Annotated in this window: 61 protein-coding genes and 1 riboswitch (1 of these 62 running past the window's edge); of the genes, 32 read left to right on the forward strand and 29 right to left on the reverse strand. The window is 61.9% G+C overall.

Features of this window, described 5'->3' with window-relative positions:
* Nucleotides 1-122 precede the first annotated feature (122 nt).
* The 8 genes from HMPREF2734_RS01365 to HMPREF2734_RS01400 all read right to left on the reverse strand — a co-directional run bounded on the left by HMPREF2734_RS01365 (nucleotide 123) and on the right by HMPREF2734_RS01400 (nucleotide 7,307).
* Nucleotides 123-629, reverse strand: a complete 507-nt coding sequence (locus HMPREF2734_RS01365) for a GtrA family protein (protein WP_070452774.1) — start codon at nucleotides 627-629, stop codon at nucleotides 123-125.
* 85 nt (nucleotides 630-714) lie between these two features.
* Complete coding sequence (gene dapC / locus HMPREF2734_RS01370; protein ID WP_070568581.1) at nucleotides 715-1,824, reverse strand: succinyldiaminopimelate transaminase; 1,110 nt, start codon at nucleotides 1,822-1,824, stop codon at nucleotides 715-717.
* 3 nt (nucleotides 1,825-1,827) lie between these two features.
* Nucleotides 1,828-2,151 carry a ferredoxin gene (fdxA, locus tag HMPREF2734_RS01375; protein ID WP_070421608.1) on the reverse strand — a complete coding sequence of 108 codons (324 nt, stop codon included), beginning with the start codon at nucleotides 2,149-2,151 and terminating at the stop codon, nucleotides 1,828-1,830.
* Nucleotides 2,152-2,164: 13 nt separating this feature from the next.
* Nucleotides 2,165-2,488: a hypothetical protein gene (locus HMPREF2734_RS01380; RefSeq protein WP_070568584.1), complete on the reverse strand. Its 324-nt coding sequence runs from the start codon at nucleotides 2,486-2,488 to the stop codon at nucleotides 2,165-2,167.
* A complete protein-coding gene (gene mshB, locus HMPREF2734_RS01385) occupies nucleotides 2,485-3,360 on the reverse strand; it encodes an N-acetyl-1-D-myo-inositol-2-amino-2-deoxy-alpha-D-glucopyranoside deacetylase (protein ID WP_070452735.1) in 876 nt (291 codons plus the stop codon). Before mshB ends, HMPREF2734_RS01380 begins: the two co-directional genes overlap by 4 nt.
* Nucleotides 3,357-4,979 (reverse strand): ABC transporter family substrate-binding protein, encoded by a 1,623-nt coding sequence (locus HMPREF2734_RS01390; protein ID WP_070568587.1) that lies wholly within the window; start codon nucleotides 4,977-4,979, stop codon nucleotides 3,357-3,359. Before HMPREF2734_RS01390 ends, mshB begins: the two co-directional genes overlap by 4 nt.
* Before the next feature lie 10 nt (nucleotides 4,980-4,989).
* Nucleotides 4,990-6,906 (reverse strand): translational GTPase TypA, encoded by a 1,917-nt coding sequence (gene typA / locus HMPREF2734_RS01395; protein WP_070484497.1) that lies wholly within the window; start codon nucleotides 6,904-6,906, stop codon nucleotides 4,990-4,992.
* Between the two features lie 74 nt (nucleotides 6,907-6,980).
* Nucleotides 6,981-7,307 (reverse strand): hypothetical protein, encoded by a 327-nt coding sequence (locus HMPREF2734_RS01400; RefSeq protein WP_070484494.1) that lies wholly within the window; start codon nucleotides 7,305-7,307, stop codon nucleotides 6,981-6,983.
* Between the two features lie 277 nt (nucleotides 7,308-7,584).
* On the opposite strand from HMPREF2734_RS01400, the gene HMPREF2734_RS01405 reads away from it, so the two are divergent.
* From HMPREF2734_RS01405 to HMPREF2734_RS01430, 6 genes are all read left to right on the forward strand, one after another.
* Nucleotides 7,585-8,202 carry an Rv1157c family protein gene (locus tag HMPREF2734_RS01405; RefSeq protein ID WP_246816759.1) on the forward strand — a complete coding sequence of 206 codons (618 nt, stop codon included), beginning with the start codon at nucleotides 7,585-7,587 and terminating at the stop codon, nucleotides 8,200-8,202.
* 3 nt (nucleotides 8,203-8,205) lie between these two features.
* Nucleotides 8,206-8,742 (forward strand): ribonuclease FAU-1 family protein, encoded by a 537-nt coding sequence (locus HMPREF2734_RS01410; protein ID WP_070568593.1) that lies wholly within the window; start codon nucleotides 8,206-8,208, stop codon nucleotides 8,740-8,742.
* A 391-nt stretch (nucleotides 8,743-9,133) separates the two neighbouring features.
* Nucleotides 9,134-10,837, forward strand: coding sequence for an ABC transporter family substrate-binding protein (locus HMPREF2734_RS01415; protein WP_070568596.1), 1,704 nt, complete (start codon nucleotides 9,134-9,136; stop codon nucleotides 10,835-10,837).
* Between the two features lie 128 nt (nucleotides 10,838-10,965).
* Nucleotides 10,966-11,949: an ABC transporter permease gene (locus HMPREF2734_RS01420; RefSeq protein ID WP_070421616.1), complete on the forward strand. Its 984-nt coding sequence runs from the start codon at nucleotides 10,966-10,968 to the stop codon at nucleotides 11,947-11,949.
* Nucleotides 11,950-12,052: 103 nt separating this feature from the next.
* Nucleotides 12,053-13,042 carry an ABC transporter permease gene (locus HMPREF2734_RS01425; RefSeq protein WP_092103045.1) on the forward strand — a complete coding sequence of 330 codons (990 nt, stop codon included), beginning with the start codon at nucleotides 12,053-12,055 and terminating at the stop codon, nucleotides 13,040-13,042.
* Complete coding sequence (locus tag HMPREF2734_RS01430; protein WP_070568599.1) at nucleotides 13,039-14,964, forward strand: ABC transporter ATP-binding protein; 1,926 nt, start codon at nucleotides 13,039-13,041, stop codon at nucleotides 14,962-14,964. Before HMPREF2734_RS01425 ends, HMPREF2734_RS01430 begins: the two co-directional genes overlap by 4 nt.
* On the opposite strand, the gene HMPREF2734_RS01435 is transcribed toward HMPREF2734_RS01430, so the two are convergent.
* The 9 genes from HMPREF2734_RS01435 to HMPREF2734_RS01475 form a co-directional block, all read right to left on the reverse strand.
* Nucleotides 14,954-15,418: a nucleoside/nucleotide kinase family protein gene (locus tag HMPREF2734_RS01435; RefSeq protein WP_070568601.1), complete on the reverse strand. Its 465-nt coding sequence runs from the start codon at nucleotides 15,416-15,418 to the stop codon at nucleotides 14,954-14,956. The genes HMPREF2734_RS01430 and HMPREF2734_RS01435 overlap by 11 nt on opposite strands.
* Complete coding sequence (locus tag HMPREF2734_RS01440; RefSeq protein ID WP_070568604.1) at nucleotides 15,415-16,176, reverse strand: energy-coupling factor transporter transmembrane component T family protein; 762 nt, start codon at nucleotides 16,174-16,176, stop codon at nucleotides 15,415-15,417. The genes HMPREF2734_RS01435 and HMPREF2734_RS01440 overlap by 4 nt, the downstream gene beginning before the upstream one ends.
* Nucleotides 16,177-16,178: 2 nt before the next feature.
* Complete coding sequence (locus HMPREF2734_RS01445; RefSeq protein WP_070568607.1) at nucleotides 16,179-17,507, reverse strand: ABC transporter ATP-binding protein; 1,329 nt, start codon at nucleotides 17,505-17,507, stop codon at nucleotides 16,179-16,181.
* Nucleotides 17,508-18,110: an ECF transporter S component gene (locus tag HMPREF2734_RS01450; protein ID WP_070421621.1), complete on the reverse strand. Its 603-nt coding sequence runs from the start codon at nucleotides 18,108-18,110 to the stop codon at nucleotides 17,508-17,510.
* Nucleotides 18,102-18,205: riboswitch (TPP riboswitch) on the reverse strand. (Overlaps the previous gene by 9 nt.)
* Before the next feature lie 92 nt (nucleotides 18,206-18,297).
* On the reverse strand, nucleotides 18,298-19,983 hold the full coding sequence (locus HMPREF2734_RS01455) for an ABC transporter ATP-binding protein (RefSeq protein WP_070568611.1): 1,686 nt from the start codon (nucleotides 19,981-19,983) through the stop codon (nucleotides 18,298-18,300).
* Nucleotides 19,980-20,930 carry an ABC transporter permease gene (locus HMPREF2734_RS01460; RefSeq protein WP_070421663.1) on the reverse strand — a complete coding sequence of 317 codons (951 nt, stop codon included), beginning with the start codon at nucleotides 20,928-20,930 and terminating at the stop codon, nucleotides 19,980-19,982. Before HMPREF2734_RS01460 ends, HMPREF2734_RS01455 begins: the two co-directional genes overlap by 4 nt.
* Before the next feature lie 37 nt (nucleotides 20,931-20,967).
* Nucleotides 20,968-21,894, reverse strand: coding sequence for an ABC transporter permease (locus tag HMPREF2734_RS01465; RefSeq protein ID WP_070421623.1), 927 nt, complete (start codon nucleotides 21,892-21,894; stop codon nucleotides 20,968-20,970).
* Between the two features lie 119 nt (nucleotides 21,895-22,013).
* On the reverse strand, nucleotides 22,014-23,591 hold the full coding sequence (locus HMPREF2734_RS01470) for a peptide ABC transporter substrate-binding protein (RefSeq protein ID WP_070568614.1): 1,578 nt from the start codon (nucleotides 23,589-23,591) through the stop codon (nucleotides 22,014-22,016).
* A 223-nt stretch (nucleotides 23,592-23,814) separates the two neighbouring features.
* Nucleotides 23,815-25,416, reverse strand: a complete 1,602-nt coding sequence (locus HMPREF2734_RS01475) for a peptide ABC transporter substrate-binding protein (RefSeq protein WP_070421625.1) — start codon at nucleotides 25,414-25,416, stop codon at nucleotides 23,815-23,817.
* 216 nt (nucleotides 25,417-25,632) lie between these two features.
* Between HMPREF2734_RS01475 and HMPREF2734_RS01480 the strand changes: the two genes are divergently transcribed.
* The 5 genes from HMPREF2734_RS01480 (at nucleotide 25,633) to HMPREF2734_RS01500 (ending at nucleotide 31,310) form a co-directional block, all read left to right on the forward strand.
* Nucleotides 25,633-26,592, forward strand: coding sequence for a DUF808 domain-containing protein (locus tag HMPREF2734_RS01480; protein ID WP_070568617.1), 960 nt, complete (start codon nucleotides 25,633-25,635; stop codon nucleotides 26,590-26,592).
* A 20-nt stretch (nucleotides 26,593-26,612) separates the two neighbouring features.
* Entirely contained in the window at nucleotides 26,613-27,689 is a 1,077-nt protein-coding gene (locus HMPREF2734_RS01485; protein WP_070568620.1) for a hypothetical protein, read from the forward strand.
* Nucleotides 27,690-27,742: 53 nt separating this feature from the next.
* Nucleotides 27,743-28,162, forward strand: a complete 420-nt coding sequence (locus HMPREF2734_RS01490; protein WP_070421628.1) for a cupin domain-containing protein — start codon at nucleotides 27,743-27,745, stop codon at nucleotides 28,160-28,162.
* Between the two features lie 127 nt (nucleotides 28,163-28,289).
* On the forward strand, nucleotides 28,290-29,792 hold the full coding sequence (locus tag HMPREF2734_RS01495; protein WP_070568623.1) for a DUF4185 domain-containing protein: 1,503 nt from the start codon (nucleotides 28,290-28,292) through the stop codon (nucleotides 29,790-29,792).
* A 33-nt stretch (nucleotides 29,793-29,825) separates the two neighbouring features.
* Nucleotides 29,826-31,310, forward strand: a complete 1,485-nt coding sequence (locus tag HMPREF2734_RS01500; RefSeq protein WP_246816753.1) for a DHA2 family efflux MFS transporter permease subunit — start codon at nucleotides 29,826-29,828, stop codon at nucleotides 31,308-31,310.
* Nucleotides 31,311-31,351: 41 nt separating this feature from the next.
* On the opposite strand, the gene HMPREF2734_RS01505 is transcribed toward HMPREF2734_RS01500, so the two are convergent.
* Nucleotides 31,352-31,867, reverse strand: a complete 516-nt coding sequence (locus HMPREF2734_RS01505; RefSeq protein ID WP_070452676.1) for a pyridoxamine 5'-phosphate oxidase family protein — start codon at nucleotides 31,865-31,867, stop codon at nucleotides 31,352-31,354.
* A gap of 46 nt (nucleotides 31,868-31,913) precedes the next feature.
* On the opposite strand from HMPREF2734_RS01505, the gene HMPREF2734_RS01510 reads away from it, so the two are divergent.
* Nucleotides 31,914-32,690, forward strand: coding sequence for a spermidine synthase (locus HMPREF2734_RS01510; protein ID WP_070452673.1), 777 nt, complete (start codon nucleotides 31,914-31,916; stop codon nucleotides 32,688-32,690).
* A gap of 16 nt (nucleotides 32,691-32,706) precedes the next feature.
* Here the strand turns inward: HMPREF2734_RS01510 and HMPREF2734_RS01515 are convergent, their stop codons facing one another.
* Nucleotides 32,707-33,198, reverse strand: a complete 492-nt coding sequence (locus HMPREF2734_RS01515; RefSeq protein WP_070421633.1) for a 2'-5' RNA ligase — start codon at nucleotides 33,196-33,198, stop codon at nucleotides 32,707-32,709.
* A 38-nt stretch (nucleotides 33,199-33,236) separates the two neighbouring features.
* On the opposite strand from HMPREF2734_RS01515, the gene HMPREF2734_RS01520 reads away from it, so the two are divergent.
* The 5 genes from HMPREF2734_RS01520 to HMPREF2734_RS01540 all read left to right on the forward strand — a co-directional run bounded on the left by HMPREF2734_RS01520 (nucleotide 33,237) and on the right by HMPREF2734_RS01540 (nucleotide 37,709).
* The gene (locus tag HMPREF2734_RS01520; protein WP_070568628.1) at nucleotides 33,237-34,256 is read left to right on the forward strand and encodes a hypothetical protein; all 1,020 of its coding nucleotides are present in this window, start codon (nucleotides 33,237-33,239) and stop codon (nucleotides 34,254-34,256) included.
* Nucleotides 34,253-34,540, forward strand: a complete 288-nt coding sequence (locus HMPREF2734_RS01525) for a hypothetical protein (RefSeq protein ID WP_141750396.1) — start codon at nucleotides 34,253-34,255, stop codon at nucleotides 34,538-34,540. The genes HMPREF2734_RS01520 and HMPREF2734_RS01525 overlap by 4 nt, the downstream gene beginning before the upstream one ends.
* A gap of 118 nt (nucleotides 34,541-34,658) precedes the next feature.
* Nucleotides 34,659-35,870, forward strand: coding sequence for an ABC transporter substrate-binding protein (locus HMPREF2734_RS01530; RefSeq protein WP_070484437.1), 1,212 nt, complete (start codon nucleotides 34,659-34,661; stop codon nucleotides 35,868-35,870).
* Between the two features lie 26 nt (nucleotides 35,871-35,896).
* Complete coding sequence (locus HMPREF2734_RS01535) at nucleotides 35,897-36,952, forward strand: FecCD family ABC transporter permease (protein WP_168156424.1); 1,056 nt, start codon at nucleotides 35,897-35,899, stop codon at nucleotides 36,950-36,952.
* 4 nt (nucleotides 36,953-36,956) lie between these two features.
* Entirely contained in the window at nucleotides 36,957-37,709 is a 753-nt protein-coding gene (locus tag HMPREF2734_RS01540) for an ABC transporter ATP-binding protein (protein ID WP_070452660.1), read from the forward strand.
* A 56-nt stretch (nucleotides 37,710-37,765) separates the two neighbouring features.
* On the opposite strand, the gene HMPREF2734_RS01545 is transcribed toward HMPREF2734_RS01540, so the two are convergent.
* The gene (locus tag HMPREF2734_RS01545) at nucleotides 37,766-38,539 is read right to left on the reverse strand and encodes a MerR family transcriptional regulator (protein WP_070568633.1); all 774 of its coding nucleotides are present in this window, start codon (nucleotides 38,537-38,539) and stop codon (nucleotides 37,766-37,768) included.
* 51 nt (nucleotides 38,540-38,590) lie between these two features.
* Between HMPREF2734_RS01545 and HMPREF2734_RS01550 the strand changes: the two genes are divergently transcribed.
* The 4 genes from HMPREF2734_RS01550 to HMPREF2734_RS01565 all read left to right on the forward strand — a co-directional run bounded on the left by HMPREF2734_RS01550 (nucleotide 38,591) and on the right by HMPREF2734_RS01565 (nucleotide 42,407).
* Nucleotides 38,591-39,085, forward strand: a complete 495-nt coding sequence (locus HMPREF2734_RS01550) for a DUF1707 SHOCT-like domain-containing protein (protein ID WP_070568635.1) — start codon at nucleotides 38,591-38,593, stop codon at nucleotides 39,083-39,085.
* A gap of 37 nt (nucleotides 39,086-39,122) precedes the next feature.
* Nucleotides 39,123-40,217 (forward strand): hypothetical protein, encoded by a 1,095-nt coding sequence (locus tag HMPREF2734_RS01555; RefSeq protein ID WP_070568639.1) that lies wholly within the window; start codon nucleotides 39,123-39,125, stop codon nucleotides 40,215-40,217.
* Between the two features lie 82 nt (nucleotides 40,218-40,299).
* Nucleotides 40,300-41,838 carry an HNH endonuclease signature motif containing protein gene (locus tag HMPREF2734_RS01560; RefSeq protein WP_070568641.1) on the forward strand — a complete coding sequence of 513 codons (1,539 nt, stop codon included), beginning with the start codon at nucleotides 40,300-40,302 and terminating at the stop codon, nucleotides 41,836-41,838.
* Between the two features lie 20 nt (nucleotides 41,839-41,858).
* The gene (locus HMPREF2734_RS01565; RefSeq protein ID WP_070568687.1) at nucleotides 41,859-42,407 is read left to right on the forward strand and encodes a DUF488 domain-containing protein; all 549 of its coding nucleotides are present in this window, start codon (nucleotides 41,859-41,861) and stop codon (nucleotides 42,405-42,407) included.
* A gap of 52 nt (nucleotides 42,408-42,459) precedes the next feature.
* Here the strand turns inward: HMPREF2734_RS01565 and HMPREF2734_RS01570 are convergent, their stop codons facing one another.
* Both HMPREF2734_RS01570 and HMPREF2734_RS01575 read right to left on the reverse strand, forming a co-directional pair.
* Nucleotides 42,460-43,311, reverse strand: coding sequence for a trypsin-like serine protease (locus tag HMPREF2734_RS01570; protein ID WP_070568644.1), 852 nt, complete (start codon nucleotides 43,309-43,311; stop codon nucleotides 42,460-42,462).
* Nucleotides 43,292-44,131, reverse strand: a complete 840-nt coding sequence (locus HMPREF2734_RS01575; protein ID WP_070568646.1) for a DUF418 domain-containing protein — start codon at nucleotides 44,129-44,131, stop codon at nucleotides 43,292-43,294. The genes HMPREF2734_RS01570 and HMPREF2734_RS01575 overlap by 20 nt, the downstream gene beginning before the upstream one ends.
* 83 nt (nucleotides 44,132-44,214) lie before the next feature.
* On the opposite strand from HMPREF2734_RS01575, the gene HMPREF2734_RS01580 reads away from it, so the two are divergent.
* Both HMPREF2734_RS01580 and HMPREF2734_RS01585 read left to right on the forward strand, forming a co-directional pair.
* Entirely contained in the window at nucleotides 44,215-44,883 is a 669-nt protein-coding gene (locus HMPREF2734_RS01580) for a response regulator transcription factor (protein ID WP_208856611.1), read from the forward strand.
* Nucleotides 44,880-45,911 carry a sensor histidine kinase gene (locus HMPREF2734_RS01585; protein ID WP_070568648.1) on the forward strand — a complete coding sequence of 344 codons (1,032 nt, stop codon included), beginning with the start codon at nucleotides 44,880-44,882 and terminating at the stop codon, nucleotides 45,909-45,911. Before HMPREF2734_RS01580 ends, HMPREF2734_RS01585 begins: the two co-directional genes overlap by 4 nt.
* Here HMPREF2734_RS01585 and aac(3)-XI read toward each other — a convergent pair.
* The gene (aac(3)-XI, locus tag HMPREF2734_RS01590) at nucleotides 45,908-46,354 is read right to left on the reverse strand and encodes an aminoglycoside N-acetyltransferase AAC(3)-XI (protein WP_046095284.1); all 447 of its coding nucleotides are present in this window, start codon (nucleotides 46,352-46,354) and stop codon (nucleotides 45,908-45,910) included. The two genes, HMPREF2734_RS01585 and aac(3)-XI, sit on opposite strands and share 4 nt — an antisense overlap.
* A 138-nt stretch (nucleotides 46,355-46,492) precedes the next feature.
* Here aac(3)-XI and HMPREF2734_RS01595 point away from each other — a divergent pair, with 138 nt between their 5' ends.
* From HMPREF2734_RS01595 to arfB, 5 genes are all read left to right on the forward strand, one after another.
* A complete protein-coding gene (locus tag HMPREF2734_RS01595) occupies nucleotides 46,493-47,539 on the forward strand; it encodes an FUSC family protein (RefSeq protein WP_070568651.1) in 1,047 nt (348 codons plus the stop codon).
* Between the two features lie 96 nt (nucleotides 47,540-47,635).
* The gene (locus tag HMPREF2734_RS01600) at nucleotides 47,636-47,953 is read left to right on the forward strand and encodes an amphi-Trp domain-containing protein (protein WP_070568653.1); all 318 of its coding nucleotides are present in this window, start codon (nucleotides 47,636-47,638) and stop codon (nucleotides 47,951-47,953) included.
* Nucleotides 47,954-47,974: 21 nt separating this feature from the next.
* Entirely contained in the window at nucleotides 47,975-48,103 is a 129-nt protein-coding gene (locus HMPREF2734_RS12300) for a hypothetical protein (RefSeq protein ID WP_256375540.1), read from the forward strand.
* A gap of 16 nt (nucleotides 48,104-48,119) precedes the next feature.
* A complete protein-coding gene (locus tag HMPREF2734_RS01605) occupies nucleotides 48,120-48,263 on the forward strand; it encodes a putative glycolipid-binding domain-containing protein (RefSeq protein ID WP_246816754.1) in 144 nt (47 codons plus the stop codon).
* Between the two features lie 31 nt (nucleotides 48,264-48,294).
* Nucleotides 48,295-48,738, forward strand: a complete 444-nt coding sequence (gene arfB, locus HMPREF2734_RS01610) for an alternative ribosome rescue aminoacyl-tRNA hydrolase ArfB (RefSeq protein WP_070568659.1) — start codon at nucleotides 48,295-48,297, stop codon at nucleotides 48,736-48,738.
* Between the two features lie 54 nt (nucleotides 48,739-48,792).
* Here arfB and HMPREF2734_RS01615 read toward each other — a convergent pair whose 3' ends face one another.
* Both HMPREF2734_RS01615 and HMPREF2734_RS01620 read right to left on the reverse strand, forming a co-directional pair.
* Complete coding sequence (locus tag HMPREF2734_RS01615) at nucleotides 48,793-49,053, reverse strand: HigA family addiction module antitoxin (RefSeq protein ID WP_070568690.1); 261 nt, start codon at nucleotides 49,051-49,053, stop codon at nucleotides 48,793-48,795.
* A gap of 34 nt (nucleotides 49,054-49,087) precedes the next feature.
* Nucleotides 49,088-49,369, reverse strand: a complete 282-nt coding sequence (locus tag HMPREF2734_RS01620) for a type II toxin-antitoxin system RelE/ParE family toxin (protein ID WP_070568662.1) — start codon at nucleotides 49,367-49,369, stop codon at nucleotides 49,088-49,090.
* A 129-nt stretch (nucleotides 49,370-49,498) separates the two neighbouring features.
* On the opposite strand from HMPREF2734_RS01620, the gene HMPREF2734_RS01625 reads away from it, so the two are divergent.
* The 3 genes from HMPREF2734_RS01625 (at nucleotide 49,499) to HMPREF2734_RS12195 (ending at nucleotide 50,362) form a co-directional block, all read left to right on the forward strand.
* Entirely contained in the window at nucleotides 49,499-49,744 is a 246-nt protein-coding gene (locus HMPREF2734_RS01625) for a ribbon-helix-helix domain-containing protein (protein ID WP_034662589.1), read from the forward strand.
* A 2-nt stretch (nucleotides 49,745-49,746) separates the two neighbouring features.
* Nucleotides 49,747-49,989, forward strand: coding sequence for a hypothetical protein (locus HMPREF2734_RS01630; RefSeq protein ID WP_070568665.1), 243 nt, complete (start codon nucleotides 49,747-49,749; stop codon nucleotides 49,987-49,989).
* Nucleotides 49,990-50,200: 211 nt separating this feature from the next.
* Nucleotides 50,201-50,362, forward strand: coding sequence for a VOC family protein (locus tag HMPREF2734_RS12195; protein WP_246816755.1), 162 nt, complete (start codon nucleotides 50,201-50,203; stop codon nucleotides 50,360-50,362).
* Nucleotides 50,363-50,453: 91 nt separating this feature from the next.
* Here HMPREF2734_RS12195 and HMPREF2734_RS12305 read toward each other — a convergent pair whose 3' ends face one another.
* The 3 genes from HMPREF2734_RS12305 to HMPREF2734_RS01650 form a co-directional block, all read right to left on the reverse strand.
* Nucleotides 50,454-50,708 carry a HepT-like ribonuclease domain-containing protein gene (locus HMPREF2734_RS12305; RefSeq protein WP_083308018.1) on the reverse strand — a complete coding sequence of 85 codons (255 nt, stop codon included), beginning with the start codon at nucleotides 50,706-50,708 and terminating at the stop codon, nucleotides 50,454-50,456.
* Complete coding sequence (locus HMPREF2734_RS01645; RefSeq protein ID WP_070568668.1) at nucleotides 50,629-50,958, reverse strand: nucleotidyltransferase family protein; 330 nt, start codon at nucleotides 50,956-50,958, stop codon at nucleotides 50,629-50,631. Before HMPREF2734_RS01645 ends, HMPREF2734_RS12305 begins: the two co-directional genes overlap by 80 nt.
* A gap of 274 nt (nucleotides 50,959-51,232) precedes the next feature.
* Entirely contained in the window at nucleotides 51,233-52,714 is a 1,482-nt protein-coding gene (locus HMPREF2734_RS01650) for an ApeA N-terminal domain 1-containing protein (RefSeq protein WP_070568670.1), read from the reverse strand.
* A gap of 69 nt (nucleotides 52,715-52,783) precedes the next feature.
* Between HMPREF2734_RS01650 and HMPREF2734_RS12350 the strand changes: the two genes are divergently transcribed.
* Complete coding sequence (locus tag HMPREF2734_RS12350) at nucleotides 52,784-53,362, forward strand: RCC1 domain-containing protein (protein ID WP_210384714.1); 579 nt, start codon at nucleotides 52,784-52,786, stop codon at nucleotides 53,360-53,362.
* A 235-nt stretch (nucleotides 53,363-53,597) separates the two neighbouring features.
* On the opposite strand, the gene HMPREF2734_RS01655 is transcribed toward HMPREF2734_RS12350, so the two are convergent.
* Nucleotides 53,598-54,221 carry the final stretch of a hypothetical protein gene (locus HMPREF2734_RS01655; RefSeq protein WP_246816758.1) on the reverse strand. It continues 1,380 nt past the right edge of the window, so the window shows 624 of its 2,004 coding nt (coding positions 1,381-2,004); its start codon lies beyond the right edge, outside the window; it ends in the stop codon at nucleotides 53,598-53,600.

The raw sequence follows: 54,221 nt of genomic DNA on the forward strand, positions 1-54,221 counted from the left end.
AAGCCGGAAGCCGAGAAGGTCTACAAATGCCATGGCATAAACGCTACGAAGCGATCAACCACCGCACAAGACCCACCGCGAAAATGTGGATAACTCCAACACCAAATTCCACAAACCACTGGTTAGACGGTTTTTGGCGTTTTCGGTTTTCCGAAGGTCCAGACCTTATTGATCACAAAGTTCACCGGCATCGCGATCAGTGTGGAGATGGCTTGGGCCCAGTAGGATTTGGTGCGCAGGCCGGTGGAGTCGTCGAAAAGTGAATCGGAGAGTCCGATGGGGGTCGTCGGGTTCATGAGCAACGTCATGCATGTCAGCGACACCGCGAACGCGAGCGCGCCGGTGGCCAAGAAGGGGAAGAACCCGCGGATCCAGGAGCGCGCGTGCACCCCACGGAAGGTCCAGGCGCGGTTGAGTTGGTAGTTCCACGTGTTGGCCAGGAGGAACGCCAGGGTGGACATGAGGTGGTACCAGCGGATGTTCCAACGGGTGGAGCCGAGTTGCATGAACACGTCGTTGGCGTGCAGATCAAAGCCGTTCTCTAAGGCTTTGTTGGCCAAGTAGAACACGACGAAGTTCACGAGCACGCCGGAGCCGCCGACGATGCCGAAGCGCAAAAACTGGCGCAGCCCGGCAACGAGGCGTACGGCAGTGCTGCCGCTTTCGGGCGCGGCGGCGTGTTGGTCGCCGGCGGCCGGCGACGGATGAGTGGGGTTAGTCAACGGTGTTTCCTAGGCGGGCGACTGCCGCTTCGATGCGCTCGTCGGGTGCGGTGAGCGAGATGCGCACGTGTTGGGCGCCGGCGGGGCCGTAGAAGTCGCCGGGGGCGCCGAGGATGCCGTGGTCGGCGAACCAGTTGAGGAGTTCGCGGGAATCCATGCCGTCGTGGTGGACCCAGAGGTAGAGGCCGGCATCGGAGTCGTCGATAGTAAGACCTGCGTTTTGGAGGGCCTTCATGAGTACAAGCCGTCGCGCGGCGTAGGTGGAGCGCTGCATTTGTTCGTGCAGGTCGTCGCCGAGGGCGGCCACCATGGCGGCTTGGATTGGGCCGGGCACGATGAGGCCGGAGTGCTTGCGGATAAGCAGAAGTTCTTGCACTAGGGCTTCGTCGCCGGAGATGGTGCCGGCGCGATACGACGCCAGGTTGGACGTCTTGGACAGCGAGTGCAGGGCGAGCAGGCCAGTGTTGTCGCCGTCGGTGACGGACGGGTGGAGGATGGATACCGGTTCAGCGGACCAGCCGAGGTAGAGGTAGCACTCGTCGGAGGCGATGATTGCGCCGGTTTCGCGGGAGAATTCCACCCAGGCGCGCATCTGCTCGACGCCAAGGACTGCGCCGGTTGGGTTCGACGGCGAGTTGATGAAGACGAGGCCGGCGTCGCGGGGTGCGGTGGCGGGGTCGTCGCAACGAATAACTTCGCAGCCTGCCATCAGGGCGCCGACTTCGTAGGTGGGGTACGCGACCTCGGGGATCACAACTTTCTCGCCGCGCAGGCCCAACAATGTGGGCAACCACGCGACGGCTTCTTTGAGCCCGATCACGGGCAGCACGGAGCGTTCGGTCAACCCTGCGATGCCGAAGCGGCGGGCGTGGGAGGCCACGATCGTTTCGCGCAATTCCGGCGTACCCGCGGTTTGCGGGTAGCCGGGCGTTGCGGCTGCTTCGGACAGCGCGAGTTGGATGGACGGTGCGACCGGGTCGACGGGGCCGCCGACGGAGAGGTCGATGAGCCCGCCGTCATGGGATGCGGCGCGCTTGCGCACGTCGGCGATGGTGTCCCATGGGAAGTCGGGCAGTTGTGATCCGAGTGGGGTGCGTGCCACGGTTTAGTCCTGGTTCTGCGGCGGCAGTGCTGCGACGAAGGGGTGGTCGAAGTCCTGTGGGCCGGTCTTGGCGGCGCCGCCTGGCGAGCCGAGTTCGTCGAAGAAGCCGACGTTGGCGTCGTAGTATTCGCTCCACTCGTCGGGGGTGTCGTCTTCGTAGAAGATGGCTTCGACGGGGCAGGCAGGTTCGCAGGCGCCGCAGTCGACGCATTCGTCGGGGTGGATGTAGAGCATGCGCTTGCCCTCGTAGATGCAGTCAACGGGGCATTCTTCGACGCAGCCGCGGTCCATGACGTCGACGCACGGTTGAGCAATCACGTAAGTCATGGGAAACAGTATGTCACTTCGCCCTGATGAGTGGCCAAACGCCTCCGGCGATTCCGGTGAGAAGGAGTGCGAGGGTCCACCCGGTTGGAGGGAGGATGATCATGGAGGCGAACAGTGCTGCTGCCCAGACGGCAAGCGGAACAATCATGCTTTTCGACGACCACAGCCTCGCCGTTTTAGTCAACACCGCATTAAATACGGCGGCGATAATGACCCAGAACCAGTTCAGGTACGCCACTTCCAGGATGAGCGAGCCGAGCGCGCCGACGCTCAGCCAGGTGATGCCGGCGATGGCTTCACCGCGTGAAAATTCGGTTCGGATGACGGGGTGGCTCATTTGGGGATTCCGGATAGGACGTGGGTGGCGTCGTCGTGAAGCGGTGCGCCTGCGCCGAGTTGGAAGTGTTCGACGCGTTGGATGGGTTGGGTGATCAGGTTGGACAGGGCGTAGTAGACGACGGGACCTTGGGCGATGGCGGCGTGGGGGTTGACGTCGGTGGTGCGGCCGTCGGCGATCCAGAGTTGGGTGGCGTGGGCACGCATGGCGGTGATTTTGGCGCTGTAGGCGTGGTCGTCAAGGGAGACGGCGATGTCGGAGGTGGCGACTCCGTCGAGTTCGCCGGGTTGGGCAAGGCGCCAGCCGTCGGGGGCGGCTTCGGGCATGAGAGCTGCGGTTTCTTCGGCGAGGCGCACGGCCCACAGGATGCGCGGGATAGCGACGCGTTCGGCGGCGGTGTGGGTGATTTCGTGGGCGCGGATGTGGTCCGGGTGGCCGTAGCCGCCGTCGGGGCCGTAGGTGATGACAAGGTGGGGGCGCTCCGCTTCGAAGATTGCGGCGAGTTCGGCTACTGCGGCGTCGCCGGAGTTGACAAAGGCGCGCGGGTTGCGGCTTGCGGGCGAGCCGGCCATGCCGGAGTCGCGGAAGCGGCCGGCTCCGCCGAGGAAGGTGCCGCGCGCGCCGATGGCGGCCAACGACTCGCGTAGTTCGCCGATGCGGAAGCCGCCCAATTGGTCGGCTTCGTCGACGACGAGGTGCTGGTACGGCTCGCCGATAACTTCGCCTTCTTCGCCGAGTGTGCAGGTGACGACGAGGACGTCAGCACCGCGGCGGGTCAGGTCTGCGATGGTGCCTGCGGTGGTGATGGCTTCGTCGTCAGGGTGGGCGTGGACGGCCACTACCCGGTAGCCGGTGAGGTCGCGCGTTGTCATGGTTTCTCCTTCGGTGTCGGGCCTACTGTATCGGCCAGTTGCCAGCGGGCGGCGTCGCTGATACCCCCGGGCCAGGTGGAGACGCCTGGGATGGCGACGCCACCGGAGGATGCTGCGATGCGTGTTTCGTTGAGGATGGGCACCCATACGGCGTCGCGCTCTTCGGCTTCGGCCACGGCTGCTCGGGCCTCGGTCGCACTCATGGTCCCGTCCAGGATTCGCCCGGCGAGCGCTTCGTTGCCCACGGAGCACAGGCCGGAGAGGTTGCCAGCACGCGAAGTTTTGGACGGACACGCCATGCGGCTGGCAAGCGTGGTCATGGACGTGGAGTTGCGCTGCCACACCACTGCCAGGTCAACTTCCGACGATGGCAGGCTGCGCCCGGCGAGCGTCGTCGCGTCGGTAGAGGTGAGTTTTGCGGGAATGCCGGCGCCGTTGAGGATGTCGACAAGCGTGCGCGCCGCTGCGGCCGCCGCCGGGTCCATCGCATCCGCCCCGACGCGGATGGGCACGGTGCGCGCTCGTAGCGCTGCGGTGTCCTTCTCCCCCGGCGTGAACGCATGCTCTGCTACGGCCAGGTTGGTGCTGCGGCCGGCGGCGATGTGGGCGAGCAGGGGGACGTCGATAAGCGATCGCACTTGCTCGCGCATTGCTTGGTCGAGCCCGCTTGTCGCGGAGATGACGACGCCAAGCACGCGTGACGACGACCCCTCGCGCACCTCTACTCCAGGCACCCGGCGAAAGACCTCTTGCGTGGTTTCCTGCGGCGTGACGTCGGCGAACGCGAGCTGGCCGGAGCGCAACTGGTCGGCGGTTTGTGTTGTATCGCGCGCGGCGGTCAGCGTCAAAATGTCCACGCTTGCTGGCTCAGTACCCCAAAACCTGTCGTTTCTATTCAGCACTACCGTGCCGCGGGCCCGGCCGACATCTGCCATGAGGAAACGCCCGGCAGACGCAGGGACCATGTTGCGCAGTGCGAACGGGAAATCGCTGGCGTCAGCGGCGAACAGGTGCGACGGCAGCAGGTAGGCAAAGAGCTCCTCGCGGTTGGCCACGGGGCGCTCAAAGTCCACATCGACGACCTTGCCGCCTTGACCAGAAATGCGGATCGCCTGAATTGCCCGGTAGGCCGCAGGGTTGACGGTGCCGGCGGTGGTCACCATCCCGCGCCACAGGTAGGCAAAGTCGGATCCGGTAATCGGGGTGCCGTCAGACCACTGCGCCTCCGGTGCGATGACGTAGCGCACGGTTTGGGCCGCGGGCGAGGTCGGCAGCGTTGAAACCCCCACCAGCAGGTCCCTGTTCGGGCTCGTGCCCACATATGCGCTAGGCAGGGTGAGGTCTGCGATGGCACGCACCGTCGAGGAATCGTCCGCAATCAGGTGCGGGTTAAAGCCTCCTCGTACAGGGTCGACGCCCACTTGTACCTGGGTGCGGTCGCTGCGGCGCGGGTTGTCGTCGGAAGGTGTCGTCGATACGCCAGATGTCTCGCTTTGGGCGGATTCCGGCTCAACGAGCGGCGGTGGGCCCGGGTTCGCCGAGCACGACGCGACGAGGCAAAGCGCGGAAAGCGCCGCCGCAGCACGGGTGGCTGGGCGGCGCGATCGAGGAGGCTGCATGAAGAACAGGCTAGCTGTTCTTCTGCTTCGCACGGGAGCGGGCACGGCCACGCTCGGTAGCGTTCAGGATGAGCTTGCGCACACGCATCGCCTCAGGGGCAACCTCAACACATTCGTCCTCGTCACAGAACTCGATGGCCTCATCCAGGGAGAGGGTACGGGCCTTCTGCAGCGTGACAGTCGCGTCCGCAGTGGCGGAACGCATATTGGTCAGCTTCTTTTCCTTGGTGATGTTGACGTCCATGTCCTCGTCACGCGAGTTCGCACCAACGACCATGCCTTCGTAGGTCTCGGCACCCGGCTCGACGAAGAAATCGCCGCGGTCTGCAAGCTGCTGCAGGGCGTACGCGGTGACCTGGCCGGAACGGTCGGCGACGAGCGAACCGGTCGGGCGGCCCTTGATCTCGCCGGCCCACGGACGGTGCTCGATCGAGTAGGAGTTGGCAATACCGGCACCACGGGTCTCAGTGAGGAAGGTCGTACGGAAACCGATCAGGCCACGCGACGGGACGTCGAACTCCATGCGGACCCAATCGCCGGAACCCGCGTTGGACATTGCGGTCATCTGACCCTTGCGGTTTGCCATGAGCTGGGTGACAGCACCCTGGTGCTCCGACGGGACGTCGATGATCATGTGGTCGTACGGCTCGTAGGTCTTGCCGTCGATCTCCTTGGTCACTACCTGCGGCTTGCCAACGGTGAGCTCGAAGCCTTCTCGACGCATCGTCTCAATCAGCACGGTCAGCGCCATCTCGCCACGGCCCTGGACCTCCCACGCGTCCGGACGCTCGGTCGGCAGCACCTTGATGGAGACGTTACCGATGAGCTCCTGATCCAGACGAGCCTTGACCATGCGGGCGGTGAGCTTGTCGCCACCGTTACGGCCAGCCATCGGCGAGGTGTTCACGCCGATGGTCATGGAAATTGCCGGATCGTCGATGGCGATGCGCGGCAGCGGCTCGACGTGCTCCGGATCGCACAGCGTGTCACCGATCATGATGTTTTCCACACCGGAGACAGCGGCAATGTCACCTGCGACAACGTCGCCTTCAGCCGGAACACGGTCGAGGCCCTCGGTGACGAGCAGCTCAGCGATCTTGACGTTCTTAACCTGCTGGTTGCCGTCCTCGTCGTAGTGGACCCATGCGACCTGCTGGCCCTTCTTTACCGAGCCCTTGAACACACGGATCAGGCCGATGCGGCCCAGGAAGGAGGAGGAGTCCAGGTTGGTCACCTGTGCCTGGAACGGAGCGTCGATCTCAGCGGACGGCTCCGGCAGGACGTCGTAAATGACGTCGAACAGCGGCTGTAGGTCCTCGTTGTCCGGCAGGTTGCCGTTGCCTGGGTTTTCCAGGGACGCGCGGCCTGCACGGCCTGAGGTGTACAGCACCGGCAGCTCGAGGAGGTTCTCAGCAGCCTCTGCAGCCTCCGGGTCCTCCAGGCCAGCGCCAAGTTCGAGCAGGAGGTCCTGTGCTTCCTCCACGACTTCGTCGATACGTGCGTCCGGACGGTCAGTCTTGTTCACACAGATGATGACCGGCTTCTTCGCTTCGAGGGCCTTGCCCAGGACGAATCGGGTTTGCGGAAGCGGGCCTTCGGAAGCATCGATCAGCAGCACGACACCATCAACCATGGACAGGCCGCGCTCGACCTCGCCACCGAAGTCGGCGTGGCCCGGGGTATCGATAACGTTGATGACCAGGTCCGCACCGTCCTTGCCTTTACCGGCGCGACGGATGGCGGTGTTCTTGGCCAAAATGGTGATGCCACGCTCGGACTCGAGCTCGCCGGAGTCCATCACGCGGTCGCCGTGCTCGCCGTGGTCGCCGAAGACGCCGGACTGCTCCAGCATGGCGTTGACCAGGGTGGTTTTGCCGTGGTCAACGTGGGCGACGATGGCTACGTTGCGAAATTCAGGGTGCGACACTCAACAGATCCTTTTACATTGTCGGAAATAACGGTTACACGATACTCCCCAGCTAAGTTGAGCGCACCTCTCCGCTACCCCTCCAACGTGGCGCGGAGCTCTGCAAACGCGTCATTAAAAAACTGTTCGGCCGTTCCAGTAGTAATGACAGCCCCTTCCGTCCCTCGCGCGGAGAGCTCGACGGTGGTGGTGCCATCGCCGTTATCTGCGGCATCGATAGCCAGCGGCGCCTGGTAGTCCTTATTCAAATACACACCGATAAGACGGAACTTCAGTGCACTGCCGACGTTGACAGCCAGTTCGCTGGCGGTTTTGTCCTTGACGTTGAACTTGTCCAGTCCGGACAGCCGCTGCTCAATCTCCTCAAGGGACAGGTTGGTGGTGAACGTCTGGGCATCCATTGTGATCAGTCCTTTCAGTGTTGGGGACAACGGATCTCACGTTCTCACGGGTCTTAAATGTGCCCGTGCTCACAAGGGTAAACAGATAAAACTGGGAGAACACCGAAAGTTTCTGGACAATTCCTCCTACAAAATCAACGGTTTCCACTTGACGCTGTTACTTATGTGACTAATGTTGCTTGAGTTAATGTCCGTGGCCCCTATGTAATAAAGGACAGCCGTGCGCACTCCCCGATCTTTTGCACGCTCCGCCGTCGCGGCGGTTTGCGCTGCCGGCATGCTGATTGCCGGCGTCGTCGATACGCAAATGGCTCATGCCAAATCATCGAACCCGCTCGATAGCCTTGGCCGCCCCACCCCCGAGACCGCCGCCCGAGTCCACGCGTTCGCGGACCAACCACAGGTGCCGGAACAGGTAGGCAACGCACTTCGCACCGCAGTGAACTTCTTCGCTGGCACCGGCGAGCTCGGCGGACCTCCGCTACCCGAGGACGCCCCCGCCTTCACGCAGTTCGCCTGGCCGACGGTCTCCGGGCACTGCATGGGCAAGGGGCTGCACTCGACCGCGTCCGCAATTGCGGTACCGGGACCGACCAAAACACCAGCGCCAGGCGCAGGCGCGGGACAGACCACGTTTGTGTTCACCGCACTGGGCACCCCGGCCGCCGCCAAGGACCAGGGGCTCATGAAGGTGTACTGGGTTAACCTCAACACTTTTCGCACCGGCGTAACGCCTTTAGATAACAACGGGATAAACCCAACAGGACCGTCCACCCTGTCCGCTACCGCGAACACAGGCAAGGGCCGCGTCCTCGCAGTCATCGACGGTGCAGTACGCACCACCGACAAGACCTGCACATTTGCCCCAACCGCCGCTTCGATCAACGTGAGGTAACCGATGACCGTCGACCTACACCCGGTAAAGCAAGAGACCTTTGACACGTCCGCGAACATCAACACGGACCCAAAGGGATTCCTGCGCGAGGTAGACACATACCAGGTCACCGACTTTGGCCTCTACATGGCACGCGGGGCGAATCACCCCGAGTTCGGCTACCTAGAAAGCTGGCTGCTGCCGGAGCTTGGGCTGCGGGCAAACATCTTCCACTGGCGCGAAGGCGCCGGGTACGAGCATGACTTCTACTTCGACATCGCCGACATTGACGTTGATGGCGATATCTGGCGCACACGCGACCTGTACGTCGACATTGTGTCGCTGACAGGCAACCCGATCGACGTGCTTGATATCGACGAACTCGCAGCCGCGACGTCTGCAGGCTTGATCACTGCCGAAGAAGCAGAGAAGGCTATGGACGTCACCCTCAACGCCGTTGAAGGCATTACCCGACACGGCGACGACGCCATGGAGTGGCTGCGCGCCCTGGGTATTGAACTGACGTGGGCGGACACGGTTGAGCTGACCCCCGCCATGTAGGGCGCGCCAACATCACCTTCTGCCCCATTCGCTTCACCGCGGATGGGGCATTTTGCATCTGAATAACATTCACGCTTTATACAGAAACTGGGGAACGCTTGAGACAGTTACATATGCCTATCAGCGTGCAGAAATAATGCTCCCTGCCCCTTTTCTGTGAACCAGCCAGGTCTGGGCCGTAAATTACTTTTCACAAACACTGTGAACTGCCTAACACTTCATGTAAGTTTTTGTGCAACCTGATTACGTCGTGTTCACCTGAGCTTCAAGTTTTGGTGGGCCCAATCGTGGTGCAGGGGTCGTCGAAATACCCATTTCGTCGTACCGCCCAAACACGGGCAACCGTCGCAAAGTTCTCTGCGTACGGACGATCACTGAAAGGACCCAGACCATGAGCAAACGCCTCCGTGTCGCCGCTCTCGCCGGACTCTCCTCCCTGTCCCTCGTCCTCGCCTCCTGCTCCTCGGATGGCGGAACCGAAGAGACCACCGCAAACCAGGCCGGACAGGACTCCGCGAACTCCAAGGACGCTGACAACTCGGGCGAGCAGCTCGAAGTCAACGCTGCCGGTGACTACAACCCGCTCGAGCGCGACCAGATCCAGGATGGCGGCGAGCTCACTCTCGCGATTACCGAAATTGCTGAGCAGCAGAACGTGTTCCACGCGAACATGACGTCCTACACGGACACCATCTGGAGCAAGTACAACCCGCAGCTCACGCTTTTCGACGGCGACGGCACCTATCACCCGAACCCGGCTTATCTGACCGACGTGAAGGATGAGACCGTCGACGGCAAGACCGTGGTCACCTACACCATCAACCCGGACGCCGTGTACAACGACGGCACCCCGCTTGACTGGACCGCCTTCGAGAACACCTTCAAGTTCAACAACGGCTCCAACCCGGATGTCCAGGTCAACTCCACCGACGGCTACGAGCTCATCGAGTCCGTCGAGCGCGGCGAGGACGACAAGCAGGCCGTTGTCACCTTCAAGCAGGCATACCCGTGGTGGGAGGGCCTCTTCGGCACCCTCGTGCCGCCGCAGGTCAAGGACGCGGACACGTTCATGAACGCTTACCTGAAGAAGGTCAACCCGGAGTGGGGCGCTGGCCCGTTCAAGGTTGAGAACGTTGACTTCGAAGGCGGCACCGCCTCCTTCGTCCCGAACGAGAACTGGTGGGGCGAGAAGCCGAAGCTGGACAAGATCACCTACCGCCAGATGGAAGACCAGGCATCCCTGAACGCCTTCCGCGCAGGCGAGATCGACGCAACCGGCGTTTCTTCCCGTGACCGTCTGGCAACGGCGAAGGAGATGGGCGACTCCATCGAGATCCGCACCGCCCTGAACCCGGCGAACTACCTGATGACGATCAACTCCACCGCCCCGGGCCTGGACGACATCAAGGTCCGCGAGGCCATCATGCGCGGCGTTGACCGCGAGCAGCTCGCCGCGATCCGCTTCCAGGGCCTCGGCTACACCGAGGATCTGCCAGGTTCGTTCAACCTGTACCAGACCCAGCCGGGCTACGAGGACAACTTCGGCGAGGTCATCCAGTACGACCCGGAGAAGGCCAAGGAGCTGCTCAAGGAAGCAGGCTACGACGAGTCCAACCCGCTGTCCGTGCGCTACGTCACCCTGGGTGACTCCCCGATGATCCAGGCGACCACCACTGCCCTGCAGGCAATGCTGCGCAACATTGGCATCGACGTCCAGGTTGAGGAGCGTCCGAGCTCCGACTTCTCCAAGGTCGTCTCCGAGCGCGACTTCGACCTGTTCATGTCCGGCTTCCGCTCCTCCGACCCGTTCGGTGTGGCGTACTTCGGCCAGATCTACAAGTCCGATTCCGAGCTGAACAAGTCCGGCACCGGCACCCCGGAGATGGACAAGAAGATTGAGGAACTGCAGCAGCTCCCGGATGCTGACGAGCAGATCAAGCGCGCAAACGAGCTTGAGAAGGAAGCCCTGGCTCAGTACGGCATCATGCCGTACGCCAACGGCCCGGCCATCGTCGCCGTGAAGAAGGGCCTGGCAAACTTCGGTGCTAACTCCTTTGCGATCCTCCCGATCGAGAACGTGGGCTGGGCGAAGTAACCGTAACGGTTCGACGCACGTGAAATCCACGAACTGAGTGCGAGCCCGCCCAGCATTCCCACGCTGGGCGGGCTTCCAATCTTTCTCAATAACTCCCCCGTCCGCCCACCACGGAACTGAGAGACACTATGTTTCGATACCTGATCCGGAAGACACTGAGCTGGGGCTTGATTGTTTTTCTTGCCACCAACCTCACGTTTTTTCTCGCCAGCTTTTTCCTCGATCCCCGCGCCAACTACTTTGGCCGCCGACCACCTCTGCCAGAAGAGCAGATCGATGCACTGCTCGATCCGTTGAACTTGAACCCAAACACACCAATCTTCGAGCGTTGGTGGACGTGGCTTACTGGCGTCCTGACGCGTTGGGACTGGGGTAAATCCCCGATCGGCGACTCCGTCAATGAACAAGTCTCCTACCGCATCTGGGTCTCCGCGCAGCTGACCCTGTTTGCCACCCTGCTGTCGATCCTCCTCGGTGTCGCCCTCGGTGTGTACACTGCGTCGCGCCAGTACAAGCGCGCCGACCGCATGTGGCAGGGCATCTCGATCATCACGATGAACATTCACGTGGTCGTCGCCTCGATCGCCGTGGTGTGGTTCGGTCTGAAGGTCAACGAGTGGACCGGCAAGCGCGTCTTCTACGTCACCGGTGCTTCCAACCCGGGCGTTGAAGGGTTCTTCCCGAAGATGGTCGACTACGCCCAACACCTCGTGCTCCCCACCTTGTCACTGTTGATCATTTCGTATGCGGGCTATCACTTCATGCAGAGAACACTACTGTTGGATAACTTGAACGCCGATTACGTCCGCACCGCCCGCGCGAAGGGCCTAACCAAGGCGCAAGCAGTGCGCAAACACGCGCTGCGAACCTCGCTAATTCCGGTTGCTACCTCGGTGGCGTTCTCGGTGCCCGGCATCTTCACCGGTGCCGTGATGACGGAGCGCATCTTCGCCTGGCAAGGCATGGGCCAGTACTTCATCCAAACGATTGCGCGTAACGACGTCCACGGTGTCGTCGTTGTGGCCGCATTCGGTGCCGCAATGACCGCAGTGTCCGCTATCTTGGCCGACCTCATCGTTGTTGCCCTCGACCCGCGCGTGCGCGTGAGCTAAGGAGATCACAGCCATGACAAACAAGCCACCACGCGGTACATCCCGCAAGCTCAGTGACCCCCGCGCCCACGCCACCTCGAGCGAGCTGGCGCTGCACGCCGCAATGCCGGTCAACGACATGACCGCCATCTCTGAGACCGGCCGCCAGGCCGACGGCGTGATGAGTAAAGACAAGAACACGCGCCCGATCCAGCCGAAGCAGGGCGACAGCGTCGAAGATCAGCAGACGATGCGCGCAACGCGTAAGTCGAAGATTTACCTGCGCCGCTTCATGCGTAACAAGGCCGCGGTTGTCGGCCTGGTGATTTTCTTCCTGATGGTACTGCTCGCGCTCTTTGGCAAGTTCATGACGCCGTGGAGCTACGACGACCCGGACTTCATGAACCTGTCCGTCGCGCCCTCCGCTGAACACTGGTTTGGCACTACTGACTCCGGCAACGACCTGTTTGCACAGGTGGTGCACGGCCTCGGTCGCTCGCTGTCGATCGCTGTGCCGGCATCGATTGCCACGACGGTGATCTCCGCGATTGTCGGTGCAGGTGCTGCCCTGTTTGGCGGAAGCTTGGAGAAGATTGTGCTGGCAGTGATCCACTTCCTGCTGGCTGTGCCGACGTTCCTCATCATCGCCCTGCTGGTATCCGGCTCGGGCGGCGACTGGAAGGTGCTCACCGTCGTGCTCATCGCGTTTGGCTGGATGTACTCAGCACGTGTGATTTGGTCCTTGTCGTTGTCCATCCGCGAAAACGACTATGTGCGTGCCGCCAAGTTCATGGGCGTGTCCAACTCCAAGACGATCGTGCGCCACATCATCCCGAACGTCGCGTCGCTGCTGATTATCCAGCTGATGTTGGGCATCGTGTCCACGATCATGTCTGAGACCGCCCTGTCGTTCTTGGGCCTCGGTGTGAAGCTGCCGGACGTGTCCCTGGGTACGTTGTTGCAGTCTGGTACCGCAACCCTGGTGACCGCTCCGTGGCAGTTCTACTTCCCTGCCCTCGTCCTGACCTTGCTCACCGTTTCCATGGCATTCATCGCCGATGGTCTGCGTGACGCACTCGACCCGAACTCGAACTCTGGAGGTTCTGCAGCATGACAACCAGCATCAACAACTCGGGTTCCCCGGTGCTTTCGGTACGCGACCTCAACGTGTCGTTCCCGTCGGAAGCCGGTGTGGTCCGCGCGGTGCGAGGCGTGGATTTCGATCTCCTCCCAGGCCGTACCCTCGGCATCGTGGGCGAGTCAGGTTCCGGCAAGTCCGTCACCTCTCTCGCTGTCATGGGCCTGTTGCCGGATTACGCCAAGGTCACCGGTTCTGTGAAGTTTGAGGGCGAGGAGCTCCTGGGCAAGTCGGATGCCGCCATGTCGAAGATTCGTGGCAACGGCATCGGCATGATCTTCCAGGATCCGCTGTCCGCTCTGACCCCGGTGTACGACATCGGCACGCAGTTGGTGGAAGCCATCCAGGCGCACACGAGCATCTCTAAGTCGAAGGCGATGGACCGTGCTGCGGAGTTGCTCGATCTGGTGGGTATCCCCGAGCCGAAGAAGCGCCTGCGTTCCTTCCCGCACGAGTTCTCGGGTGGCATGCGTCAGCGTGTGGTGATCGCAATTGCGATTGCGAACAACCCGAAGGTGCTTATTGCCGACGAGCCCACGACCGCCCTCGACGTGACCATCCAGGCACAGATTCTGGAAGTGATCAAGAAGGCGCAGCGTGAGACCGGCGCTGCCTGCATCATGATTACCCACGACATGGGTGTGGTCGCAGGCACCGCCGATGACGTGCTGGTGATGTACGGCGGCCGCCCCGTGGAACGCGCCGAGGTCCACCAGCTCTTCGGCAACCCGAAGATGCCGTACTCGGTGGGCCTGCTGGGTTCCACTCCACGTGTGGATCAGCCATCGAACGAGCCGCTAACGTTTATCGACGGCAACCCGCCGATGCTCATCGACGTCGCCGACCGCTGCCAGTTCGCACCACGCTGCCCCATCGCCACCGAGGCCTGCCTGACGCAGGAGCCGCCGCTGGTGCCGAACAAGGGCGACGAGAACCACATGGTTGCATGCGTGCGCCACGATGAGATTGAAAACGGCACTCTCGACGGTAAGCCGTTGTTCCCCGCACCTGTCCTGCCGGAGAACAAGTTCGCGGGCATCCCGCGCGAGGAGCGCGAAGTCACCCTCGAGGTAGAGAACCTTTACCGTGCGTTCCCACTGACCAAGGGCGCGCTGGTGAAGCGCCGCATCGGCACCGTGGAGGCTGTGAAGAACATCTCCTTCGATGTTCGCGCCGGTGAGTGCATGGCCATTGTGGGTGAGTCCGGTTCCGGTAAGACCACGACCCTGCTGGAGATCATGGGCCTGGATCCACAGGGTGATTCCCGCATCGTGATCTGTGGCAAGGACGCGGCGAAGATGAGTGCGTCGGATCGTCGTCAGGCACGCCGCAATATTCAGATGGTGTTCCAGGATCCGATGAGCTCGCTGAACCCGCGTATGACGGTCAAGGAGATCATCCAAGAGCCGTTGGATGCGTTGGGCTACGAGGGCGACAAGGATGCCCGTATCTCCGAGCTCATGCGCACGGTGGGTCTGGATGAGAAGCAGTTGGACCGCTTCCCTGGCCACTTCTCTGGTGGTCAGCGTCAGCGCATCGGCTTGGCTCGTGCGTTGGCGACGAACCCTGCGGTGATTGTGCTCGACGAGCCAGTGTCAGCCCTCGACGTGTCCATCCAAGCCGGCGTGATTAACCTGCTGGATTCGCTCAAGCGCAAGCTTGGCCTGTCCTACCTGTTCGTCGCACACGATCTGTCGGTGGTGCGCCACCTGTCGGATCGTGTGGCCGTGATGTACAAGGGCGACTTTGTGGAGTTCGGCGAGACCGACGACGTCTTCGACAACCCGCAGCACCCGTACACGAAGGCGCTGCTGTCGGCGATTCCGATCCCTGATCCGGATGCGGAGCGCTCCCGCGTGCGTACGGTGTACAAGCCGGCGGAGGAGGCTATCTCCTAACCGTCACATCGACGGGCAGCGTCGGAAGTCGTGCTTCCTGCGCTGCCCACATCCCCCACCAGGGGGCGTAGCCCGGGTCCCTGCGCAGGGCCCGGGTTTTTCGCATCTTTAGGTCGGCGGTCACGCGGATGGTGTTGACGGTTCCACGCGCCCGGGCGGCGCGTATCGACGACTCCGTGACCGCCCCAACACCTTCCACCACAAGATCCTCTGCGGGGTCGAGCGGCACCCACTCGGCGCGCTCGTGGTTGATCCAGTCCCAGCGCCAAAACCCTGGCCTGGCAGGGTGCAGCACATCGCGGGCGACCATCGCGGCACCTTCTTCGAGGCCGTACCAACCGGGGTAAAAATCGTCGAGGTGCACCACCCGGATACCGAGCGCGTCGCCGATCTGGTTGGCCAGGGTGGTCTTGCCGGAGCCGGAAGGGCCATCGATGAGCAGGGTGTATGTCATCGCACTGACCACACTGGGCGCAGGTCGCCTGTGAGCCACGCGATGCCAAGTGAGACAAGTGCCACCCCAAGGCACACAACCATGACGCCCCAGTCGCGGCTGCGCAGTTTGGATTCTCGGGCCCAGGAACGCTTCGTCGGTCCGCCAAAACCGCGCGCCTCCATTGCGGTGGCGAGTTTTCCGGCACGGCGCAGCGACATCACCAACAGCCCGAATGACAAGGTGAACCAGTATTTGATCTTGCCTTGGTCTGCGATACCGCGGGCGCGACGCGATCGGCGCATGGCGTCGAGGTCGTCGCGAAGCAGTGTGAGCATGCGAAGGGCCGCGACAGTACCGATGACAAAGCGTTCGGGGAGGCGAAGGACTTGGGAGAGGCCGTCGCCAAGGTCAGTCGGGTCGACATCGGCGGACAACAGCACCACCGGCAGCGCGATGGCAAGCACGCGCAGCACCATCGCACCAGCGAGAGACACGGAGAGTTCCGTGACGTGAATCAAACCCCAGTTCAGGTAGGTCTCCCCGCCCGCCTGTCCGTAGAGCGCCATCGGGATACCGGCCAGGGGCGCGACGATGAGGATCGGCACCGCGCGTTTGAAAAACCGTCCGTAGCGAAGCCCGCATAGCGGCACCATGAGCAGCGTGAACGCGAGCACAACGGTGGCGGAAACCCAGTCCACGGTGAACATCAGCGGCGTGGTCAGCAGCGCCAAGCCGAGAATGCGGGTGACGGGGTTGATGTTTGCCAGCAGGTTCATGGCTACCTCTCCCCTGCCGTGATGTGCTCGGTGTGGTCGCCGAGCGATGCGATAAACGCCTCGTCATGGGTGATCGAGATGACCGTGACGCCCTTGTGCGTGAGTTCGCGGATCAGGCCGACGAGTTCGACGAAAGTGCGGTCATCCTGGCCGAAGGTCGGCTCGTCCAAAATAAGCAATTTCGGAGCGTTGACCAGCGCGGTTGCCACCGAAAGTCGGCGTTTCTCCCCGCCGGAAAGTGTGAACGGGTTCGCGTCGACGAGGTGGGTCAGGCGCAGGCGTCGCAAGAGATCGTCGATACGTTCCTGCGGGGCGCCGGACAGTGCCATCTCCTCGCGCACGGTGGCAGTGACAAATTGGTGTTCCGGTTCCTGGAACACGTACCCGATGCGTTGCGCCAGATCTGCCGAGGACCAGTCAATCGACGGCTTGGCTAGCCCCTGGCGGATAGTTTCCGAGTACTCCACCCGCCCTTGCTTCGGCGGTGTTAGCCCGGCAAGTACCTGCACGAGCGTAGTTTTTCCCGAGCCGTTTTCACCGGTGACCACAGTGGAGAACCCCTCAGGCGCGCGCACCGTGCGCGGCGGGCCGAAGCGGGTGAGCAAGTTCTGCGTCGCAACCGCAGCCGGCGTGCCAGCGGGAACCTGCTTCGCCGGCGGCAACGAAGGCACCTGCGGTAGCTCTTCTTCGGTAATGCGGCGAAAACCGTCCGCATCCAAGCGGTAGTAGGTGTCCACCACGTGCGACCAGTGCTTGGGGCGGTGCTCCACCACAATCAGGGTCGCGCCGGTGCGTGTGCAGACGCGGTCGACAGCGTTGATGACCTCGTCGCGGCCACGCGGGTCAAGGTTTGCAGTCGGCTCGTCGAGCACCAAAATATCGGCCCCCATTGCCAACACGCCAGCCAGCGCAAGGCGTTGCTTCTGCCCACCGGACAGGCGTGACGTGGGGTGATCGAGCGGCAGGTCCAAGCCGACGGCGCCCAGCGAAGCCTCAACGCGACGCCAAATCTCATCGCGCGGCACGCCAAGATTTTCGGCGCCGAACGCGACATCGTCGCCCACGCGCGACAGGATTGTTTGCGCCTCCGGGTCCTGCAGCACCATGCCTACCGTGCCGTTGACCTCGAGGATGCCGGTTTTGCTGCCGTCCTCGGAGTCGTCGATAAGTTTCGCGATGACCGCGAGCAACGTGGACTTGCCGGAACCAGAGTCGCCGGAGATGAGGATGCGCTCGCCGCGCTCGACGTCGAGATCAACGCCAGTAAACGCAGGCTGGGGACGCGTCGCGTGCTGGTACGTCAACCCTCGAGCACGAATCGCCAGCGTCATTTACGCAGCCTGGTTGAAACGCTCACGGCCTGCGCCGAAGCGGTCCAGCGCACCGGTCTTCGCGAGTGCCTTGACCAGGTAGTGGCACAGCACGCCGCCAAGGATCGCGCCGGAGATGACCATGCAGGTCAGGTAGATGATGTTGAACTGCAGGCTCATCGCCAGGTTCGCCGACAGGAACAGCTCGAGGATGAACGCGCCGACAGCGGAGCCGATACCGGCCAAGATTGCCACCGTCAGATCGAAGCGACGGTACGCGAACAGCAGGAAGATCAGCCCTGCGCCAAGACCCTGTGCAAGGCCCGAGTAGAGCGTCTCAATGCCCCACTGGCTGCCGATCAACGCTGAAACCGACGCCGCGATGACCTCGACGAACACGGCTGCGCCAGGCTTGCGGATGATCAGCCCGCCAAGCACTCCGCCGGTGAACCAGATACCGGTGACCAGGCCACCAAGGCCCGGCGTCAACGTATCCAGCGCCTTAAACCCTGCGTAGCCAACGCTGTTCCACACCCAAAACAGCAGACCACACGCCACACCGAGGACGGCGGCGGTGACAATATCGATTACACGCCAAGAATTGTTCTTAACAGGCACAGTCATGTGCTTTCCTTCCTATCGCCGGCATTACCCGGATCAGGTTCAACGGTCCGCCCGAAGGCATCTCAGCTGCGAATGCAGCACCCGTGTGTGTTCAGTTCTCGGAGGCGATGCTACAACACGCCCCAGACATGCTTATCGACGACGTCCCGCATCGGTGCGGTGACGTCGTCGATAAGCAATTATGCTCCTAGCCGCGCCCCAACTCGATGTGGAGACCCGGCACGGAATCGATCAGGTTGCGGGTGTAATCCGCCTGCGGGTCGGCGAAGATCGCATCCGCCGGCCCCTGCTCCACAACCTTGCCCTGGCGCATCACCACAATGTCGTCTGCGGTCTCGCGGACCACAGCCAAGTCATGGGTGATGAACAGGTAGGACAGGTTCATCTCATCCTGCAGGCCCTTGAGCAACTGCAGAATCTGATCCTGCACGAGCACGTCGAGGGCCGAGACCGCCTCGTCGAGGACGATGACCTCCGGGCCCAACGCCATCGCACGTGCAATCGCGATGCGCTGACGCTGACCGCCAGAGAGCTCGTTCGGGTAGCGACGCATCGCGGACCTCGGCATCTGCACCATGTCCAGCAGCTCCGCCACGCGAGCGTCGCGCTCCTTACGCGAGCCCACCTTGTGCAGGCGCAACGGCTCCTCGATGCAGCGGTAGATCGAGTACATCGGGTCGAGCGAACCGTACGGGTTCTGGAACACCACCTGCATCTTGCGACGCAGTTTGAACAGTTCCTTGCGGTTTAACTCCGAGATGTCGCGGCCCTCGAAGTACACGGTGCCGCTGGTCGGCTCAAGCAGGCTTAGCGCCATGTTGGCCACAGTGGACTTGCCGGAGCCAGACTCACCCACCAGCGCAAGCGTGGTGCCGCGGCGAAGATCGAAGGACACCTCGTCGACCGCGCGCAGTGTCTTCTTCGCACCCTTTTGGCCACGGACGTCGAACTCCTTGACCAGGTTATCCACCCGGATGACCACGTCCTCCGGCTTGGTCTCGGCCACCGTGATGTCTTCATCCTTCAGCGCAGCGTGCGTACGCGCGGCTGCCAGCGACGGAGCCGCGTTAACCAGCCTGCGGGTGTACGGGTGCTTCGGGTTGCGCAAAATATCCAGGCTCGGTCCGCGCTCAACCACACGACCGCGGTGCATAACCAGCAGGTGGTCAGCGCGCTCTGCTGCAAGCCCCAGGTCGTGGGTGATAAACAGCAGCGCGGTCTGGGATTCCTGGGTGAGCATCTCAAGGTGGTCCAGGATGCGCTTCTGCACGGTCACATCGAGGGCAGACGTGGGCTCGTCGGCAATGAGCAGCTCCGGGTTCGCAGCCAAGCCCATCGCGATGAGTGCGCGCTGGCGCATGCCACCGGAAAACTCGTGCGGGAACTGACCCGCACGACGCTCCGCGTCCGGCAGGCCTGCATGCTCAAGCAACTCGATGACGCGCTGGTGGCGCTCGGAGCCTTCGACGATGTTGTTCGCCTTCAGCGACTCCTCCACCTGGGTACCGATACGCCACACCGGGTTCAGGTTAGACATCGGATCCTGCGGCACCAGACCAATCCTGTTGCCGCGAATCTTCTGCCAGCCCTTCTCATCGAGCTTGGTCAGTTCCTCGCCGCGCAGCTTGATCGAGCCGCCAGTGACCTTGCCGGTGCCAGGCAGCAGGCCGAGCACCGCCATGGCGGAGGTGGATTTGCCCGAACCGGACTCGCCCACGATCGCGACCTTCTGGCCCGGGTAGATCGTCATATCGAAGTCACGCACAGCCTCAACCACACCCGTGGAGGACTCGAACGTGATGCGGAGGTCGGTCACCTCAAGCAGCGGCTCGGGCGCGCCAGTGTTGTTGTCTTTACCGATTGCGGTGGTCATCGCTTCCTCGCCTTCGGATCAAGGGCGTCGCGCACAACGTCGCCCATCATGATGAAGCTCAGCACCGTCAGTGCGAGCGCAATTGCCGGGTAGAACAGCACCATCGGCTGAGTGCGTAGCGACGCCTGCGCAGCCGAAATATCGCCACCCCACGACACCACCGTGGACGGCAGACCGATGCCCAGGAAGGACAGGGTCGCTTCGGCCACGATGAACTGGCCGAGCGCAACCGTGGCGTACACGATCACGGGCGCCGCGGCGTTCGGCAGGATGTGGGAGGTGATGATCTTCCAGTCGCTCGCCCCCACCGCGCGGGCGGCGGTGACGAACTCGTCGTTCTTAATCCCCATCACTGCACCGCGGGTGATGCGGGCGATCTGGGTCCAGCCGAACATGGACAGCGCGAATACCACCATCCAGATGGAGCGCTTGTTCTGGAACATGGACATGACGACGATCGCGGCCAGCACGAGCGGCACCGCGAAGAAGATGTCAGTCAGACGCGATAGCAGTGTGTCCCAGATGCCGCCGAAGTAACCGGCGATCGCACCGATGAGGCCACCAAGCACGGTCACGATCAGTGTGGTCAGCACGCCGACCGTAACCGATGCGCGAGCACCGTACATCATGCGTGAGTAAATATCGCAGCCTTGACGGTCAAAGCCGAAGATGTGCCCGTCCGTCGGCCCGTTCAGCGAGCGCGACAGCATGCACTCGCGCGGATCGACGCTGGTGAACAGACCAGGGAACACAGCGACGGTGACGGCAAGCAGGATCAATACTGCAGAGAACCAGAACAGCGGCCTGCGACGCAGGTAGTTCCAAGCTTCAGCCCACTGGCTGGTGGGTGTACCGGCATCCGGCACAGCATCAACTGCGCCGAGGCCAGTCTCATCGGTCTCTGCGACGTAGTATTCCTGACCGCGCAGCACCCCAGCATTGGCCATCGTGCGATCAGCCGACATTTCAGGTTGTGGAATGGAATTAGTCATAGCGGATCCTTGGGTCGAGTACTGCGTAAAGCAGGTCAACGATGAGGTTGGCAACGATGTAGATAATCACCAGCACAGTGGTGATCGACACGACGGTCGCGGGCTCGCCCTTAATGATCGACTGGTAGATCGTGCCACCGATACCGTTAATGCCGAAGATGCCTTCGGTCACAATCGCGCCACCCATCAGCGCACCAAGGTCAGCGCCAAGGAAAGTCACGACCGGGATCATGGAATTGCGAAGCACGTGGCGAGTCATCACGGTACCGTCGCTCAGCCCCTTAGCTCGCGCGGTACGGACGTAGTCTGCGCGAAGGTTTTCGCTCACGGACTGACGCGTCAGCCTGATCACGTACGCGCACGACAGCGCACCAAGCACGATCGCAGGCATGAGCAACGCTTCAAATGACTCATTGCGCCCCACCGTTGCAGGCAACAGTCCCCACTTCACGCCGAAGAGGTACTGCATGACAAAGCCGATCACGAACGACGGGACGGCGATGACGATCAGCGATGCGACGAGAATCGTGGAGTCGAAGACACCGCCGCGGCGCACACCGGCGATCACGCCGAAGATGATGCCGAACACAGCCTCAAACGCCAGCGCCATCAAACCGAGCTTGATGGTCACCGGGAACGCGTTAGCCATCACCGACGCGACGGGCTGGCCGGAGAAGGTCTTGCCAAAATCGCCCATGAAAATGCCCTTGATGTAGAGCAGGTACTGGACGATAAATGGTTTATCAAGGTTGTATTCCGCTTCGATGCGGGCGCGGGCGGCCTCGGACAGGCCGCGGTCTCCGCCAAGCGCCTGTACGGGGTCGCCCGGCATGAGGAACACGAGGGCGTAAAGCAACAGTGTGGCCCCGAAGAAGACGGGGATCATTTGGAGCAGTCGCCGCCCGATATAACGCAGCATGGTTCCGGGCTCTCCTTTTCCATGTGAGTCGGGACGAAAACCAGTATTGAGTGTGAAACGAGTAATGACCCGCCGCAAAATGCGAACGGGCCACTTTGCGTGGTTGCTTAGGTTACCACTTAGTTTTTGGTGATCTGATGCAGCACCGGAAGTGAGCGCCAGGAGAACGCGACGTTCTCTACGTTTTCGGAGTAGCCACCTGCAACGTTGGAGTACCACAGTGGGATCGCTGGGAGATCCTCAAACAGAACCTTCTGCACCTCGTTGTACTTTTCAGCAGCAGCTTCCGGAGAAGCTGCGGTTGCTGCTTCTTCCAGCAGTGCGTCGACTGCCGGGTTGGAGTAACGCGCATAGTTCGAGGAAGCACCCGTGCCGTACAGCGGGATCAGGAAGTTACCCAGCGACGGGTAGTCAGCGCTCCAGCCGGTACGGAATGCGCCCTTGACGGCGTCGTTGTCCATATCGTCGAGCATGGACTTGAAGTCCGGGTAGGCGTTGCCCACTGCCTCGATGCCGATGGCGTTGCGGATGGAGTTCGCAACAGCATCGACCCATGCCTGGTGGCCACCATCGGAGTTGTAGGAGATCTCCAGGTCACCGGTGTACGGGTTGATCTTGTCGGCTTCCTCCCACAGGCGCTTTGCCTCCTCCGGGTCGTACTTGAGCACGTCGACGCCCTCAAGGTTGTCGGAGTGGCCCGGGATCACCGGTGCGGCAAAGTCGGTCGCCGGGGTGCGGGTGCCGTCGAAAATGGTCTTGGTGATCTGCTCGCGGTCGATCGCCTTAGAGATTGCCTGGCGACGAAGCTTGCCTTCCTCGCCGCCGAAGTGCTCTTCGTTCTCGTTGATGGTGATCGACTGGAATGCAGCTGCTGGCTGGTTCACAGCGCGCTCGCCAAGCTCGTCTTCGAAGTTGGCCAGTGCAGAATCTGGCACAGCATCGAGCACGTCGAGATTTCCGGAGAGCAGGTCGGCATAGGCCGCGTCCTGCTGGGCGTAGAAGATGAAGTTCACGCCGTCGTTCTGCGCCTTGCGATCACCCTGGTACTCCTCGTTCGGCACCACGATGGCGTCCTGGTTGTGGTTCCACTCCAGCAGCTTGTAAGGGCCGTTCGAGATCGGGTTTTCGCCGTACGCTTCCATGTCGTCGAACGCAGACGGGTGAAGCGGCGAGAATGCCGTGTAGCCGAGGCGCTGCGGGAAGTCAGCCTCCGGCTGCTCGAGCTCGATGGTGAAGGTCTTGTCGTCGATAACCTCCAGGCCCTCGAGCGGCTTTCCGTCCTCGTAGCCCTTGATCGGCTCGAAGAAGTACGCGTTCATCTGGGAGTTTTCGACTGCGTAGTTCCACGCGTCGACGAAGTCCTTCGCCGTCACCGGGGTACCATCGGCCCACTTCGTGTCCTTCAGCGTGACACGGTAGGTCTTCTCACCCTCGAGATCGATGGATTCTGCGAGCTCGTTGTGGCTTTCGCCGTCCTTGTCGTAGTAGGTCAAACCTGCGTACAGGACATCGACGATGCGGCCGCCGCCAGTCTCATTCGTATCTGCGGGCAGCAACGGACGCTGTGGCTCGGAACCGTTGGCCAGAACGTAGTTTCCAGCTCCGTCGGCAGAATTGTCGGCGGAGCCACCACATGCGGCAAGGCCGAGCGCCAGTGCGCCGGCGCCGAGGGCGGCAACTGCTTTCTTGATATGCACCTTGACTCCTTGTGTCTTTTCATGTTTTCGCATGTTGTGCTGTCAAACACTCAGCGTGCTCTAAGGAGTCCACCACAATAAACGTAACCTCCCATAATCCGGCCGCCCCGCGCGTGCGGTCCAACGGACCGAAAAATAGAAACCGCGCCGCCACAACCCAGGGGGGATGTGGACGGCGCGGTCGTTGTCGTTGTTGCGAATCTAATTCGCCAACAGCGGGGTGTTACTTCTTGGTGATCTGGTAGTAGAGCGGCACCTGGTTCCAGCCGAAGACAACGTTGTCAACGTCCTCGGAGTAGCCACCGGTCAGGTTCGAGTACCACAGCGGGATTGCTGGCAGATCCTTCAGCAGGATCTCCTGCGCCGCGTTGAGGTCCTTCACGGCTGCTTCCTGGTCTGCTGCACCGTTGGCCTTCTTCAGCAGGTCGTCGAACTCAGCGTTGGAGTAGTCGCCGTCGTTCGAGCCTGCGCCGGTGCCGTACAACGGGCCAAGGAAGTTGCTCAGCAGCGGGTAGTCTGCCTGCCAGCCGGTACGGAATGCGCCTTCGATGGTGCGGTTGGTCACGTCATCGCGCAGGGACTTGAAGTCCGGGTACGCGTTGCCCACTGCCTCGATGCCGAGGGTGTTGCGGATGGAGTTCGCAACAGCATCGACCCATGCCTGGTGGCCACCGTCAGCGTTGTAGGAGATGGTGAACTCGCCGGTGAACGGTGCGATTGCGTCGGCTTCAGCCCACAGACGCTTCGCCTCCTCCGGGTCGTACTTCAGTACCTCAACACCGTTGAGGCTGTCGGAGTGGCCCGGCAGCACCGGGGAGGTGAAGTCCGTGGCCGGGGTGCGGGTGCCGTCGAAAATCGTTGCCGTGATCTCCTCGCGGTTGATCGCACGCGAGATTGCTTGACGACGAAGCGCACCCTCCTCACCGCTGAAGTGGTCGGCCTTCTCACCGATCGTCATGGACTGGAAGATCGCTGCCGGCTGGTTCACTGCACGGTCGCCGAGCTCGTCTTCGAAGGTTGCGAATGCAGAGTCCGGGATGGCGTCGAGGACGTCCAGGTTGCCGGAGAGCAGGTCGGCGTAGGCGGCGTCCTGCTGCGCGTAGAAGACGTAGTCCAGGCCGTCGTTCTGGGCCTTGCGCGGGCCGTCGTACTCAGCGTTCGGGACAACAACTGCGTTCTGGTTGTGGTTCCACTCGGACAGCGTGTACGGGCCATTGGAGATCGGCTTCTCACCGTACGCCTCGATGTCGTCGTATGCGGACGGGTGCATCGGGAAGAACGCCGTGTAGCCAAGGCGGCTCGGGAAGTCAGACTCCGGCTGGGTCAGCTCGATGGTGAAGGTCTTGTCGTCGACAACTTCGAGGCCCTCGAGCTTCTTGCCCTCCTCGAAGCCCTTGATCGGCTCGAGGTGGTACGCGCCGAGCAGCGAGTTCTCTACCGTGTAGTTCCATGCGTCGACGAAGTCCTTGGCCGTGACTGGGGATCCGTCGGACCACTTCGCGTCCTTCAGGGTGACGCGGTAGCCTGCGTCGCCTTCCGGCTCGATGGACTCGGCGATATCGTTTTGCACTTCGCCGTCGCCGTCGTAATAGACCAGGCCTGCGAAGATCTGGTCGATGATGCGGCCGCCACCGGTCTCGTTGATGTTGCCCGGTACGAGCGGGTTCTGCGGCTCCGAGCCGTTGACAAGAACGTAGTTGTCGCCACCGCCGTTGTTGGTACCTTCAGCGCCACCGTCTGCAGAATCGTTTGAGTCACCGCAGGCGACCAGACCGAGCGTCAGAGCACCGGCGCCAAGAATCGCCGCTGTCTTCTTCAGTTGCATGTGTTCTCCTTCGACCAAGTATGGAGCCAAGGAATGTCCTGTGGCTCACAATTTGGATGTCCATGTATTTCACCACACTTGACGGTCGCCCGTGCGAAGTTTCACAAATATCTTTTGAAACGCTGTGAGCACCGTGTGTCAGGAGGTACGTGCAATACACTCAAGGCCCGTGGCGTTTGCGTCGCAAAGCAGTTGCACCTGTATGAAAGGACCCTCATGGCCGGTGGCCTCCTCGCACTTCTCGACGATGTCGCACTGATCGCACGACAAGCCGCGGCAAGTGTCGACGATGTCGCCACCCTGACCGCAAAAACATCCACGAAAGCAGCCGGGGTTGTAATCGACGATGCCGCGGTCACCCCGCAATACGTCTCCGGTGTTACTCCGGCGCGTGAGCTTCCGATGATCTGGCGCATCACCAAAGGATCCCTGCGCAACAAGCTGCTGTTTATCCTGCCGGTCGCACTGCTGCTCAACGCGATTGCACCGTGGGCTTTGGTCCCGATCCTCATGCTTGGTGGCGCGTACTTGTGCTTCGAGGGCGCGGAGAAGATCGCCCATAAGCTTTCCTCCGACGCCGAGGAGCAGCAAGAACAAGCGGTCAATAAAACAGAGCAGGACGAGGATTCCCTGGTCAACAGCGCGATCCGCACGGACTTGATCCTTTCTGCGGAGATCATGATCATCGCGTTGGACGAGGTCAAGGACCAGTCAATTTGGATAGAGGCCGCAGTACTGCTCGCGGTTGGCATTTTCATCACGTTTGCCGTCTACGGCGCTGTGGCACTACTGGTGAAGATCGATGACATCGGCCACGGCATGATCAAGCGTGGCAACGCACCGAAAACCGGTCACGCACTGGTGAAAGGCATGCCGTACGTGCTTAGCACCATCGGCGTTATCGGCACTATTGCGATGCTCTGGGTCGGCGGTCACCTCATTGTTCGTGGCCTCGACGAGGTCTTCGGCATTGACTGGCCACACCACATCATCGAAAAGGGTCAGGAACTCGTCGGTGGCGGTGTGCTTGGCTGGTTCGTGGACACCGGCGTCTCGCTCGTCGTTGGCCTGATCGTCGGCTTCATCATCGTCGGCATCGTCACTGCTGTGGGCAAACTGCGCGGTGGTAACGCATCCGAGCGCTCCCAAGAGACTGCCCCGACGGACGCTGCGTAGGCTGCGCCTACAATGCGCCCATGGCACAAAAGCTTTACCCACTGGCTCCATCCACATGGGGTGCGGCCGTTGAAATCCCCGTAGATCACGTCTCCCAAGCGGCGTTGTTCTCGGATTTCGCTGGTAAGCGAGGCACCTCCTATGTGCCCGTCGTGCTTGAGGCGAACCCCCTCAACGCGTCGTGGCGTGTGCGGCTACACAATGCAGCATCGCAAAACAGCATGCTGGCTGGACCAGTGCTTGGGGAGGTTTCGCCGCAGTGGCGTTCGCTTTTCGACGAGGTGGAGCGCGTCCACTCCTCAATCCTGAAACCCGTTGCCCTGGCGGCAGTGAAGTTGGAACGCGACATCGGCCAATTCGAGGTCAACTTGTTGCTGCCCGAGCCCCAGTTGGCGGTTCCGCGCAACAACGCACCTGAGACTGCCTCTGTCCTGCGTGCCGGCGACATGTTGGTCATCGACACCACCGAAGGGGAATTTAACGCGGCAGATCTAGCACACCGCTCCCCTGGCCAATGGTTCGTCGGATTGCAAGCGCTCGGCGACACCGCCGTCGCGACCCTGGATGGCAAGGTGCTCGGCTCGCTTGCGGAGCCCGAGGTCGTCGAATGGGTTCGCTCCTACGAGCACGGCAACCTTTGGGCACGCGCGATCCTGCTCGACGGCATGGCGGCGCTGGATGCCGCAAGCCCGGACGAAGGCACCGACACCGTCCCGCCGCTATCGGCGGCGCCGACACGCCAGATCACGCCGTGGCAAGTGATCGACTTTCCAGACGGCAGCTGGGCCATCACCGTGGAGCGCGACGCAGCGATCGACCCCCAAGACACGGTGCACCCGAAGCACACCGCACGCTATGTCTCGCTTGAGGGCAAAGGCCGCCCAGACGAGCTCGACGCACCGACGGAGATGTTCGCGCGTCTCGACGAGACCGAAACACCCGACAAGCCCGCAGCGCCTGCAGCGCCTGCGAAGCGCCCGGACGCAACACGAGTTGCGCAGAACGACCGCCCAGAGGGCTACCTCACCGAGGTGGAGAAGGTCCAGCTCAGGAGGCGGAACCGGAAGCGTCGTCGTGGTGGAAGGCATCGTCGATAAGCAAAAGCTCCTATGGTGGGAACCGTAACGAACCCGAAGTTTAAGGAGCGATCATGGCTGACCATGGACCGAATCCGTACGTCGTTGACATTGAAAAGGCGACGCTTGATAACGAGGCGTTCCGCGACACCCTGTGGACCGGCAAGTTCCTGCAGCTGACCGTCATGACCATCCCGCCGGGCGGCGAGATCGGCGCTGAGATCCACGACGGCCATGACCAGTTCCTGCGCCTCGAAGAAGGCGAGCTGCGCGCAATGATCGGCGCATCCGAGGACGACCTCGAAGTCGACGAAGTGATCAAGGATGATTGGGCAGCATTCGTCCCGGGCGGCAAGTGGCACAACTTTGTCAACGAGTCCGACAAGCCGGCAAAGCTGTACTCCATTTACGCACCGCCAGAGCACAAGCCGGGCACCCGCCACGAAACCAAGGCGGACGCGGATAACGACCCGGATGAACACGACGCTGTCTAAGCCAAACACAGGCAACGTACAGTAATAACGTCACGGCCCCGAGCACCTGCCGGGGCCGTTTTCGTTTGCTACATTCTAAGGGCTTATTCACACGCAATTCGACATCTTTGTTTAAGAAGGCCCTCCCATGCGTTTCTCCTCTCGTCGCAACGCTTTGCTGTGTGCTACCACCGCAGGCAGCTTGCTTCTCGCCGGTTCCGTATGCGCCCCCGCGCACGCCCAGTCCAGCCTGAGCTCTTCTAGCTCGTCTGGTTCGTCCGGCTCGTCGCGCCCCTCATCGCCGTCGAACGAGTCCTACACCTTCCCGAAACCACCTGAGAAGCGCGCGTCCGACCCTGTGACCATGCCCGACGGCACAATCGTGCAGGTGATGGACGATGTGCTGGGCAAGTATTCGAAGCACGTCGGGTTTAAGGACGGCGACCTGGGTGCGATGGCGCCGCTGAACAACAGCAAGGAGTTTGCCATGATCTTCGGCGACTCCTTCCGCGAATCCATCAAGGGCCCCAAGAACGAATGGTTGAGCCCGGTTGGTGTTGTGGCGAAGATGAACGACGACGGTTTTATTGAAATCGTCCGCCCCCTGAACAACGGACGCCGAGTGGAAAGCCTGGTGTCGTACCACCACACCGACAACCTGACGCTTATCCCGTCGGATGTGATCAACCTCGACGGCACCTTGTACATGCAGGGCATGTGGAACAAGGGCATCGGTAACGTGCTCTACACGGAGATCTGGAAGTCCACCGACAACGGCCAGACCTGGAAGTCGATTTCCAAAACCCCAACGAATTACATTCCGGGAGGCCTCGGCGACCTGATCACCTGGGAGAAGGGCCCGGACGGCTACGTGTACGTGATGTCGAGTGCCTTCACCCGCAAGGAAAAGGTTTTCCTTTCGCGTTTTAAGCCGCAGGACATTGCGGATCGCAGCAAGTGGGAGCTCTACGACTACTCCGAACCCGACGCCGACAAGAAGTGGAGCAACGTCGCTGCCCCAATTCTGTCGGACGGTGTCAAGGCCGGCGAGATGAACCTGCGCTACATCAACGGTCACTGGGTGCTCGTGATGTTCAACGAGGAGAAGCTGGCCATCGAGGTACGCATCTCCGACACGCTTGAGCAAAACTGGGACAACGTGCCCGTGGCGACGATTGCCAAGCACGGCTCCTGGCTCAGGCCGCAAAATCCCAAGAACTGGTCGCAGCCTTACGGCGGCTACATCGTGCCTGGGTCCACGATTGACAACATGGACATCGTCGTCTCCCAGTGGAACACCGGCACGAACGACCGCTACATGTCCACCCAGTTCAACGTGAAGGGCCTGGACACCTTCTTCGGCATCAACATGGATGAGGCTATCGAGGACGACAAGGTCCTGGAGGTCGAAGAGCACGCCGCCACCGACACTCCGGACATGCAATCCGAGGAAAACCTGGTCCAGAGCAAGCCGGAGACGCTCCTGTCCTCCGAGGACAACGACGCGCTGCGCACCACAGGCATCGTGTTGGGCGTCGTCGCCGCACTTGGCGCGGCTGGCATGCTGGTGTTCCCGTATGTGAAGGACCAGATCCCGCAGCAGGTCGTCGATATGCTTCCGCCTCAGATTCGACAGATGCTCGGCCTCTAGCCACCCCTGGGAAAGCCCAGTATCATCTCGGCAGTGACTGTCCCTGTAAAGCGCTCGCCGTGGCCTGCTCTGTGGAGCATGATGCTGGGCTTTTTCATGATTTTGGTGGATTCCACCATCGTCTCCGTAGCCATCCCGGCGATCTCTGACGGGTTGGAGGCGTCATATAACGAGGTGTTGTGGGTCAACAGTGCTTACCTGCTCGCCTACGCGGTGCCGCTGCTGATCACGGGGCGTCTCGGGGACCGCTTCGGGCCGCGCACGATCTATCTGATCGGCCTGACAATCTTTACTGTTTCTTCGCTGGCGTGTGGCTTGGCGGGAAGTTCTGCTGCGCTCATCGCCGCCCGGGCCTTCCAAGGTTTGGGTGGCGCGCTGGTGACGCCGCAGACGATGTCGGTGATGATCCGCACGTTCGCGCCGAAAGAGCGCGGCGGCGCGATGGGTGTGTGGGGTGCGACTGCCGGCCTTGCCACGGTGACCGGACCTCTGCTGGGCGGTGTGCTTGTTGACGCCGCCGGGTGGCCCTGGATCTTCTACGTCAACGTCCCAATCGGCATCATCGGCCTCATCCTGGCCTGGATATTTGTGCCGAAGCTGGAGCAGAATAACCGCCACTTCGACTGGCCCGGGGTGGTGCTCAGTGCGCTTGGCATGTTCTGCCTGGTCTTCGGCGTGCAGGAGGCCCAGCAGTTCGGTTGGGACTGGCGCGTGTGGACCCTGCTCGTCGTTGGCGTTGTTGCGATGGTGTTCTTCTTCCGCTGGCAGTCACGCCAATCCACGAACGCATTGGTGCCGCTTGCACTTTTCGACGACCGAAACTTCTCCCTCGCAGCCTTCACCATCTCCACCGTCGGCTTCGCGGTATCCACTTATGTAATTCCGTGGATGATCTACATCCAAACCGTCGGCGAGCTCTCCCCTACCCACGCCGCGCTGCTGATCTTGCCATCCGGCTTGGTCTCCGGCGTGTTGTCGCCGTACATCGGCAGACTCACTAACACGCACGACCCGAAGCCGTTCGCCATAGCGGGAATGACGCTGGCGACGCTGAGCATCGGAGCAACCGCACTGATCACAACACCTGGGGTTGACCCGAACTGGATGTATGCCATTTCGGTGATCTACGGCGTGGCCAACTCGATGATGTGGGGGCCGCTTTCCATGATTGCCACCCGCAACCTGGACCCAAAGTTGGCGGGTGCCGGTTCGAGTGTGTACAACACCACCCGCCAGATTGGTGCAGTGATCGGATCGGCAGCAATTGCCGCGATAATGTCCGCGCAGCTCGATTCGCGGTTGGGTACACACGCGGGTGCGAACGGCGGCGCCGCGGAGACACCGCCAGCATCGCCAACTGCATCGCCAACGCAGGTTTCCGGCCCCCTGCCGGAGTTTTTGCACGAGCCGTTTGCGGCTGCGATGGCAACGTCGATTTGGTTGCCGTGCCTCGTTATCGCCGCCGGCGCTCTGACTGCCTGCTTCTTTGCAAAAACCAAGTCCTGGGGCAGCGCCTAGAGAGGTAGGACCGTAGCGGAACAGCGCCTAGGTTGGTGCGCTTAAGGGCGCGGCATGATGCGAACGCGGTCCCAGTCACCGTGGTCATTGAGCACGTAGGCCACGCGATCCGAGTTCGAGCGGTCGTCCCAAAGGTTGAAAAATTCGAAGTGGTTCGGCTCCACACGCCAGAGGTTAAAGCGGTCACCATCGACAACGCGCGACGCAGCGCCGCGGATGCGCACTGCCCGGCGCATGGGCTGCCACCAGAAATTCAGCGCAGCGGCCCAGCTCTTTTCAAGCTGGTCTACCTTGGCCGTTCCTGTCGCGGTTCCGAAGTGGAAGCCGTCGGAGTTGAGGTACAGAAGGTCGACGACTCGCGCATCGGGCTGACCGTTGTCGTCCACCGTGGCCACGGTGACCGCAGTAGGGTCGCCGACTTCGTTCTCAACGGCTTCTTTAAACCACGTGGCAAACAGTTCGTTCGGGTCCGCAGGAATATTGTCGGGATCAAACTTTCCCAGCGAGATATGTTGCTTGGGTAGCTCACCGATATAATCCTGCGACAAGTAGATCATGCAGCGATCGTAACAACTGGTCCGACCCTGTGCTGGTATTTCCCTTATGAACTCCCCACGGCGTAAACCTCGTGCGCCAAAGCGACGCATCACGGGCACCTACCCCATTGCTTCAGGCCACGCGGCCATCATCGCGGATCCGGACCGCGACGGCGGCTACACGTTAGAGGTGAATAACGTCCCGTCGTCGTATGTGGTGCCCGGCGCGCCCGAGGTGTTGGAGTACGACTACATGCGGTGGATCGCGGGGTTTATCCAGGGGTTTGTGGAGGACCGGCCCCTCGCGCCGTTTGCTGCGGTGCATCTGGGTGCTGCGGGGTGTGCGTTGCCGAGTTATGTGCAGCATCGGTGGCCGAGCAGCAACGTTGCGGTGGAGCTGGATGGTCAGTTGGCGCGGTTGGTGCGCGATGCGTTTGATCCGCCGGTGGCGATCAAGGTGGCGGAGGCGCGCGCGTTTACGCATGCGTTGCTGGAAGGTTCGGTGGATGTGATTGTGCGCGATGTGTTCGCTGGCCCGGACACGCCCCGCCCACTAACCACGGTGGAGTTTTATCGGGCAGTACATCGAGCGTTGTGTCCAGGTGGGTTGTTTGTGGCGAACATTGGAGATGCCGCTGGTCTTGCACGCACGCGTGCGGAATTAGCGGGTTTGAGCGAGGTGTTTCGCCACACCATGGTCGCGGCAAGTGCGCCGGTGCTCGCCGGCGGCGCGTACGGCAACGTGGTGGTCGCGGCGTCTGATCAGCCGTTGCGGTGTTGTGCTGACGTGCCGTCGAAGTTGGGGCAATTGCTTATCGACGACACCCCGCCCCACCACGACTAACCCACCGCAAGGGACTTCAGAGCCGTAACTCAGTGCCCAGCGACGGCTGGTAGAGCGCGGCGTATTCCGCGGTGAGTTCTTTGAAGTGCGGGGATGTGACCTCGGCTAACGCTGCGATGTAGTCCGGCACCATGGCCTTGGGAATACGCAGTCCCATGGTCAGGTGCGGGATCCAGCGAGCGCCGCGACCGTCCGGGTTGGCGGCGCTGACGCGCTGGGCTGCCGTGTCGAGGGATTCGGGGGCTTCAAGCAGCCAGGCCACGGTTTGTTTGGATTTGGTGCCGAAGACGACGACCCCGGTTCGTCGTAAAGCAGCTGGCAATTCTGGCGGCAGGATGACTGCCGCCTCCCCGATAGCGTTGCGGTGCATTGTCGGTGCGAAGGTAACCGAGATGTGCGGCCGTTGGTGCTGCTGCGGGAAGCCCCGCTCCGCGAGCTCCGCGTAGATCTGCCGAACTGCGCGTTCTTCCTCCTCCGGGATGCGCAACAAAATATTCTCGGGTGACACGCCAGTAGCGTACCTATTTACATGCGTATTGTGGCTGCATGAATCCTTTCGAGCGCGCGCTGGCCGCCGCACCCGATTACGTTCCGTCGTATTTATCCAAGGTTTCACCGGGGGACTTTTCGCTTATAGGCGACACCTGGCAGATCCACGCCCGCACCTACACCGGCGGCGACGCCGTGTATGGCTTGCGCCTCGGCGAGGACGACACTGTGGAATCCGTGACCATCAACGGTGTGGTCACGCCCGATATCCCCGAGCTGCCGCAGCAGCCGGTAACGCTTCTGGAGTGGTACGACGCCATCGTCTACCTCGACGGCTGCGGGCGCGAAGCCGACCGGCAGGATCCGCGCTGGCACGGCGACGATCTGGATTCCGAACTTCAGCGCGCCGAGCACAACGTGGTCGAGGTGTCCTACACCCCGGTGCGCCTGGAAGCGTTCGCCGACCCGAAGGCCTGCGAGGATTACCTCAACCGTGTTCTGTCCTCCAGCCCAGTGCGAGTCGAGGTGCGCGAGCTGTCCTGGCCTGGCAATGCGACACAAACCGGGCTTGGGGATGCCAGTCTGATTGCCGATACCGGCCACCCCGACGCATACTCCCCAGGCCCCTACACCACCTCGATCGAGCCAAACCAGTGGTACGAGATCCTCCAGGACATGGGCTACGCCTCCTACGTCTACGCCCAGTACATGGACGCCGCCGCAAGCACCCAGCCAACCCAGTGCGGTGCGGCGACCGCGTACCGGATCTCCGACCTGCCCGAATACGTCACCTTCGAACCGTCGGCTGAGTACAACTGGTGGGCACTGTGCTTTCCCGACCTGAACTTCATGCTCAAGGTCTCCCCTGACGCCACGCTGCTGTACATCACGGTGGATAACAACGGGGGAAGTGTGGTCGTCGAAAATAGGCACCAGGGGCCGTACGCAAAACGCCACGAACTCCAGGAACGATTCCAGCGCAGGTGGGGGCATCTTGCCGACGACTCCATCCCGCACACCGACGCCGAAATCGACGCCGCAATCGCGACCGCACTCGAAGCCATTGGGGGTAAATGATGAGCACACGCTTTACCACCGACACCGTCGATTCGCTGCCACCGTTAGATAGCGACGACGGCTGGTCCCACAAGGGGTGCAACTGGACCAACGCTCCGTGTGGCGACACCGCACAGTACTTCGTGTCCTATCCCTGCCCCGAACATGGCTCAGCGCACGCGGGTGAAACGTTGCTGTTCTGCCCACGCCACTATGCACTCAGCCTGCTGTACGTGGCCGAGGTCGCTATGCCCGACGGCGACCTGGACTTCGCCGACCTCGTGTTGGAGCACGGGGCGCTCTAGGCGATTCCCCAGCGTCCCCCTAACTCACCCCCGGACACTTGACGCCAAGCCAGGCGTGCCTTACCTTACCTCCGAGGCTTGTAAGGTAAGCCTAATCAATGTTTAGAAAGGTACTGGGTTGAAGCTCATCCAGCGCGCAGGGGTAGCCATTGTCTCCGCTGCAACAGTTCTCGGCCTCGTCGCATGCTCCGGCGAGACCCAACCACAAGACACCACCGCAACGTCGGCGACATCCGCCACGGCGTCCTCGACACGCAAGGCGGACGGTAGCGTCCACGTCACAGACGCTGCGGGACGCACTCTCGAATTCGACGAGCACCCCGACCGCATCGTCCTCGCCGAAGGACGCGCGGTCTTTGCTACCTCTGCTCTGCAAGATGACCCATTCGACAACATCGTCGCCTACGGCCAAGACCTGTTTAAAGCCGCACCCGCATTCCGCGAGAAGCTTTTCCAGCAGTTCCCGGAAGCCATCGACATGCCCATGATCGGCTCGATTCAAAAGGGTGACGTCACGGTGGAAAACCTGCTCGCGCAGGATCCGGACGTAGTCATCATGACGCTCGACCAGAAGAAAGCTACCGAAGAAAGCGGCTTCCTGGCGGACATGGACGCCGCCGGCATCACGTACGCCTTCATCGACTTCCGCCAAAAGCCACTGGAAAATACTACGGTTTCCATGTCCCTGCTCGGCGCCCTGCTGGACAAGGAAGATCGGGCAGCGAAGTTCAACGACTTCTACGACACTAAGGTCCGCACTGTGACAGACCGCGTCGCAACCATCAAGGACCGCCCCGACACCTTGGTGTGGACTGCAGCCGGGTTCACCGACTGCTGCAGCGTCGCAGGCGATGTCCACCTGGGCACCTTGGTCACCGCTGCAGGCGGGCATAACCTCGGACCTGATGTCATCAGCGTTGACTCTCCAAAGCTCACCGCAGAGAAGCTGGTAGAGATCAACCCGGAGAAGCTCATCGTCACTGGTGGTGAGTGGGCCCGCGATCCGAACAAGACCGAGCAGTTCCAGCATGTCGAACTCGGCTACCAGGCCGACGCCAACACAGCACTTAAAACCTGCTCTGGTCCGTTGGAGATCCCCGGCATCGAGCTGCTCGACGCCCCGAAGAACGGCAACTACTACGCCATCTACCACCAGTTCTACGACAACCCGTTCAACGTGTTCGCCCTCGAAGCGATTGCGAAGTGGCTGCACCCCGAGGAGTTCAAGGACCTCGATCCGGCAAAAGAGTTCGAAGAGTTCCACGACGAATGGCTGCCGTACGACTACAGCGGCACCTTCTTTGTCAACGCGTCGGACGCTAACTCCTAATGGCTACAGCGGTAACACCTCCAGTCATGTATGACGAGACAGAGGCAATGGAGGCGATTGCGACGTACCGGCAACGGGGTCGTCGCAAAGCAATCGCGATTGCGGGGCTCACCCTCGCCGCGGTTGTGAGCTTCCTCATCGCAGTCATCGTCGGTCCGTTGGACATTTCGCTCGGCCAGGTTTGGAATGCGGTTTTCCGCCCTGAACTTGTCGACGAGCAAACGCGCACCGTCATCCGCACCCTACGCCTTCCGGCTGCGATCATGGCAGTCCTCGTCGGCGTAGCACTGTCGCTCGCAGGCGCGCAGATGCAGACAATCCTGGACAACCCGCTAGCGGAACCGTTCACCCTCGGTATCTCCGCAGCGGCAGCCTTCGGCGCGGCAATGTCCATCGTCATCGGTTGGGTGGTGTTGCCGAACGCTCAACTCAACTTGGCGTTCACCGCAGCATTGTCGGCACTTGTCGCAGTCGCCATCGTTGCTGCGGCCGCAGTGTGGAAAGGTGCGAACGCCGAGTCGATGATCCTGCTCGGCATCGCCCTATCGTTCCTCTTCCAGGCGCTACTTTCGCTGTTGCAATACGGCGCGAACACCGAAGCGCTCCAACAGATTGTGTTCTGGACAATGGGCTCGCTGCAACGCGCGAACTGGACCACCACGTCCATTCTTGCCGTGGTTATTGCAGTCGCCATCCCGTTTTGCGTTGCCAATTCATGGCGGCTTACAGCGCTTCGGCTTGGCGACGACCGAGCCGCCGCCCTCGGTATCAATGTCGCCCGGCTCCGCATCACCACCCTGCTCGTCGCTTCAGTGCTCGCAGCAGCCTCGGTGGCGTTCACCGGCATCATCGGTTTTATCGGTCTCGTCGGCCCGCACGTGGCCAGGATGCTGGTCGGCGAAGACCAAAAGTTCTTCCTACCCGCCTCAGCTGCAGCTGGGGCAATGCTGCTCAGCGTCGCTTACGCCGTATCCCTTTCCATTATCCCGGGCGTGGCGATCCCGATCGGCATCATCACGGCGCTCGTCGGCGTGCCATTCTTCATCTTCCTCATTTTCACCCGCAACCGGCGGAAAGGCTGAAACCATGGCAGTCCAAGTAGACGACCTGACAGTGAAATACGGGCGCAGCACCATCCTCGACTCCATGTCGTTCGGCCCGCTAACTGAAGGCAACGTAATCGGCCTGCTCGGCCCAAACGCCGCCGGAAAATCAACGCTGATCAAAACCCTGGCAGGCATTAAAACGCCAACGTCCGGCACCTGCACAATCACTCTCGACGGTGCGACTGTCTCCGACGCTAACCGCCCTCACGTCGTCGGCTATGTACCACAGGATCTGCTCACTGGAGCCTCGCTCACCGCGTTCGAGTCCATCGTGATCGCAGCCCGGCGCGGCGGTGGCTCCACCGAAAATCCCGTCGAAGCCACAGCACGCATCATGAGCCGGCTCGGAATCACAGCGCTTGCAGACCGCATGATGTCCGCCATGTCAGGCGGCCAGCGACAACTCGTCGGCATCGCACAGATGTTGGTACGCGAGCCTCGCATCTTGCTTCTCGACGAGCCCACCTCCGCCCTCGACCTCCGCCACCAAGTCGACGTCCTCCAGCTGGTCCGAGAGGTCATCGCAGGCACCGACAAGCTGGCAATCGTCGCCATCCATGACCTCAACCTCGCTGCCCGCTACTGCGACGAGCTACTCGTTATGAAAGGCGGCAAGACGATCACCCACGACTCCCCCAACGATGCGTTCACACCCGAACTGTTGGAGCAGGTCTACGGCATCCGCGCCAAAGTTCTCCACGACGGCAACGTTCCTGTCATTTGCCCGGTGTAGGTGCCAGCACAGATCCAGGGCAGGTCCGGGGCAATCATGGGAGTTGAAGATACGGATTACCCCCACTGCGGGTTGTCCACATCCACGCCTGCGTTCTTGGCGTGCGCGGTGATCAGTTCGAGCAGGTAATCCTGCGCGCCATCGTAGGCGGCGTGGAAGCGGTCGTCGCCGACGTACATGCGGGCCAGGATGAGCTGGCGCGCCGGGGTGACGTCGTACCACTGGCCGATGCTCGCGCGGTGGCGTTCCACTAACGCCTCGGCTTCCGTCGAACCCGGCGCGACGCCGGCATCGCGGGCCGCGACTAGGTCCTTAGCCAGCGCGTCCTGCTCTTCCTGGAGGCGCTTGAAGTCGCCGTCCCCCATCTGCGCCAGCTTCTCCTGGGACTGCGCCCACTCGGGCGTATCGCCCCAGCGCTGCTGTGCTTCCTCCTGGTAGGCGGGCATGTTCTCGCCGAGGTACTTCTTCATTGCGTCCATGTTGATCGCTCCTTGTGTTGATTCGTTGATGAGTTGTTCGACAGAGGCGAGTTGTTCCTCGAGGGCGTCTCGTCGAGAAGCAAGTGCCTGTTTGTGGTGTTTGAGGGCGTTTGCGAGGGTGTGCGGGGAGGCGCTGAGAAGCGATGCAATCTCCGCGAGTGGCACGCCCACGCCGCGGTAGAGTGCGATAGCTGCACCTCGCTCGAGGTCCGCGTCGGTGTAGATGCGGTGGTCCGCCCACGTGCGCTCCGGTTCGATGAGCCCGAGGGTTTCCCAGTGGCGTAGGGCTTTCGTGGATACACCAAGCGCCTGTGCTGCTTCGCCGATCGTGTACTCGTTATCCTCTGTCATGCATGTGATTGAACAGGTTGCCGCAGGGGCAAGCACAAATTGGAGGCAAACATGGACGAGATTCGCGTAGGCGACGCTGAGCGCTCGGAAGCACTCGACCGCCTAGGCACGCTGTTTGCGGACGGCTACCTGGAGGTCAGCGAGTTCGATGAACGCACAGCTCAAGCCGCAGTCGCCCGCACACGCGACGAGCTTGCAACGCTTTTCGACGATCTCCCAGACCAACCTGCAGCCCCCGCAAAGCCGTCCGTTTCTGAGATCGAACTGGAGCAAAAACTCGCGGCGAAAAAGAAGATGGATGCCGCCATGGTCGCAACCGGTGTCCTCGGAGCCCTCACATACTTCATCCTCCAAATTGGCTTCGACTGGGATTACGCGTGGGCAGTCTGGCCGATAACTGGTGTTCTGATGATCACCTGGTTCCCCGTGTTCAACATCTCTGAAGAAGAGGATGAAGTCCTCGAAGAGCTGCTACAAAAGGACAAGAAGGAACGCGCGAAGCGCCTCAAGCTCGCGTACGAACGCCGCAAAGAACTTGGGAAATAGCCGGATATTTCCTGTTCACGGCGGTTAGAGTTGACGCATGATATTGCGTCGCGCCCTTGCGCTTGTTGCTGCCAGTTCCGTTGCGTTCGTCTCCGCCTGCGCGGGTGGGGATTCACGGGAGACCGTGGTCGAGACCTCCGTGAAGTGGGTCAACCCTGACGGCTCGGAGATCGAAGGGGAAGATGAGCCGGATGGTGAGAAGGGGTCGTCGACAAGCAATTGGCGCGAGCTGTACGCGACAGTCCTTGACGCGCCAGGCGAGCAGAATTTCGACGTTCCGCTGGCCACGGATGGCGAGCTCGATTTCACGCTGAACGGCAATTACAACTACGCGCTCGTCGAAGCCAACGGTGGCGGCAACCCGGAACTGCTGCTCAGCCAGTGGGGCGACAACATGTACTCGGACCGTTATGCCAGTGTGTTGGTGTTCACGACCGATGGCGGGTCGCTGGAAGTTGCTAACCAATCACTCGTATACGGCGCTGCTGGCGCCGGCGGCTTCCGGGCTGGTCTCTATGCCTCGCAGCTCGGGCATGGCTTGTACCAGACCACGCACTCTTCGGGCACGGGCAAGGGCCAAAGTACCTGGGTAGATCTGGAGGGCTCTTCGTTGGTTGCATCGCAGGAATCCTCTGATTTCTACGCCATGAATCCGTCACCGCTACACCTGGTCATTGACTGGATGACACTCGAAGACCGAGCACCGCTTGACGCTGGCGAACTCACCGTTCACCTGGAGGAAAGCACTGTCGAGAGCGTTGGCGGCGAGGACGTTGTTATCGAGGGCACTGTGGTGATGAAAACTGGTGCCGAGCTGCAACCCGAAGGCATGCCAAACGGCGAGGACCCCTCGAGCGAATACTTCCTGCTTGAGCTGGATTCTCCCCAGGAGTTCACGGATTACCAGCACGCCGGATCCGTGTACACAAAGTCCACGGATTCCGTGAGCCTGGGGCGTCGGGAAATCGGCGCCCGTGGCCACCAGTACCTCCAAAACGTCGAGTGGGAGAAGGTCGTTGGACAACGCGTGCGGTTGACCGTTGCGCCGCAGTACATGCACTTCCAGACCGACGCTGGAATGCCAGTGGGTGCGCTTCGCGTTGGGCGCTACGAGAAGGTGGAGATTCTTTAAACGTTCGAATCTATGTTCGAACATGGCGGGGTGATGTCTTGAGGGGTTGATAGGTTTATGGCAACTCACGAAAGGAGGGGCCATGACCAGCGAAATCACCCAATGCGTCAACGATATTTCCGCTGCGCTTCGCACATTGAGCACGCTTTTCGACGACCCCTCCACCCTCGCGTTCGACGACATCCGCCGCGACATGGAACGCCTGGAAGAACAATTTAAGAAGAAGGCAACCATCGACGCCGCGTTCGCATTTATTGCCGAACGCGACGACGCCGGCCGCATCGTCGGCGCCAACTACCCCAACGCGTACCTCCAGCAATACCTCGACCTGTCGAAGGGCGAAGCCTACAACCGCCTCGAGCGCGGTCGTTTGCTGTTTGGCCCACCGCCGGAGCCTGCTGCTCCCCCTGTTGAGGAAGAACAGGATGACGACCTTTTTGGTGCCGCGGACGAGGACCGTCAGGAGCAGCAGGAGCAGCAAGAGCAGCAGCGGGAACAGGACCGTCAGAAGCAGCAGCAAGACGACGCTCGCAAGAACTCCTCCCAAGTCAGCGCCGAAAAGCAAGACATCATCCGGCGCGAACTGGACAAGCTTCTCAAGGCCGCCGCCGGCGAGCGCACCCGCATCTACGCCGACGCCATGGCCGAAGCGCTCCTGCGCAGCCCGGAAGACCTCCGCCAGTTCGTCCGCCGCGCCGTGGCCGAAGCGAACCGGAAGCACGCTCCCCACTCGAACCCGAATGCGGGGTATGAAAACCGAGGTTTGTCGTTTGGTCGTCGTAAAGCAGATGGCACCGTGGACATCCTCATCAACGCCACCGCCGGCGCCGCCGCATTGATCAAGGCGCACGCGGACAAAGGTCTCGCGCCGAACTCCAACCTGCCCGCCGACCAACACAACGAGGTCGATTCCCGCACCCCACAACAGCGGCGCTTCGACCAGTTCTTCGCTATCTTCCAGCAGTACGAACAGGACTGCCAGAAGAAGAACGGCGGGGCGGCTTCGGTAGTGATCTCGATGACGCTCGACGACCTTGCCGACGGCGACGCCTCCATGCTCTACGACACCAACACCGGCATCGAAGTCGACTGCTTCGACCTCATCCGCCTTGGCATGGACGGAACCACCGACTTCCTCCTCCAAGTCGACGGCGTCACCTCAGTGCCGCTGTGGATGGGCCGGACCACACGACTCGCCTCGGTCGAACAGCGCATCGCAATGTTCGCCATCCAAGGCGTGTGCTCCTGGCTGGGCTGCACGACCCCAATGACGGAGTGCGAAGCCCACCACATCCTTGCCTGGATCAAGGGCGGCAACACCGACATCGAGAACCTCACCGGCCTGTGCCGCGAACACCACAGGTGCAACAACGACAACAGAGACGGCTCCTTGAACAAGGGGTACATGGATTACGACCCCCAAACAGGCAAAGCCGGGTACCGAAAACACCCCTTTGACCCGCTGAAATACAACCAATCAGTACCCGCGAAACACTCCGCAGTCAGCAGAATTTACGCAGCCAAAGGAAGATGCGACTGCGCCCGGACCGGGACACTCGACCCTGCCTTTTACCCACCGGGCCCCCCACCTGGTAGCCCACCGATGCCCAAAGGTGCCTAACGGTGCCTACCCTCGAAGGCATGCGTATTTTCACCGTCGGCCATTCCAACCTCGAGTTTGACCAGTTCACTGGCATGCTCGAGGCTTCCGGCGTGCGCGCCATTGTGGACGTGCGCAAACTCCCCGGCTCCAGGAAGTACCCCTGGTTCAACGACGACCACCTCGCCACACACCTACCCGAGCACGGCATCGCCTACTCCCGAAACGAAGGCCTAACCGGGCGGCGCAACGTCTCCAAGACCATCCCCTTTGAGGTCAACGGAAACTGGCGCAACCGCAGCTTCCACAATTACGCGGACCACGCGCTTGGTAGCGAGTTCGTGCAAGCCCTCGCAGAACTCAGAGACCAGGCCGCGGAAACCCCAACGGCGATCATGTGCTCGGAAGCAGTGTGGTGGCGCTGCCATCGCCGCATCATCGCCGACCACCTCCTCGCCCACGGCGACGACGTGCAGCACATCATGGGCATGACCCAGCATGGCCCCACCCTGACCCCCGCAAAGCTCAACGACGGCGCCACCGTCGGCGACGACAAAAAGGTGCGCTACCCGGCACAAGAAACCGAGTAGCGCACCTCGAGTTTTAACCCTGTGCTCTAGCGAGAGTGGCTAGCGAGTGCGATTAGTTAGAACGGCGACGCAGCAGCACCAGGAAGCCAGCAACCACGAGGGCCAAAACGCCCAGGCCGATGGCAACGTTACGCCAGGACGCCGATGGCTCAGCCTGCGATTCCGGAGAGGCGGTCGCGGAAGAGTCTGCCGCCTCACCACCAACAACGCTGCGGATCCACTCGGCCTGCTCAGCGACCGGCGCCACCGCGACGGCGGCGTTGGAGGTCATTTCCTCCTCGGTCGGGTTCTCGGGATCCTCGAACAGACCGGCCGACATGACGCCAGCAACCTTGCCGTCGGCGAAGATGGCGCCGCCGGAGTCGCCCGGCTGGATGCGGGCGCCGTTCTTGAGGGCGACCTCGAGGGCGGTTGGGGCGTCGAAAAGGGCGAGCGGGGAATCGCCGCGGACCTCGGCCTCGGCGGAGGGCAGCTCGGTGGAGCCTCCCGAGCCGTCGGAGGACCAGCCGTAGATGTTCACAGCGCCGGCGGGGACCTCGTCGGCAACCTCGGCGAACGTGTCTAGCTGCATTTCCTCTTCGGTGTGGAGCAGGGCGATGTCGCCGCGCGGGGCGACCTCGTGGCGGTCGACTTTGTAGACGCGCTGGTCGTCTCCCTGGCCGGTGCGCACCGAGCCGCCCGGCTTGGCGGCGGCCTCGACGCAGTGGCGGGCGGGGATTACCCAGTGGGGGTCGATGGCGGTGCCGGTGCAGACGCCGTCGTCGGGGTCGGAGTCGTCGACACGCACGGAGACTACGGGCTTAGCTTCGTCGGTGTCGCCGGCGAAGGTGGTGCTTTCCATCGCCCATGCGGGTTGGGCGACGAGGGCGCCTGCGACGGCGAGGCTAGCTGCGAGCTTTTTCACGATTGTTCTCCTTCACTACCGCGGTGATGCGGCGAATTACAGTTTCAAGCGGCCCGCGCTTAAATATCGCGAGCCATACGTAAGCGATCACGATGGCGCCGCCCACGGTCACCCACACGTTGAGCCATTCGGAGGTGAGCACGTGGATGCAGTACAGGGTCAGCGGCATCCGCCCCAGCGGCGCGAGCCATCCGAGCCACCGTTGCGCCAGGCAGCACAGGGAGCAGATGCTTATCGACGCCCCCACGCTGCCCACAACGTCTATGAGCCCGCCGGTGTGTCCGGTGGCGTCGAGAAGCGGTGGCAACGGTGTGGTCCAGCGCAGCGCCACATCCAGGGCGAACAGCGCCCCGCCGACCACGAGGCCGGGCCACAACGGCATGTGGCGTTTGAACAGGATGCCGGCGATCATGAGCGTGGCCCACATCATGGGCGGGTACGGCCAGGACGACGGCGCGAGCACCGCCGAGCCAAAAGTGAGGGCGCACGCGAGCCACAGCAACAGTGGTGTGTCCCAGCGTGGCGCCCAGGCGAGCAGCGCCATGCAGACCCCGATGGTGCCGAGCACCACCACGATCGACCCCGAAAATGGGGCGAGCGCGAAGTGCAGGGCGATCAGAAGGATGCCGCGCACGATGAACTCGGCGGGCTGGGCGCGCATGTACCCCATTGAGACACCGGCGATGAAGGCGAACAGTGCGGCCGGGAAGCCGAACAGCACCTGTGCGGTGATGCCGTCTTGGACGGTGAGGTGCGCGACCATCATGGCGACGAGTGCCACCGCGCGGGCGGTGTCGATTCCTACGTTTCGGGTCTGCATGGCTGTGGAAGTTACGCAACCAGATGTTGCGGTGACGTTAACGTGGACGCAACACCCCCGCCGATACGATCGGGGCCATGACAATTCGGGTACTTGTGGTCGACGACGAAGCCTATCTCGCCGACGCCATCGCCACCGCACTCAACAACGCGAATATGCAGGCCACCGCCGTGTATGACGGTGTAGAGGCGCGTTCGCGTATCGACGACACCCGCCCCGACGTCGTCGTCCTCGACCGGGACCTGCCGGGGTTGCATGGTGATGAGGTGTGCAGGTGGGTCGTCGATACGCATCCCGCGACCCGGGTGATCATGCTGACCGCATCCGGGTCCCTGGACGACAGGCTGGAAGGCTTCGGGCTCGGCGCGGACGACTATCTGCCCAAGCCGTTCGAGGTCCCGGAGCTGATCGCGCGGGTTAATGCGTTGGCGAAGCGCAACGCCCCGGCGCGCGGCGAGGTGTATCGCTGCGGGGATGTGCGCCTAGACACCTTTCGGCGCGAGGTCACCCGTGGTGGCGAGACGGTGCCACTGAGCCCGAAGGAGTTCGCGGTGCTCGAGGTGCTCATGGAAGCCGACGGCGGGGTGATCTCTGCCGAGGACCTGCTCGCGGAGGCGTGGGACGAAAACGCGGACCCGTTCACCAACTCCCCGCGCGTGACGGTGTCGCACCTGCGCAAGAAGCTGGGCGAGCCGCGCATCGTGCACACCGTGGCCGGCGCCGGCTACTACGTGGCGGAGGAGGAACGATGAGGCTGAGTTTGCGGGCCCGCATCACGGTGATGTTCGTGGCCACGGTGCTTGGGATGGGGTTGGCTCTGATCGGGCTGGTGTATGCCTACCTGAAGCTCACCCCGGTGCCGGTAACGGCCACCTTCCCCACGGTGGAGGACGGCGTCATCATCGACGGTGCCGTGCCGATCACCAGCGAGATCCTGCGCCGCGTCCTGCTCGCCTCCCTGTCGGTACTTGCCCTGTTGACCCTGCTTGCGGGCGTGATCGGCTGGTTCGTGGCAGGCCTGGTGATCAAACCTCTTCGCGACATTGCCGACGACGCCGCCACCGTCACCCGCGGCGACCTCTCCGCCCGCATCACCCACCATGGTCCCGACGACGAGGTCGGCGAACTCGCAGACGCGCTCAACGTCATGCTCGACGAATTGGCGGGCGCAGTGGAGCGCCAGCGCCGGTTCGCCTCCAACGCCTCCCATGAGTTGAAGACTCCGATCGCAACCATCCAGACCATGGCAGACGTGGCCCTGACCGGCGACGACGGCGGGCTGCGTCCCACGCTAACCCGCGTGCGCGAGGTCAACGCCCGCAGCGCCGACACCGTCGCCGCCCTACTCCAGCTGGCCAACGTGGACGTGCGCGACCGGCAGCGCCTCGACCTGGCAGAACTGTGCCGCGAGGTGTGCGCCGACCGCAACGTCCCCGCCGACGCCGTGCCCGTGACCGTGGACGCCTCCCCCACCCTGACCCGCCAGGCGGTGGACAACCTGGTGCGCAACGCACTCACCCACGGCAACAACCCCGCGCTCACCCTGCGCAAGGTGGGCAACTTCGCTGAGGTCACCGTGGAATCCGGCGGCGAGACCTACTCCGCGGCCGAGGTTGCAACCTGGACCGAACCATTCGCGCGCGCCGAACGCACCGCAGGTGCCGGCCACGGGCTCGGGCTGGCACTCGTCGATGCGATCGCGAACGCCCATGGCGGATCCCTGGTGCTTGCGCCGCGGGCCGGTGGTGGGCTCGTCGCAAAGCTATCGCTTCCGGCCTAAAGCTCCCGGATGTAGAGCAGCATGCGGGAGCCTTGCTCGATGTTGGTCAGGCCGTGGCGCTCGTAAAAGCGGCGCGCATCGGTGTCTACCTCGTCGACGTTGATTTGTAATTCGCCGGCGCTGTGCTTGCGGATCTCCTCGAAGACCCGCTGCAGCAGCGCCGTGCCGACCCCGCGATTGCGGTGGGCAGGTGCGACGTAGAGCTCGTCGAGCATCGCCACCGGCCCGTCGTAATACGGGCTCGGGCGCAGGGTGACGTAGGCGAAACCAATATCGCCGGCGAGGAGAACGAAGGCGTCGTCGTGTGCGATGATCTGCGCAAACCGCTCCTCAAGGCCTTCGGGAACCGGGGTATCAAACTCTGTGTTGAAATCGCGCAATAGCTTTGCGACGACCCCCGCGTCCGCTACCTCCGCGACCCTGATCTCGTTGGTTGTAGTCATATGCGCACACCTTAACGGCCCTCTTCTGAAACATTTTGAAGTGACCATTAGAGTATTTCGAGTGCCCTAGCAGGGCAGCATGAGAAAAGTTCGATATTGAGGAGGCCCCGGTTGCGTCATTTCAGCCCACTATTCACGATGGGACCTGCACGACGCGACCACATCCCCGCCTTCCGCACCGCGCTCGGCGTGGCCATCCCCATGTTTACCCTGCTGGCGCTCGGACGGCTCGACCTTGCCATCTACGCGAACTTCGGCGCTTTTACCGGCGTGTACGGCCGCCATGCCACCCGCGAGGTCCGTCTGAAGCACCACATGCTTGCCGGCACCGCACTGACCTTGATGGTCACCCTCGGCGCCACCATCGCGTGGTTTGATGTCAGCCCCTGGATCCTGCTGATTGTCACCTCTATTGCCTCGTCTGTGTGGGCGACGATCGCGCTGGCCACCGACATGAAGCCGACTGGCTCCGTGTTTGTGATTTTTGCCGTCGCTGCCGTCGGTTCCTTAAGCAACCCGGTCCATCCGCTGCTCGCCTTTGCCATCGCGGGCGGCGCGGCGCTGGTGTGCCTTGTTTTAGGTTTGTTCTCCCACCTCATCGGCGAAGGGCCGGGTGGCGACGCGAAGGAAAGCGAAACCCCCACCCGGGCCCCCGACGCAGGCCGCGTGCCGCGCCGCCGCCTTGCGGTTGAGGCGAACCGGTTCTTCTTCGCCCCGCTGCTCGCCGGCACCTTGGGACTGATCTCAGTGACGCTTGTCGACCCCCTCTCCCACTCCTACTGGGCCATGGTCGCTGCCGCCGCTCCCCTGGTGAACTCCCGGTTTAAGGTGCAGTACTTCCGTGCCATCGAGCGCGTTCTTGGCACCCTGACCGGCATCGCTGTGACCGGCTTCCTACTGTCGCACCATCCGCAGGGCTGGCAGATTGTGGTCTGGATCGTCGTACTGCAGTACCTGACCGAGATGTACGTGACCCGCAACTACACCATCGCCGCCAGCTTCATCACCCCAACAGCGCTGCTCATGGTGCAAGCTGTCGACGCCGCCCCAGTCGGCCCGATGCTGCTCGCCCGCACCGCAGAAACCATGCTCGGCGCAGTGGCCGCTTTGGCGATCATCGCGGTGGGATACGTGCGCAAGTACCCCACTGTTGTGCTGCCACGGCGTGGCGACGACCCCTACTAACCACCATTTTCCCAGTTCGCGCCTTTTTTATTCGCTATACTGGTGGCGGTTGCCCGTAAAGTTCGATCGGGCTGGGTGAGAAAGGATGGGGTCACAATGACACAAAACGCGAATACTTCCCGCAAGAGCCGGAAGCTACTCAAGAGCAAGACCGACTTCAGCCGCGACCAGCTGGCCGACCTGTTTGAATCCCTCGCCACCCGCATCCGGGCCGGCGACATCACACTTGATGCCGGAGAATCCGCCCTAGCGATGGAACTGCCAGGTACGTTCCGCACCACGATGGAGGTCACCGACGCACAAAAGCGTCGCGGCATCGAGCGCGAACTCGAGCTGGAAATGAAGTGGTACGTCGATGACAACGGCGCCCCCGTTGATACGGAAGCGCCGGCGTCTGGGTTCACGATCTCCTAGCGTCGCGTATCGCCGAACCCAATGTCTTCTGGCACATCGACCGGTGCTGGGAATGTGCTCGTCGTCGGCGTGCTGGCAGAGCTCGGGGTTGACGTGGACGGCCGAGAAGGTCCTCGGGTTGGCGTGGGGCGCAATCAGGGCTTGGATTGATATACCGTCCCTCCAGGTGATCGCATCAGACCAGTACTACAGCTCCGTCGATGCTGAAACTGTCCGATACGAAAGCGGAACACGGGGAGTCGACGTCGAGTTGGAGGTCGACGGTGACGGAGGGGTCGTACATTACCCTGATCTCGCACGGCGGGTCTGATCCGGAAACAACTCTAACTACGCTGGGCGGTATGAACGACCTGACCATCGCGCCCGGCCCGGGGATCCCCGGTGGCCTCGTCGTCGCCGCGGCGGACCTGTCGGAGCGGTTCGCGAAGGCATCGGGCCCGGGCGGCCAGGGCGTCAACACCACCGACAGTAAGGTGCAGCTCTCCATCGACATCGCGGAATGCGCATCGCTTTCCGACGCCCAGCGTCGCTGCGCCCTGCGTAACCTCGAACACCGCCTGGACGGCACGGTGCTCACCGTGAGCGCATCGACGCAGCGCTCGCAGGTCCGCAACCGTGCCGAGGCGCGGGAACGCATGGCCATCTTGTTGCGCGAGGCGCTCGCCCCACCGCCTCCCCCGCGGCGGAAAACGAAGCCGACGCGCGGCTCGGTGCGGCGCCGTCTCGAAGCGAAAAAGCGGCGCTCGGAACTCAAGTCCACGCGACGGCGACCCCAAATTCCCTAGTTCGAACCATCCGCGTGCATATCCTCACGCTGACGGACCTGGTTCGGGTAACCGCTACGTCGAGACAGCGTGAATCGGCTGAATCCTCTCGATCTCGGCGAGGATTTTGTCTTCTGCCACATCCAGGTCGTACTGGGTCTGTAACCCGAGCCAGAACTGGGGGCTCATTCCGAAGAACTTCGCTAGACGAAGGGCCGTGTCAGCGGTTACAGCGCGCTTACCGTGAACAATTTCGTTGATCCGGCGGGGCGGAACGCCGATGGAGACGGCGAGCTTGTGCTGGGTGATCCCCATTTCCTTGAGAAAGTCCTCCATGAGGATCTCACCGGGGTGAACCGGAGGGAGCTTGTCAGTGGTCGTCAACGATCTCAACCTCCTCTGGCCTCGCGGCGGACCACCGAAAACAGATCCGCCACTGGTCATTGATTCGAATGCTGAACTGACCCCGCCGATCACCTTTCAACGCCTCAAGCCGGTTCTCCGGGGGATTCCGTAACTCATCAAGAGTCTGCGCGTGCCCAAGCTGGCGAAGCTTGCGCAGCGCTACTGAGTGAATGCGGGAATCGATCGAGCGAACCCGCTCTCGATTCCACAAACGCTCGGTGTCCTTGTCAGCGAACGACTGGATCATGCTTCACCTTATCCCCCCCATAACGCGAAGCGTCAATAACGCTACACGTTAAATTTGAACTCGACGGATTGTCGAAAGAATATAACCTCCCCCTAGCCGCCAAGCCTTTTCCGTATTACGATTACGTGCATGAAAACTATCAACGGGAAGCTAGTCAGCGAAGAGCAAATCGATGCGTGGGTAACCGAAGCCGAGAAAGGCTACGACGTAGAGACACTTCGTCGACGTGGAAGGAAACCTCGAAACGAAGATGCTGCGAAGGTTATCTCCATTCGGCTTTCCCCCGGCGAGATATCGGACCTCGACAAGTTTGCGGCTGAAAACGGATGGTCACGCTCTCAGGCAATCCGCGAAGCGCTAAAGAATGCTATTTAGAAATGGACGTACGCCGAAGCGCCACGAAACACGGCATCAAGCCAGACGACTCCGTTACTGCCGCGACTTCAGGCTGCGTTTTTAAGACCCCACTCGATGAGGAACACCCTCAAAGGGAACTGCGCCTCGGGTTCGACGGCTCAATGAGATTACTCGAGATTGTCGTACTCATCTGGGATGACGGCACCGAAACGATCATTCACTCCATGAAGGCACGCAAACAGTACCGCGCCCTGCTCGACTAGGCACGAATATCTTCGAAGAAACCCGGTGTGCTTACCGGATACAGCAATCATGCGCTCGCCAAGGCATTGCAAGTGTCTCAAAACTCGGCGAGTTTTGGTCCGCCGCAACCGGTTGCGAAATCGCCGCGGATTACGGCGATTTTGTGATGGTTGATTCCACCCCGGCGCTGGGATTTCAGCGCGTTAAGGATCCGATACCTGGGAAAACCGCATGCACATCGACGTTGGCGGGGCGGAGCGCGAAACTTTAATAGAACGCCTCAAAGACCTAGGCGCTACCGAACTCATCACCCACGAGGCGCCGGGATTGGTGTGGACTGTCATGCAGGACCCGGAAGGCAACGAGTTCTGCGTGAGTATTCCCGGGGCCTAGCTACACATTGAACTTGAACTCGACCCCGTTCCGTAGCCGAATAACCTTTGGAGCCGTGCCGTCAGTCAGCAGAGATGTGGCACCGCAGCGCCTAGGCAAGAGGAGGCAGATGAGTATCGACGACATCGCGGACCACGTCGATGTCGACGCCGAAATACTGGTGCACCAGGATGTTGCGGAGATCCCGAATCTGAGGCCAGACGATCTCAGGGTGCGCGCCGGTGATCTCATCGGGAAGATGGTTCACGGCTTCGCCGGACTGCGACTCACAGCGGCACCGCCTCGGCGAGCGTCGAAGCGGATACCGGGTGCCTGAGCAACTGGGCAGGAAACACATCGATGCCATCGCGCCCGAACAGAGCGCGACTCTCCTCGAGCAGACCAGACGCACGCATCAGGAGACGTCCCTCCGCAGGGTCCATCCCGACGAGGATGTCGATGTCCGATCCTGCAGACGCGGTGCCGCGCGCGACGGACCCGAACAACTTCGGGTTGGTCGCACCGTACCGATTGAGGAGCACCTGGAACTCGTCAAGACGCGCAACGAGAATCTCGCGTAGGGCAAGCGTCTCAGGCGTCATGACGGTCTCAGACATGCTTCCGGGGGTAACGGGCCCGGCAGCACGTCGACATGGAGCTTTGACACTGAAGCGGAACTCCACCGCGTTCTTAAGGGCCGACGACATTCTCCCGTCTCACCGCCGCACCAGGCGGCACTGACGCGCTGCCACCACTTACAGCCGGTCGTCTCGCCCGCCCGCCATGACGCACTCAACGAACGAGCGATAGAGCAGGCTTACACGCGTCTCGCACTAAACGACCGGGCAGCAGCGTCACGGAGGTTCCGAAGTAGCGGCTATCGCAGTGCACCTAAGGGTTTGGTGAGGGAACCAGCCATTCGGCAGCGGTACGAAACGTAGCCCTCAGTTGCGGGTGCTCCCGCACGATCTCTCGCTGTCGCTCTGCCGGCAACCCGAGCTCGTGCAAGACGTTGAGGATTACGACCGCGGTCGTCACCTCGACGACGGCGATCAGCTCCTCGATGGAATGGTTGGGCGTTCTGCCCTCGTGCGCGAGGTCATTGCGGGCGCGCGTCGTCCACTTCGCCCAATGGTCGACATCCGGTAAGAGCTGTGCGATCGCTTCCTGATCGGGTCGCGCGGCGAGGGCATGGAGCCGATCACGGAGGGTCGGGTCGTTGCGGATCGCTCCCTTGAACCTGTTTCGGTGCTCATCGGGAACCTGCGCCAGCATCGCCTCTCGCATCGCCCTGAACTCCGCGTTGGGGAACGGTTTCTCGTCGATGCGGAGGTTGCGGTGCAACACCTCGGCAGCACCGACTGCCGTCAGAAGATTGTTCTCAACAAAACGGGCCGGTGCGTAGCGCAAGCCCAAGATCATGTTTGTCGCTGCCTCCAGGCGGCCATGGGCGTCGCACCATCGGGGCATGACCTCCTCAAATGGGATCGTGCCGCAGGTGAAGAACATTCGGTGGTGATCGACGGCTTTCGCGTCGTGTTTTCCAAGCGCGGCCGGTGAGTAGAGCACATCGGCACGTCGGCGCGGCAGCGGGCGGCCATCAGGGAAGTGCGACTCGGTCCCGGCAACTTCCAGTCGGAGCCAGATCACTCCGGCCGCGCGATGCGTCGCCAGGGAGATCAGGTCCTGCACCAGGCTCGCCTCCTGCAGAGCAACACTCAGAGAGAATGGTTCGGCTGGCACGACGCAGATGGACACCGTGTCCCGCACACGTCCGACGCTTCCTCCCTTGCGCTGGTCGAAGAATGGAAGCGTGTGCGTGTGCTGAAGGCGATACTCAGTGTCGTCGACTACGACCGATTGCGCCTTGACCGGCTTCACCGAGATACGCCCGGTCCCGTCGATCTTGCCGTCGGGAGCCCCGAGGGATCCTTCGAACACAGAAGACACCGCCCAGAGACTCAGATCCTCGACTGAGACTTCTGCCCTAGCGAACGCCGGATCCGCGTCACCGCTGACATGCGCGCCGATGATGGCGACCGTCGCGGTCACGGTCTGCTTATCAGGGCTCGCCACTCGCGCACCCATGGTCCTTCTGGTGCTCCTAGGAACACAGCCGAGCAGTGTGATCTCCCTGAGCTCGGCCACACCGTGCATGACTTCCCAGGTGCGGGTTCCTTCGTGAACAGCAGTCCATCCAGACGAGTCCGTCGTCAAGATCCGATCCTCGAAGGTGCCGATCAGCGACAGAGAGAGACCATCTTCCGGGTCGTACCGTAGGACACCCGGGACCTTCTCGCTAGGGGCTTCCGGCAGCCACCACACGCCAGCCCACTCGCCGGCCTTGTCGAGGTTGAGAGGATCATTAGGCATCGTGCTCCCGGTCCGGGCTCCTTCCTGTCTTGCGGCCAGATGTCAGGTCGAAAATCTTTACTCCACCACATGCCCCCCCACGTAGGACAATCTACAGCGAGATCATGGTCAACTGAGATCGGATGCGGCGACTGGCACACAATCGCAGTTCGACGCGACGGCACAGCCCTCGCAACTGGCAACAATCAGCGAGGGCAGACCGACGTCGCCCGGTGGACACACGTGTCCGAGGTCTCTGCCGGCTACCTGCACACCGTCGGCTTACACGACGACGGCACCGTCGTCGCCGTCAGCGACGACAGCAGAGGCCAGTGCGAGGTGTCATCGTGGAGAAGCATCACCTCAGTGGCAGCCGGCTCCGTCCATACGCTCGCGCTGAGCCAGACCGGAAGGGTCTTCGGAACGGGCGACAACCAGTTCGGCCAGTGCGATGTCCAGTCATGGACCGGCATCACAGCGATCGCAGCCGGAGCGAGACACTCGCTCGGGCTGCGCGCCGACGGAACAGTCGTGGCTGCGGGCCGACGAAACAGTCGTGGCTGCGGGCGACCACACCGAGCAGCAATGCAATGTCAACGCCTGGGCCGCTCGACCACAGATGAACTGAAGTCCAGCGTGCCCGATAATCGGCCGTCGATCACACGTTGAATCTAAACTCCACCGAGTTCCGGCACATAGGTACATCTGAACACAGGGTTCACGTGCTCCCCCTCCCCACGGTCAGTGCTCGCTACTGATCAGGGGACACAGGCTCACCCTCGACGTGGGTCAGCCTGCAGGACGCCACGAAGGAGGTACCGCGCCATCACGCCGGCAGGGAACCCGGCTGAGACGCCACATACTAGGGATCTGAAGAGGGCTCGACCATGCCAGCGGTCGGCCCCTATTCCTTCGCGAGCACGGCGTTATCCGTCAGGCAGAAGTCATCGTTGATCTTGATGACCAGCGCAACGAGTAGGCGGAGCGCTGTTAGATACGTGTGGCGGTGAACGCGGTCGTCGTCACCGTCTGCCTGTGATCCATGGAGGTAGCGGTTGCGCAGGCTAGGTCCGTTGCTGAACTCCTTATCGTTAAGGAAGTAGTTGAAGTAGCTGACCTCCGCGGCGCTGAGCAGCGTTGATCGATGCACCAGCCATCCGGCGCTCACCATCTCGTCAATGGCTTTCTGGCCGGCCGCCGAATGATGGAGACAGCTCGTCACCTCGTACTCCCAGAGTTCCTTGAGCACATGCAATTGTGGCGCGCTTGCAAACGCAATTCGGTCACGATCTCCGGTCAGGATGCCCTTCTCGACCAGGAAGTCGATGTTGCGCTGTTGGTACTCGTGGAACTGGTCGTAGGCGATGTCATTGGCGATGACCAAGTGGAGGAAGCTCTCTGCCTCCAGATCGCTGCTGATGTGCACCAATCCGGATTGGTCCGAGAAGAGCAGGTGCTGAATTCCTTGGATGTCCGCGTTGTTGGCAACGTAGGCGTACTTATCCACAACCTGACTCGGGATGTCGCC

This window comes from Corynebacterium sp. HMSC055D05 (assembly GCF_001810365.1).
Classification (GTDB): Bacteria; Actinomycetota; Actinomycetes; order Mycobacteriales; family Mycobacteriaceae; genus Corynebacterium; species Corynebacterium coyleae.

Bases quoted from the DNA above. Each gene is read 5' to 3' on its own strand.
- fdxA (WP_070421608.1), bottom strand. From the start codon at position 2,151: ATGACTTACGTGATTGCTCAACCGTGCGTCGACGTCATGGACCGCGGC.
- HMPREF2734_RS01380 (WP_070568584.1), bottom strand. From the start codon at position 2,488: ATGAGCCACCCCGTCATCCGAACCGAATTTTCACGCGGTGAAGCCATC.
- mshB (WP_070452735.1), bottom strand. From the start codon at position 3,360: ATGACAACGCGCGACCTCACCGGCTACCGGGTAGTGGCCGTCCACGCC.
- HMPREF2734_RS01390 (WP_070568587.1), bottom strand. From the start codon at position 4,979: ATGCAGCCTCCTCGATCGCGCCGCCCAGCCACCCGTGCTGCGGCGGCG.
- HMPREF2734_RS01400 (WP_070484494.1), bottom strand. From the start codon at position 7,307: ATGGATGCCCAGACGTTCACCACCAACCTGTCCCTTGAGGAGATTGAG.
- HMPREF2734_RS01405 (WP_246816759.1), top strand. From the start codon at position 7,585: ATGCTGATTGCCGGCGTCGTCGATACGCAAATGGCTCATGCCAAATCA.
- HMPREF2734_RS01410 (WP_070568593.1), top strand. From the start codon at position 8,206: ATGACCGTCGACCTACACCCGGTAAAGCAAGAGACCTTTGACACGTCC.
- HMPREF2734_RS01415 (WP_070568596.1), top strand. From the start codon at position 9,134: ATGAGCAAACGCCTCCGTGTCGCCGCTCTCGCCGGACTCTCCTCCCTG.
- HMPREF2734_RS01420 (WP_070421616.1), top strand. From the start codon at position 10,966: ATGTTTCGATACCTGATCCGGAAGACACTGAGCTGGGGCTTGATTGTT.
- HMPREF2734_RS01425 (WP_092103045.1), top strand. From the start codon at position 12,053: ATGCCGGTCAACGACATGACCGCCATCTCTGAGACCGGCCGCCAGGCC.
- HMPREF2734_RS01430 (WP_070568599.1), top strand. From the start codon at position 13,039: ATGACAACCAGCATCAACAACTCGGGTTCCCCGGTGCTTTCGGTACGC.
- HMPREF2734_RS01435 (WP_070568601.1), bottom strand. From the start codon at position 15,418: ATGACATACACCCTGCTCATCGATGGCCCTTCCGGCTCCGGCAAGACC.
- HMPREF2734_RS01440 (WP_070568604.1), bottom strand. From the start codon at position 16,176: ATGAACCTGCTGGCAAACATCAACCCCGTCACCCGCATTCTCGGCTTG.
- HMPREF2734_RS01445 (WP_070568607.1), bottom strand. From the start codon at position 17,507: ATGACGCTGGCGATTCGTGCTCGAGGGTTGACGTACCAGCACGCGACG.
- HMPREF2734_RS01450 (WP_070421621.1), bottom strand. From the start codon at position 18,110: ATGACTGTGCCTGTTAAGAACAATTCTTGGCGTGTAATCGATATTGTC.
- HMPREF2734_RS01455 (WP_070568611.1), bottom strand. From the start codon at position 19,983: ATGACCACCGCAATCGGTAAAGACAACAACACTGGCGCGCCCGAGCCG.
- HMPREF2734_RS01460 (WP_070421663.1), bottom strand. From the start codon at position 20,930: ATGGCCAATGCTGGGGTGCTGCGCGGTCAGGAATACTACGTCGCAGAG.
- HMPREF2734_RS01465 (WP_070421623.1), bottom strand. From the start codon at position 21,894: ATGCTGCGTTATATCGGGCGGCGACTGCTCCAAATGATCCCCGTCTTC.
- HMPREF2734_RS01475 (WP_070421625.1), bottom strand. From the start codon at position 25,416: ATGCAACTGAAGAAGACAGCGGCGATTCTTGGCGCCGGTGCTCTGACG.
- HMPREF2734_RS01480 (WP_070568617.1), top strand. From the start codon at position 25,633: ATGGCCGGTGGCCTCCTCGCACTTCTCGACGATGTCGCACTGATCGCA.
- HMPREF2734_RS01485 (WP_070568620.1), top strand. From the start codon at position 26,613: ATGGCACAAAAGCTTTACCCACTGGCTCCATCCACATGGGGTGCGGCC.
- HMPREF2734_RS01490 (WP_070421628.1), top strand. From the start codon at position 27,743: ATGGCTGACCATGGACCGAATCCGTACGTCGTTGACATTGAAAAGGCG.
- HMPREF2734_RS01495 (WP_070568623.1), top strand. From the start codon at position 28,290: ATGCGTTTCTCCTCTCGTCGCAACGCTTTGCTGTGTGCTACCACCGCA.
- HMPREF2734_RS01505 (WP_070452676.1), bottom strand. From the start codon at position 31,867: ATGATCTACTTGTCGCAGGATTATATCGGTGAGCTACCCAAGCAACAT.
- HMPREF2734_RS01510 (WP_070452673.1), top strand. From the start codon at position 31,914: ATGAACTCCCCACGGCGTAAACCTCGTGCGCCAAAGCGACGCATCACG.
- HMPREF2734_RS01520 (WP_070568628.1), top strand. From the start codon at position 33,237: ATGAATCCTTTCGAGCGCGCGCTGGCCGCCGCACCCGATTACGTTCCG.
- HMPREF2734_RS01525 (WP_141750396.1), top strand. From the start codon at position 34,253: ATGATGAGCACACGCTTTACCACCGACACCGTCGATTCGCTGCCACCG.
- HMPREF2734_RS01535 (WP_168156424.1), top strand. From the start codon at position 35,897: ATGTATGACGAGACAGAGGCAATGGAGGCGATTGCGACGTACCGGCAA.
- HMPREF2734_RS01540 (WP_070452660.1), top strand. From the start codon at position 36,957: ATGGCAGTCCAAGTAGACGACCTGACAGTGAAATACGGGCGCAGCACC.
- HMPREF2734_RS01545 (WP_070568633.1), bottom strand. From the start codon at position 38,539: ATGACAGAGGATAACGAGTACACGATCGGCGAAGCAGCACAGGCGCTT.
- HMPREF2734_RS01550 (WP_070568635.1), top strand. From the start codon at position 38,591: ATGGACGAGATTCGCGTAGGCGACGCTGAGCGCTCGGAAGCACTCGAC.
- HMPREF2734_RS01555 (WP_070568639.1), top strand. From the start codon at position 39,123: ATGATATTGCGTCGCGCCCTTGCGCTTGTTGCTGCCAGTTCCGTTGCG.
- HMPREF2734_RS01560 (WP_070568641.1), top strand. From the start codon at position 40,300: ATGACCAGCGAAATCACCCAATGCGTCAACGATATTTCCGCTGCGCTT.
- HMPREF2734_RS01565 (WP_070568687.1), top strand. From the start codon at position 41,859: ATGCGTATTTTCACCGTCGGCCATTCCAACCTCGAGTTTGACCAGTTC.
- HMPREF2734_RS01575 (WP_070568646.1), bottom strand. From the start codon at position 44,131: ATGCAGACCCGAAACGTAGGAATCGACACCGCCCGCGCGGTGGCACTC.
- HMPREF2734_RS01585 (WP_070568648.1), top strand. From the start codon at position 44,880: ATGAGGCTGAGTTTGCGGGCCCGCATCACGGTGATGTTCGTGGCCACG.
- HMPREF2734_RS01595 (WP_070568651.1), top strand. From the start codon at position 46,493: ATGGGACCTGCACGACGCGACCACATCCCCGCCTTCCGCACCGCGCTC.
- HMPREF2734_RS01600 (WP_070568653.1), top strand. From the start codon at position 47,636: ATGACACAAAACGCGAATACTTCCCGCAAGAGCCGGAAGCTACTCAAG.
- HMPREF2734_RS12300 (WP_256375540.1), top strand. From the start codon at position 47,975: ATGTCTTCTGGCACATCGACCGGTGCTGGGAATGTGCTCGTCGTCGGC.
- arfB (WP_070568659.1), top strand. From the start codon at position 48,295: ATGAACGACCTGACCATCGCGCCCGGCCCGGGGATCCCCGGTGGCCTC.
- HMPREF2734_RS01615 (WP_070568690.1), bottom strand. From the start codon at position 49,053: ATGGAGGACTTTCTCAAGGAAATGGGGATCACCCAGCACAAGCTCGCC.
- HMPREF2734_RS01620 (WP_070568662.1), bottom strand. From the start codon at position 49,369: ATGATCCAGTCGTTCGCTGACAAGGACACCGAGCGTTTGTGGAATCGA.
- HMPREF2734_RS01625 (WP_034662589.1), top strand. From the start codon at position 49,499: ATGAAAACTATCAACGGGAAGCTAGTCAGCGAAGAGCAAATCGATGCG.
- HMPREF2734_RS01630 (WP_070568665.1), top strand. From the start codon at position 49,747: ATGGACGTACGCCGAAGCGCCACGAAACACGGCATCAAGCCAGACGAC.
- HMPREF2734_RS12195 (WP_246816755.1), top strand. From the start codon at position 50,201: ATGCACATCGACGTTGGCGGGGCGGAGCGCGAAACTTTAATAGAACGC.
- HMPREF2734_RS12305 (WP_083308018.1), bottom strand. From the start codon at position 50,708: ATGGCATCGATGTGTTTCCTGCCCAGTTGCTCAGGCACCCGGTATCCG.
- HMPREF2734_RS01645 (WP_070568668.1), bottom strand. From the start codon at position 50,958: ATGTCTGAGACCGTCATGACGCCTGAGACGCTTGCCCTACGCGAGATT.
- HMPREF2734_RS01650 (WP_070568670.1), bottom strand. From the start codon at position 52,714: ATGCCTAATGATCCTCTCAACCTCGACAAGGCCGGCGAGTGGGCTGGC.
- HMPREF2734_RS12350 (WP_210384714.1), top strand. From the start codon at position 52,784: ATGCCCCCCCACGTAGGACAATCTACAGCGAGATCATGGTCAACTGAG.